The sequence below is a fragment of the Mangrovibacterium sp. genome, assembly GCF_041596335.1.
Classification (GTDB): domain Bacteria; phylum Bacteroidota; class Bacteroidia; order Bacteroidales; family Prolixibacteraceae; genus Mangrovibacterium.
In genome coordinates this window covers 1-57,671 of sequence record NZ_JBFHIT010000009.1, presented here as the reverse complement: position 1 = coordinate 57,671, position 57,671 = coordinate 1, and the positions used below count along the sequence as shown (strand labels likewise).

Genomic DNA, 57,671 nt, shown 5'->3' with positions numbered 1-57,671 from the left:
AAGTGTCCGGCAATATCAGATATTTTAATCCGATTAAAGTCGAAAATCTGGCAACGCGACAAAATAGTTGGAATAATCTTATGTTTTTCGGTGGTTGCCAGAATAAACAATGCATGTTTGGGCGGTTCCTCCAGCGTTTTTAGAAACGCATTAAATGCCGATTGCGACAACATATGAACCTCGTCAATGATATAAATGCTGTACTTCCCGATCTGTGGTGGAATCCGAACCTGATCAGTTAACGTACGAATATCTTCAACCGAGTTATTGGAGGCAGCATCAAGCTCGTGTATGTTATACGAACGGCTGGAATTAAAAGCCTGGCACGACTCGCAAGTGTTACATGGTTCTGTTTCTGCTGTCAGGTTTTGACAATTAATTGTCTTGGCAAAAATCCGGGCACAAGTAGTTTTTCCTACCCCACGTGGTCCACAAAATAAATAAGCATGAGCCAGTTGGCGATTCTTAATTGCATTTTTTAGAGTCGATGTAATTGATGCCTGCCCCACTACCGAATGAAACGTGTCGGGGCGATATTTGCGTGCAGAAACAATAAAATTCTCCATATTTTTTCTTGTGAAATGCCAAAGATAAACATTTTAGCCTATTTTCGGGATGGAATTTATTAACAGTGCGGCTCGCTTTTTGTAACCTATTCAGTCTAAACTTTTTCGCGAAGAGACTGTTTTAGCTTGATGCTATTGAACGAGATTGTTCCGGTACAAAAAGTTTCATTCATATCGGAACAAAGTATTCATTTAAATTGAAACCCATGAAAAAATTTGAATTAGTCATCATCTTTGTCTTCGCAGCTCTGTTGAGCTTCGGCCAAAATTCGTTTCACGATTTTACGGTGAAAGACATCGAAGGAAGTGACTTCAGCATGGCCAATCTAAAAGGTAAAAAAGTATTGGTGGTGAACACAGCTTCCAAATGCGGATTGACCCCGCAATACAAAGACCTACAGGCGCTATATTCGAAATATGGAAGTGAAAAATTCGTGATTATCGGATTCCCAGCCAATAATTTTCTTGGACAGGAACCGGGATCGAACACTGAAATTGAGGAATTCTGCCAAAAGAACTATGGCGTTACATTCCCAATGATGTCGAAAATTTCGGTCAAAGGCGACAATATAGCTCCAATATACCATTGGCTGACCGAAAAATCGCAAAACGGAAAAATGGACTCGTCGGTCGCGTGGAATTTTCAAAAATACCTGATTGATGAGAATGGGAATCTGGTTGACATGGCTAGTCCGAAAACCAAGCCCAACGATCCGAAAATTATTAATTGGATTGAAGGAAAATAAAGGTTGTGAATTAATTTCTGTATAAAAAAGCGGATCTGTACCGGTTAGGCACAGATCCGCTTTTAATTTCCGGAGGCTGAAAAAGGAGTCTGTCATTCCTCTCCCAGCTATTATCCGAAATGCTTTCCGGTAGTCTGTTCGATAAGCGACATATCACATCAAAATAATCTGTTCCTCAGCTATCCGGGTTAGTAGTTGCGCTATCCCGAAGAAACTACCGATCTCTCAACCCCTCTTTATATGTGCTAATAGCACGCTGGCGAGCCATTTTATGATCAACCATGGGCTCAGGATAAGCCGAAGTACCAAACTCAGGAACCCACTTTTTGATGTATTCAAAATTCGAATCAAACTTTTTCTGTTGCAGTTCGGGATTGAACACCCGAAAATATGGAGCAGCATCGCAGCCTGAGCCCGCGGCCCACTGCCACCCGCCATTATTTGACGCCAGTTCAAAGTCGAGCAGTTTTTCGGCGAAATAAGCCTCTCCCCAGCGCCAATCAATCAACAAATGCTTGCATAAAAAACTTGCGGTCACCATACGAACCCGATTGTGCATGTAGCCCGTAGCATTCAGCTCGCGCATTCCTGCATCAACCATCGGATAGCCTGTTGTACCGGCACACCAGCGTGCAAAATCTTTCTCCGAATTTTGCCAGCGAATAAAATCGTAAGCAGGCCTGAATGACTTACGAACAACATGAGGAAAATGCCACAAGATATCCATATAGAAATTTCGCCAAATCAATTCGTTTAAGAAAGTCGCCGAAGTTTGAACAGCCACTTCTGTCACCTGCCGAATGCTAACTGTTCCGAAGCGCAAATGAACTCCCAACCGCGAAGTGCCCGCCAATGCAGGAAAATCGCGCGTATCTGCATAGCTGTTCATAACAGAAGTGTTCAATTCCAACGGGGGAATTTTGTACTCCCCTTTCTTAAATCCCAAATCAACGTGATGATATTTGCGCAAGGGAGCAAGCTTCACCAGGTTCTCCAACAAATTCTCCGATGGATACGCTTGATAGTCTTTTTCGGTCATTGCCGAAAGCCACTTTTTGCTATAGGGAGTGAAAACAGTATAAGGAGAGCCATCTGCCTTCACAATTTCATTTTTGTGAAAAATAAGCTGGTCTTTGAATGCTCGTAGCCGGATCCCCTCATCCTCCAGCAACTCATAGATCGCTTTATCCCTTTCCCGGGCATAGGGTTCATAATCCTGATTCGTGAATACCTCGGCCACATCAAACTCGGACAGCAAGCGGTTAAAAGCGTCCTGCGGCGTACCATGGTAGATCCAAAATGTACTGCCTCGCTTTTCGAATTCATCTTGCAGCTTTTGAGCCTCATGAAGAATAAACGTTACCCGAGAATCGGTCTGTTCAAGATCACTCAAAATATTTTTGTCAAAAATAAACACCGGCAATACCGGAAAACCGGATTTAAGTGCCTGATAAAAACCATGATTATCGTTCATCCGCAAATCGCGACGAAACCAGAAAACAACGATCTTTTGTTTTTTCATTCGCAGGGTTCAGTTTGAATTAAGTGTAAGCTCATAACACGTTCAATCAGCAAAAGTTGTATTGCATCATCATTCCCGGTAAGTTACAACGAACTTTTAGAATTAAAAGCTCCCCTGACTTTTTCGCAAAATAGGGCGAAATTCCAGGCTACTTTGCATACATTTTTTATAAGTTTGGACATCGAAATTGAAGGATTAAATCGAAATTACAACCCCTGGAAATGATAAAACGCGGATTTGCAAGTGACAACAACGCCGGAATTCATCCGGACATCTTGGAAGCTATAGCTAAAGTAAACGACGGACACATGGTAGGCTATGGCGGCGACCCGGTGACCGAAACAGCCATTGATCGGTTTAAACAAGAATTTGGCGCCGACATTGAAGTCTTCTTCGTATTTAATGGAACCGGAGCCAATGTGCTTTCACTAGCCAGCCTGACTCAAAGTTTCAACTCCGTGTTATGTGCCGATACAGCTCACATTCAGGTTGATGAGTGTGGTGCACCCGAGAAATTTACCGGATGCAAATTAATCCCAGTCAAATCGGAACAAGGCAAAATTCGCCCCGACGAACTAAAAAAACACCTTCACGGCTTCGATTTTGAACACCACGCCCAGCCCGGAGTCGTTTCAATTTCACAGGTAACTGAACTGGGAACGATCTACTCGATTGAAGAAATCAAAGCGATTACTACACTCGCTCATCAATATGGACTTTGGGTTCACATGGATGGTGCCAGAATTGCGAATGCCGCGGCAGCACTGGATTTACCGTTTCGCTCGTTCACTCGTGACGCGGGTGTGGATGTACTCTCATTCGGTGGAACAAAAAACGGCATGATGATGGGAGAAGCAGTTATTTTCTTTCATCCGGAACAAGCCCGGTTTACAAAGTACATTCGAAAGCAAAGCATGCAATTGTTTTCGAAAATGCGCTTTGTAAGCGCCCAGTTTTTGGCTTATTTCGAAAATGATCTATGGAAAAAAAATGCGCTTCACGCGAACAAAATGGCCCTTTTACTGGAACAAGAAGTTGCCAATATTAAAGGCATAAAACTCACTCAAAAAACTCAGGCCAATGGGGTCTTCGCAATTATTCCACCGTCAATTATCGAACCTCTTCAGGCTCAGTATTTTTTTTACATTTGGGATGAATCACGCTCCGAGGTACGATGGATGACTTCGTTCGACACGACCGAAGAAGACATTTTCGGGTTTATAAAAGCGCTCAAAGATTTATTATAGATGCCACTATTCAACTATTATCCAAATAAAAGTCAGCTCGACGACCAATTGGAAAAGAAAATTTTCCGATACAGTATGGTCTTTCCAGCTCTCTTCCTTTTTGGATTTTGGCTGGTTTTTATTGTTGAAAAAGTACTGAATCTCTCGTTCGCTCAATTCGGTATCTATCCGCGCACACTCAACGGACTCATTGGCATTCTATCTTCTCCGTTTATCCACGGAGATTTAATGCACCTTTTCGCCAATTCAGTTCCATTCTTTGTTTTAGCCGTTGCGTTATTTTATTTCTACCGGAAGTTAGCCTGGCACATCTTCCTTCTGATCTATTTATTTTCAGGAATTTGCGTTTGGGTTGGAGCTCGCGAAGCCTGGCACATCGGAGCCAGTGGATTGATCTATGGCCTTGGATCCTTCCTGTTTTTCAGCGGCATACTTCGCAACGATGTCAAGCTGTTAACCATCTCCATCATTGTCGTCTTTTTATATGGAGGAATGTTTTGGGGAATGTTTCCGATTGAAAAAGGAGTTTCGTGGGAAAGTCATTTATGGGGAGCAGCAAGCGGATTCATTCTAAGTATCTTCTACCGAAGACAAGGTCCACAGCGCAGCGTTTTCGAATGGGAACAAGAAGATGACAACGAAGAAAACGACAATTTCATGATTCCAACTGATATTGGAGACCCGAGATCAAATCAAAATCAGGAACAAACAGAAACGAAAGAAGATATTTAAAAAAGCGGTTTTCGAATGAACACCTGAAAATAAATTTTATACCTTTGTGCCCTCAAAAAAGTAACAAGTTCTATAAAATATGATTAGCAGAAGAATTATCCGAATTAAAGTATTGCAGGTACTTTACGCCCACTACAGCTCAACGGAAAAGTCGATCAACAACTCTGAAAAAGAACTATTTTTCAGTATTCAGAAGACTTATGATCTTTACCACCACTTATTTCAGTTAGTGGTCGAAATTGCTGATCATGCCAACTCGATCATCGAGCTTCGCAAGAAAAAACACTTCCCAACCGCCGACGACTTAAATCCAAATACCCGTTTTGTGGGTAACCAGTTTATTCAACAGATTCGCAACAACAAAGCGCTTCTGAAACAATTGGAACAATCGAAGCTCAGTTGGAGCAATGAGCCGGAGTTGATTAAAAAGCTTTACACAAGCCTGATTAATTCAGACTTTTACGCTGAGTACATGACTAAAGGCGACCGCAATTATCAGGATGATAAAAAAGTGATTGAATTGCTCTTCGCCGAAATTATTCTACAGTCGGAAGAACTGAACTCGATTTTGGAGGAAGAAAGCATTTATTGGAACGATGATATTGACTTCGTTGTCAGTATGATCATAAAAACCATTAAAAAATTCAAAGAGTTCTCTAATGAAAACTCTTCACTAATGCCCATGTTTAAGGATGAAGAGGACAGCGATTTTGTGAAAAGTCTTTTTCGGAAATGTGTCCTCAATCATGATGATTTGACAAAAGTTGTAGGACAATACACCGAAAACTGGGATGTCGAGCGTATTGCATTCATCGATAACCTGATCATGGAAATGGCCATTGCCGAGTTTTTGCATTTCCCGTCAATTCCAACAAAGGTAACCCTGAACGAATACATAGAGCTATCGAAATATTACAGCACACAAAAAAGCCGCAACTTTATCAACGGAATTCTGGATAAAGCAGTGAAAGCGATGAAAAAGGAAAACCTTATCGTGAAAGCAGGTCGTGGTTTAATTGGCGAAGAAACACCTGGTGAATGAAAATTTGTCTTTTAATACTGACAGTCATTACTTTAACCAGCTGCCACAGTTCATCGAAACCCAAAAACGACAATAAAAATCCAAAAGGGAATCCGGAATTTGCGATTCAGGAAGAATTCCATAATTTTGGAACCGTTCAAGCCGGCGAAATGGTGTCGTTTAGTTTTCGGTTTACCAATAAAGGAGACGGGGATTTAGTAATCCGGAACGCGGATGTTGATTGTGGATGTTTGAATGTTGAATTTCCGGACGAGCCGGTTAAACCCGGAGATCACAATTACATCGAAGTGTTGTTTAATACGTCGGGAGAAGTTGGTCGGGTGTTGAAGCAAATTCAAATTTCGACCAACGCCGGTAACGACCCCGTAACTTTAATAATTGTTGCCGAAGTGCAAAATGATTTGATAAACATATATAATTAAATAAAAGAAACAATGAATTACTTATTAATGGCTCCCCAACAGGGAACTGATGCAAATCCGATCATGACCTTTTTACCCATGATTTTGATTATCGTGGTATTCTACTTTTTCATGATCAGACCTCAAATGAAGCGGCAAAAAGAGCTGAAAACATTCCGCGAAAGTCTGGCAAAAGGCGACAAAGTAGTTACTACTGGCGGTATCTATGGAAAAGTAGTTGAAATTAAAGAAAACTACCTTCTTCTTCAGGTTGATGACAACGTAAAACTTCGTGTCGACAAATCAGCTGTTGTTAAGGATATCTCGGATCTTCCGCAACAAAAATAATTTGGCTATCAGAAATACAAAAGGGCGGGCATAATAGTCTGCCCTTTTTTTTATCTTTGGTTTCGTGGAAAAAAATTGGTTCGATAAAATTCAAGCGCTTTATAAAGCACTACGATTGAAAGACAACTCCAGGCTGGTTGTCTTCCTGATTTGTCTTGGTATAGCAACCGTTTTTTGGTTTCTAAATGCTTTAAATAAGCAATATACGGTAGACCTAGCCTTCCCGGTTAAGTACACGAATCTCCCGAAAAATAAAATTTTAGCCAACTCGCCTCCCGATCACTTTGTTCTGAAAGTGAACTCATTTGGGTTTTCAATTCTGAGGCATAAATTAAGTATGGCATTTTCACCGCTTGTTTTCAATGTGAACGACTATACCGGTCGAAAAATGGAAGAATCGGACAATGCAAAATTCCGCATTGGTACCCGGCAATTCATTAACCGCATCTCGAGTCAGGTTAGTAACGAACTGCAAATAATCGAAATTCAGCCTGATTCGCTTTATTTCGAATTTGATCGAATTGTAAAACGAAAAGTCAAAGTAAAACCCAACATAACCTACGAATTAAAAAAGCAATACTACGTTAGTGGTGAAATTACAACCGACCCCGATTCAGTTGTTGTAGCCGGCGCACAGTCACTTCTGGACACCTTGCAATATGTGTATACCAAATTTCAACATTATACCGACTTAGACAAAAACATTCAACGCAATGTTCAACTCGAAGTCTATGTAAATTCGAGTATAACTCCTAAACGTGTCATTCTAAAAATACCACTCGAAGAATTCACTGAAAAACAGTTAATTGTGCCGGTGAGAATAGTTGATGTACCCGATAGCCTTCTGATTAAACCCTTTCCTGACAAAGTTAAAGTGAGTTTTATGGTTGGATTGAGTCATTTTTCAGAAATTACGGCGAAGGATTTTCGGTTTACGGTCTCCTACTCCGATATAGCAGAAAAAAAGGAAATGCTTCCGATAAGCCTGGAGGCAAACGCCCAAAATATTCGTTCGGTGTCATTCGTACCTGAACAAGTTGAATATCTAATCGAGAAAAAACAGGATGATTAAAGTTGGAATCACAGGTGGAATCGGTAGCGGAAAGTCTACTATCTGTCAATTTTTTAAAAGTATTGGAATTCCCGTATTCGAAGCCGACACAGAAGCCAAGAAACTAATCAATAGTTCAGTCGCCATAAAGAATCAACTGATCGCTGAATTCGGAAGCGACATTTACCTGCCAAATCAGCACATTGACCGAAAAAAATTAGCCGAACTGATCTTTAATTCGCCACCTTTACTCGAAAAAGTTAACGGGATTATTCATCCTGAAGTGCGCAATCATTTCGAGAAATGGGCGAACCAACAAAATTCGCCATACATCATTCACGAGGCTGCGATCATGTTCGAAAGCGGTTTCTACAAAATGATGGATTACACCGTTTTGGTAACCGCTCCCGAAGCAGACCGGATTAAACGCGTTATGGAGCGTGAAAATACCACTGCTGAAAATGTTCGATCGCGGATTGAGCGACAATGGACGGATGAACAAAAAAGTAAACTAGCCAATTTTATTATTAAAAACGATAACAGGGAACTAGTTGTTCCCCAATTAATTGAATTAGATAAACAAATTAGAAGTCATGGGTAAATTTGCTAAATGGATAGCAGGAGGATTAGGATGGGCATTTCTGGGCCCAATAGGAGGAATTATAGGATTTGTTGTCGGATCGATGTTCGAAAACAATCAATACCCGCAAACTCAAACCAATGGTCAGAGCAAATCCACCACCACAGGAGGATATGTGATGAGTTTGCTCGTGTTGGTGGCTGCGGTGATGAAATCGGATGGTAAAGTATTAAAGTCGGAACTTAACTATGTGAAGGATTTCTTTGTTCGCACATTTGGAGCAGAATCGGCGCAAGAGGCACTGACACTACTCCGCGATTTATTGAACCAAAACATTCCGGTTTCTGATGTTTGCCATCAAATTCAGAAGAACATGGACTATTCGTCGCGTCTTCAGCTGCTTCATTTTCTATTTGGAATAGCTCAAGCCGATGGGCAAATTGATGTAGTTGAACTCCAGTTAATCGATCATATTGCAAAAAGCATGGGAATTACGGCCAAAGATTTTGAGTCAATCAAATCGATGTTCATTGCCAATACCGATGCTGCATATAAAATATTGGAGATTGATCCTTCGGCAACGAACGAAGAAATTAAAAAAGCTTATCGTAAAATGGCCATGAAATACCATCCCGATAAGGTTAGCTATCTGGGCGACGATTTTCAGAATGCTGCCAAAGAGAAATTCCAAAAGGTAAACGAAGCGTACGAACAATTAAAAAAAGAACGAAACCTGGTTTAGGTTTGTTAACGGCGGAAGAAATAAATGCAATACACAAAGGTTATTTTTAAACTAACTCCCGATAATGAAATTAATCGGGAAATCCTGACTGCCTATCTGTCAGAACTGGATTTTGAAAGCTTCGATGAAAGCGAAACTTCGCTCAATGCCTTTTATCCAAAAGAGAAAGTGTCAACAGTCGACATCCAAGGCATCTTGTCCAATATTCCTTTTGAAGTTTCTTTTCAACAAGAAGAAATGCCGGATATAAACTGGAACGAAGAATGGGAAAAAAACTATTTTAAACCATTATTGATTGGTCAGGAGTGTTTAATTCGTGCTCCATTCCACAAGGAATATCCCAAAGCCAAGTATGAAATTATTATTGAACCAAACATGGCTTTTGGAACCGGAAACCACGAAACCACCTCGCTAATGATTGAACACATCAGCGAATTAAATCTTGATGGTCAGACAGTTTTGGACATGGGTTGTGGCACCGGCATACTCGGTATTTTTGCTGCAATGAGAGGCTGCAAGGAAGTTACCGGAATTGACATTGATAGTTGGGCGTTTGAAAGCGTAGTCGAAAATTGCCGACTAAATAAGATCTCCAATATGGAGGCCATGATTGGTGACGCGAGCTTGCTTGGACAAAAAAAATTCGACCTTATCTTCGCCAATATCCAAAAAAACATCATCCTGCAGGATATTGAAAAATATGTCAGCGTATTGAATGAAGACGGTGTTTTGATCGTTAGCGGTTTTTATCGAGATGATCTGGAGGACATTATCGGAAAAGCTTCTGAATTGTATTTACGCAAATTGACCATTAAAGAAAAGAACAACTGGATTGCCTGTTCATTTGAAAAATAAGGCTCATGCAAAAGGTTATTCAATATCTAAAAGATCAATATGGGAAAGCTTATTCAACTGCAAATGGTGTAGAGATAGCGTCTGAGATTCAACAACTTTCGCTTTCGGACAGGAAAGAGCTGAAAAGTCGCCTTTTCCACGAAGCCAGAATTCTGGAACAGAAAAACCACGACGGACAATCAATCGCCTGGCTTGAATACTGTCTCGCCCTGCTTGAAGAGCACACTTTCCGTTTCCATAAAGTTTATTTTAGCCCGGGCAACGATATCTTAGAGGTAATGGGCGATTTGATTGATCAATCTAAATCGACCATTGATTTATGCGTTTTTACAATTACAGATTCTCGTTTGACGAACAAAATTCTGCAAGCGATGAAGCGTAACGTGAAAATTCGGCTCATTACCGACGATCGAAAGATATTCGACCGGGGTTCTGAAGGTTTTGCCTTGCGTAACGCAGGGATTCCGGTCAAAATTGATCATTCGCAATATCATATGCACCATAAATTTGGCATCATTGACCAGCGATTTGCTTTCACCGGCAGCTTCAATTGGACCTATACTGCTTCCAAGCACAACAACGAAAATTTGCTCATTACCTCAAAATATGCCCTTATCGAGCAATACCAGGAAGAATTTGACCGACTCTGGAAAGAAATGTTTGACTTATAAAGCTGATCTCCGGTGACAACAATGAGAACGATTGAATGCAGTTGGATACAAAATCAATTTATTGCTCCCAACTTCATCCTTTCGTTTTCACGGATTGCGCGATCCTTTTTAGTTTGAATATTGAATCGATGAGAGAGCTTTTTACTCGGATTTCGGGCTAAAGACCGAGCAACGACCTTGTGGCAATTCCAACAAAAACGGCGATTGTAAAACTAATCAGAGTCCCCACCAGCACATATTCAGACATAATTCGCGCATTGACTTCACTTTTCACTGAAAACCTCAAGATCGATTTTGCTGCAATCAGGAATCCGATTGCCTGAAATTGGCCGGCCAACAAAAAAGTTAATACCAATACCCGCTCCAGCACTCCAATCCATTTACCGGCATTCCTCAAATTTGGCTCATCACCTTGATTAATCTGGTCTTGCCAGTTTCTGGTCGCTAAATTTATAATTATTCCTGATGGCGAAATGATTATAAAATAGGCAATAAGCAGTATAAACGAATTGCGGCTAAAAAGGACATCAATCTGATTTTCTGCAAATTGAAACAGGTTTCGATCGAATATAAGGCAAATCAAAAACAACAATACAAAATGAAAAAACTGATCAATCAGAAACCACGAAAGATCGGATAATGATTTAGGCTTTAAATAAATTTTCGCTAAATCGATGATATAGTGAAAAATGAAAATATAAAGTAGAATCTGCCACTCAAATAAATCAATCGTAAAAAGAGCGGAAAGCGCTGTCACAACAATAATGTGATAGAACAATTTGGCAGACTTGATTTTTCGCTTCTGTTTATCGGCTACCCACGAATTTGGTTGAAACAGAAAATCGGCCAGAAGATGTGCCATTAATAAGCGAAGAAAAAGGATCATAAGCTGTCCATTAATTCGACAAATCGGTTGTTCATTTTTTCAATCAAAACCCAGTTTGAAAGCTGAATCCGGTTACTTACCGAAGGCTGTGATAATTCGAGCTTTTCAGCGATTTCTACTTGTTTGTAACCTTGTACAAGATAGTAAATTACCTCCGCTTGCGCGACAGTCCAGCCGTCTAAAATATGTTGCAAAAAAGCGCAATTTAAAGCCAGCTCTTTGTTTATTGCATCATTGTTCGTTGTTATAATGAAGGATTGATCTTTGGACTTCATTTGGTCCAATGCTCTTCCGGAAAGAACAAATGGTTCATCCATTGCTTTTCCAATATCCAGCGGTATTGAACCTACATAACCAACAGATAATGAAATACGTACATCTATTGCTTTTCGAGTGGTATTGTGCTTCAGGCGAGCTGTCTTTTTTTTGAAGTATGATTTTAGGTAAATCGTTTTCAAAAAAGCGTCCTGCCAATCAAGAAGCATAACCTGAAAACTATCTCCCCTACTGGAAAGCATTAAATCTCCTGATTTCTTCAGAAAATTAACTGCTGGTTGTTCCAGCTGATCAATCGAAGAAATATATTCAACTTCGTCATAAATCGACGAATTAATTACATCTGCTGATATAACTGCTATCTTTTTCACCTCTCAAATATAGATAATAAATTCTATATATCAACAATATAGATCAATTAATCTATATTGAATAATCTTTCATCATTTAATCTATATCAAAAATTAGCTCTTTCAAATTCATGAACTTCTAGGTCCTTAATTTCCGTACCATCAATTACAAAACGGATTGCCGTACAAACATTGTGAAACCCCTTGTTTCCTGCCGCTCCCGGATTGATATGTAGGCAGTTATATTTTTGATCGAATACGACCTTCAAAATGTGCGAATGCCCGCAAATAAAGAGTCGTGGTGATTTTAGGTTGAACTCGTTTCTGACTGTTGGCTGATATTTTCCGGGATAGCCGCCGATGTGAGTCATCAGCACATCGACTTCCTCGCAAAAGAATCGAAGTTTTTCGGGGAACATCTTCCGAACAATGTGATTATCAATATTGCCATAGACTGCCTTGATGGGCTTAAAAGCGATCAGTTGATCGGCTAGCTCTACCGTTCCAATATCTCCGGCATGCCATATTTCATCAACATTCTCGAAGAAGTGTAAGGTTTTAGAACTTATTGCGCCATGGGTGTCTGATAGTAAACCTATTCTTTTCATTTTTACTTATTCCTTGTTTCGATCGCCCAAAATTAGTTTAATTTAGCTCTAAAATTCGCACCAATGAAAAGAGTAGTAATTGTTAGGCATGCTAAAGCAATTCCGTATGGCTACGAAGATGATTTTAATCGTAAACTGAGACCAAGTGGCCGAGAGGACGCTGAGATAGTAAGTTTGGAATTGAAAAATCTGGGTATTTCTCCAGGGTTAATTATTTCCAGTCCGGCAAAGCGGGCTTTTAGCACGGCCAAAATCTACGCGAATACGTTCCAATACGATAAAGATAAAATACAGAAGGAAGAAGACCTGTATGATGGAATGACCACACAGGATTTTATTGACATACTTCAGACATTGAAAGACAAGGTTGAAACTGTTTTTGTTTTTGGACATAACCCGACCATTCATTATTTGATCAATAATCTGGTTCGCTTTTTCAACAGCGATACTCCAACATGCTCAACCGCCGTAATCGATTTTAATGTCGAGCATTGGAGCGCGATTGCTTCCAGAGAGGGTGATCTGGTTCATCACCTAAAACCACGCACCTATCGCTAATTCATAAATACGTCGATCAACATGCAGCTTTTCTACACACCCGATATTCAAGGCAAATCATATACGTTAAATGAAATTGAGTCAAAACACGCGATTCGGGTCCTCCGACTGAATCCCGGTGATTCAATCCAGCTAATCGATGGTAAAGGTTCGCTTTACACAGCACAAATAACGGATGCCAATCCGAAGCGCTGCCAAATAGTTGTTCAAGCACAGGAACGGGAATTTGGCAAACGAAATTCATACCTCCATATAGCAGTTGCTCCAACCAAAAATATTGATCGGCTGGAGTGGTTTTTAGAGAAAGCGACCGAAATTGGGATTGACGAAATCACTCCCGTGCTCTGTGAACATTCGGAACGAAAAGTTATTAAAGACGATCGTCTCGAAAAAGTAATCGTTTCAGCCATGAAGCAGTCATTGAAAGCCTATTTGCCCCGGCTAAACCCGCTAACTCCGTTGAATGAATTGTTGCAAAGCGAATTTCGGGGCAAAAAGTTTATTGCCCATTGCCACGAGTTGGACAAACGACAGTTGAAAAATGAAATTCCGGGTAGTTTATCGAATTTAATCCTAATCGGCCCGGAAGGTGATTTTTCGGAACAAGAGCTTACAACAGCATTGCAAAACAATTTCATCCCTGTGAGTTTGGGAAGCAGTCGCCTGCGCACCGAAACCGCAGCACTGGCAGCCTGTCATACCTGCAACTTATTGCTCGAAGACTGATTTCATTAAATAGCAGCCAAGGCCTGGTCAATATCCGAAATTAGATCTGCCGGTGCCTCAATCCCAACCGACAATCGCATCATGGTATCGCGAATGCACATTTCCTGCCTGTCGGACTCCGTGAATTCTGCGTAAATCGTTGAAAATGGGTGAATAATCAGCGACTTATTATCATTCAGGTTGGTTGCTCTGCGAATAATCTGCAATCGATTCATAAAAGAGAAACAGGCAGCTTGCGATTCCAAATCGAAGGTTAAAATAGTTCCCGGTTTGCCATTGAACTGACTCATAGCCAAGCCATAATCTGCAGAGAATTTCAATCCGGGATAGGTTACTTTTTTTACTTTCTGGTTATTGAAAAGGAACTCGCACAAGGACAAACAACTACCATAGCTTCGCTCTAAACGTAGTTCGAGAATATCCAGTCCCAGTATTTGGTAGTGAGCAGTATGGGCTGTCATTGCTGCACCGGTATTTCGGTAATAATTTTTTCGCAAGCGGGCAATGAAAGCGTCTTTCCCAAATTTCTCGCTAAATGTTTTCGTGTTTGGGTTTTTTGCCCATTCAAATATACCGTTATCCAGAATCACTCCGCCAAACGAAGTTGCACCGCCTGAAATGTACTTGGTGGTAGACATCACTTCGACATGAACCCCCAATGATTTTGAGTTAAAAACAACCGGCGGAGTGAGTGTACTATCCGCAACCAATACCAGATTATATTTGTTGGCTAATTCGGACAGAGCCCGAATATCGGCGATTTCTAACTGAGGATTTGTGACGGTTTCAAAATAAATTAAACGGGTATTTTCATCAATCAGCCGTTCAACTTCTGCCGGCTTGGTTGTATCCACAAATCGGGTTTCCAATCCGTAATTCGACAAACTCTGTTTAAACAGAGCATAACTGTGACCGAACAAGTGATTACCGGAAATAATGTTATCGCCAGCCTTACAAAGCGACAAAATAGTATTCGTTATTGCTGCCATACCAGATGCCAAAGCCAATACCTGATGCGCCATTGTGAGGCTTTTCATCTTTCGCTCGAAATACTCCACTGTTGGGTTGCTGGTGCGCGAGTATACATGCGCGGGCAGTTCACCTCTAAAGTTTGCGGCAATATCTTCCGATGTTGCAAACTCGAAAGCAACAGACTCATAAACAGGCATATCCAGCGATCGATGCGGATCGTCTTTAGGAAAAGGAATATTTAGCGAACGGGTGGTAAAACTTCTTTCCATCAATCTAAATTTTTAATGACAACGAATTCGATTCACTTCGAACAAACGAATGCTGCCACGGGTATTCATTGGCAAAAATAACAGCATTCTCCTCAATAAGTTTTTCTGTTTGCTATATTACCTGTCAAATTCATAAAAATCTTCAAAACTATTTCATTCTTACTATCTTTGAATCCTAGCAATTGAATTATGAAAATCTTGCTCATTATCTCATTTTTAATTTTGGCTAACCAACCGGGGTGGGCTCAGCCTTCCGATCTAAAAATCGGTCTTGTGAAGTACCGGGGAGGTGGCGATTGGTATGCCGACCCAACCGCTTTACCAAATTTAATGAGCTTTTGTAACCGGGAATTAAATACGAATTTCTCCGCTGATCCAGGAACTGTAGAACCCGGAAGCACCGAAATTTTCAACTACCCTATTTTACACCTTACCGGCCACGGAAATATTGTATTCTCTCCGGAAGAATGCAGAAACCTGAAATTATATTTCGAAGCAGGTGGCTTCTTATACATCGACGACAATTATGGCCTCGATGCCTTCATTCGTCGCGAAATGAGAAAGATTTTTGCCGATCAGGATTTTGTTGAACTTCCAACCGACCATCCAATTTTCCATCAGAAATTCGAGTTTCCGAATGGACTCCCCAAAATACACGAACACGACGGGAAACGACCTCAAGCTTTTGGCCTTTTTATTGAAAACCGGCTGGTGTGTTTGTACACCTACGAATCAGATATCAGCGATGGCTGGGAAGATCCTGCAGTTCATGGCGACAGTCCAGTCGTACGGGAAAAGGCTCTAAAAATGGGAGCAAACATTGTTTCATATGTTTTCAGCAACTAAATTTTAATTCGACATGAAAGTATTGGGAATTAACGGAAGCCCGCGAAAAAATGGCAATACCCGCATCTTGCTTGACACAGCGCTGGAGCCTTTAAAAAATGCCGGATACCAGACTGAAATATTTCAGCTGGGTGGAAAGCAGGTGCACGGCTGTACCGCCTGTGGCAAATGTCGGGAGATTAAAAACAAACAATGCCATATTAAAAACGTTGCTATTAACGAATGCATCGCCAAAATGCTTGCTGCTGATGCTATTATTATCGGGTCGCCGGTTTATTTTGCAGATGTGACAACCGAAATAAAGGCTTTAATTGATGTTGCAGGCTATGTTACGCGGGGAAATGGACACCTTTTGAAGCGTAAAATAGGAGCTGCCGTTATTTCAGTTCGAAGAGGCGGGCAACTACATACCTTTGAAACGATTAACAATTTTTTCCTGATAAGTCAAATGATTGTCCCTGGCTCATCGTATTGGAATTTCGCGTTTGGCAAAGCCGAAGGGGACGTGTTAAAAGACGACGAAGGCATTCAGACCATAAAAACACTTGGCGAAAACATCGCTTGGTTGCTCGAACGAATTGCAGGATGATAGTTTACAGATGACAAAGAAAATGAATACAGAAAATCAACCTTCGACCAACCAAAGTAAAATTGGATTTTTACTACAGAATATGGGCCGCACCTTAATTTATGCAGCCATAATTGCTGCGGCTTATTACCTTTTCAAGGAATTCATCGTGACTGAGAACCAACAGGTTTGGCTCAGGAAATTCTACGATAATGCCACATTAATTTACCTCATTTACATTGGATCAGAGTTTATTTTCGGGCTTTTCCCGCCTGAATTTTTCATGTTATGGGCGTTTAACAAAGGTGATTTTATTCACTACCTGTTAAATCTGTCCTTTTTTGCCGGAGTATCCTATACTGCCGGTTATGTCTCCTTCCTGATAGGTCGGTATTTACAACGAATGATCTTTTTTCGATACATGAGCCGGAAGTTCTTCAGCAAGTATTGGCCGCTTTTTCGAAAATTTGGTTCGGCGCTAATTGTAGCTGCGGCACTTACTCCGTTACCCTGGGCGCTTATTAGTATGCTGGTTGGCACAACCGAGTACCCATTGAAACGGTTCACCTATTTTGCTCTTTTCCGGATTCTTCGCTTCTTAATTTATGGCTTCATCATTTTTCAAAGTCACCAGTTTTAAAACTAAATTCAGATTCCTTTGTTTATTCTGATCAGCCGATCTGTGTTAAATTCAGCCTCTGTGGCAAGAAATCGATCCTATTACGGACACAAGCTTGTTGACTTTTGACACATTTCTTTGCATCGTAATTTGGTGAAATACAAGCGGGTTAGCTCGAACCGACAACTGTTCTTTGTTGTTTTGTCTACTCAATCGATAGGAGCACAACATTGATCAGCTAAAAAGGTATTTTAAAATACCCTTTTATGTCGGCGCATAATGCTCCGACTTTTCAATCAACCTGCTTGTTCTTGTTCACATGACGCGACAATTCGAATTTGCCAGACGATTCGGAATCGACCTGAAATAAGAACACGAAAGAATGAAATAACTACTGACGATCATCTTTCTAAACTTTTATATGATGACAAACGAGAAAACGATTACAACAGAAATTGCGACACTAGGTGGTGGCTGCTTTTGGTGCACCGAAGCAATTTATAAAGAGCTAAAAGGTGTCATTTCAGTTACATCAGGATACTCTGGAGGCGAAATCATAAATCCGTCGTACCGAGAAGTTTGTAGTGGCCGAACCGGACATGCCGAAGCTGTTGAAATCGAATTCAATCCTGAAGTTTTAAGTTTCGTTGAAATACTCGAAGTCTTTTTCGCGACCCACGACCCTACTACCTTAAACCGACAAGGTGGAGACACCGGAACCCAATACCGATCGGTAATATTTTATCACAACGACCGTCAGAAACAAATAGCAGAGGCCGTGATTACGCAGTTAAACTCCGGTCAAATTTTTGGTACGAAAGTGGTTACCGAAGTATCTCCCTGGACTAATTTTTTCCCGGCTGAAGAATATCATCAGGACTACCTTCAGAATAATCCGTCGCAAGGTTATTGCCAATTTGTGATCATTCCCAAACTGGAAAAATTCCGAGATGTTTTTAAAGACCGGTTGAAGAGTAGCGTAAAGTAATTCATAAAAATCAGCAACATGATCAAGACTATTTTAACGTTCGCATTGCTATGGATAAGTTTAACGACGATCGCACAACGCGAATTTGCAATGACAGAAGGTGACACAACGTACATTATGAAGCGGTATGTTTTTATGCACCTTTTGAGCGGTACCGAACGCAGTAAAGATTCGCTGGAGGCAGCAAAAATGCAAGAACTGCATCTAGCTCATCTTAATAAGATGGCTGAATCGGGTAAGCTGGTAATGGCTGGCCCGTTTGAAAACGGCGGTGAATTTCGCGGACTGCTGATTTTTGATGTCGACAGTCTGGAGGAAGCGATAAAAATGGAGGCTGAAGACCCGGCTGTAAAAACCAACCGCCTAAAAATGCAGGCTTTTTATTGGTGGGGTGCAAAAGGGACTAAACTACCCTGAATTTCATTTCGCGCCCCAGCGTTTAATTCCGCACTGGCTAGCGCCTTTTTATTTGAGCAATTAGGTCTCCCACGTCCTGCGAATGGCTTATGAAATGGACATTCGCAGGCAATTCAGGCTGCTGAATTCGAACTTGTTGTCCACTAATCAATATCCGACTTGAATTAAAAACAGCACTCAATTCATTCAAATATTCTTCCATTTCAGCTTTCTCTTTGACATTTACAAAAGAGGTCACGACAAGATCAAAACTCGTGTTACCCGCCATATTTTTCAAGTCTTCAAAAGGCACATTCTGCCCCAGATAAATTGGTTTAAAATGATGTTTAACAACCAAATATTGGACAAACAACAAACCCAACTCATGCAATTCACCCTCGGGAAGGAAAAACAAAGCCGTTTGTGGATTTGCTGCTGGTTTAAATTTCGAGCTTTCAATTATTAACCGTTTGCGAATCAAGTTTGAAATCAGATGCTCCTGGGCAGGAAACATGCTTCCGATTTGCCAATAAACACCAATTTTATGGAACAAGGGAAAAACAAGCTCTACAATAAATTTTTCAAAACCAAATCGCGTTTGAAGTTCGTCCAGCAAGGATTCAAATTTAAGAGTATCAAAATCAACAATATGGATAACTAGCTGATCTAAATAATCATCCATTGAACTCGACTTTATATTCAGTTTCAGCACCTCTTCATGAATTTGGTCGTTGCTGTAAGCTGAAACTTTAGATATTTTATGGCCACGCTTCACTAGTGCAGCAACGTTTAGCATGTGCTTCAATTCATCATCGGTATAAAATCGAATGTTCGTAGTCGTTCGTTCAGGAACCAGCAAACCATAGCGTTTTTCCCAAATCCTGATGGTATGTGCCTTAATGCCGGAAAGTGTTTCAAGATCTTTAATCGTATAGTAATTCATATTCCGTGTCTTTTATCAGTGCTTTTTGTCAAAAACCAGTTATCATGCATTTCTCTGCAAAATAGAAAACAAACTAAAGAATTAACATATCTCGTGCTGTTTTTGTTTTATAATTCCATAAAAATACTAAACAAACACAAGTACATGCAAATTCATGAATCAATCCATGAAATTGCCGGCAAATTACCCGGTATTCGCTTATTTTTGGATATTATTGCATTCTATAATCGAAGATCATCGAAAATTTTCAATAATTATGCGGTTGATTTTCTACTAAAAAATATAGGGTGATCTAGCCCAATTTAGAATTCCAAAACCATAGTAATGAAATTTGCCGACCCTAATTTTCTTTTTGCGCTTAGTCTGGTGTGCCTACCAATACTGATTCACATTCTGCAATTCAAACGCTATAAGACGGTTTATTTCAGTCAGGTTGACTTTTTAAAAATACTTTACGACGAATCGAAAAAGAAGCAGAATCTGAAACAACTGGTGATTTTGGCTTGCCGTATTCTTATTGTCGCCTTTATTGTACTGGCATTTGCTCAGCCTTATATTCCACTGGGGAGCTCCAGTGCACCTAATTCCGAAAATTCAATCGGCATCTACATCGACAATTCGTTTTCGATGAATGGAATTTCGGGGAACGGAACGCTATTGGAAGAGGCTAAAATAAAATCAATTGAACTGGCTAATAGCTTTCTGCCCGGCACACATTTTATGCTTTTAACCAATGATGCGACATCGCAACAACGGCTCAGCCTCACAAAAGAGGAACTCATCAGCGAAATTGGAAAAATTAAAAGCTCTGCTGCCAACATGCCGTTGAGCAAGGTTGTCGCAATTCTAACTAAACAGCTTGAATCTAATCACCCAAAGCTCGACAAAAACATTTATTTGCTGTCAGACTTCCAACGAAACGTGACCGATTTAAATCAGGTTGAAGTTGATGATAAGACCCAGATTTACTTGATACCAATGGCACAACCAGAGGTCAACAATTTGGTTATTGACACGTGCTGGCTTCATTCTCCAGGCCGATTACAGGGGCAGCTCGAAGTATTGAAAGCCAGAATTACGAATCGTTCCACCAAATCGTTCAATAATATTCCGTTGCGCTTTTTGTTGAATGACTCGTTGAGATCGATGCAAACAATTAATTTGAAAGCTGGCGAAACGATTGAAGCCGAAATAAGCTACCAAAATCGAAAACAGGGGAACCACTACTGCAAACTGGAATTGGATGATTATCCGATAAGCTACGACAATTCCTACTATTTCAGTTATCGCGTTGATCCGCATGTTTCGACTCTTTTAATCAGTCCCGAAAACGATCCGGCCAATCAATGGATTGAAAAATTGTTTTATCAGGACGAGCAAGTCAGGCTGCAAAAAATGTCAGACAACCGACTACAAATAAGTCGCTTTGCAGAGTACCAATGCATTTTTTTGGTCAACTTGCCTACTCTTTCCAAAGGACTACAAACGGCACTCGTCAGTTTTATTAAGGACGGAGGAAGTGTCGCTGTTTTTCCAGGCGAAACAATCGATCAAACCTCATACAATGAGTTGTTCAGCCAACTAAACGCCTTACAGTTCGACAACAATGTCACATCGCCCTTAAAAATAGATCGTCTGAATCTGCAGCATCATCTTTTTCACGATGTCTTCACCCGCGATTACGATCGGGTTAAACTCCCCTCAATCCAGATCTATTTTCCGCTGAAACAAAAAGTACAAACTGTTGGAACGACCATTATGACCAACAACAATGGCAGCGCGGCATTATCCGAGTTTCCGTTTGAACAAGGAAGGCTGTATCAATTTACCTTTCCACTATCAGTTAACGCGTCCGATTTCTACCGCCATGCTCTTTTTGTTCCGGTCATCTACAATATTGCGCTTCACAGCTATTTCCCGCAAACAATCGAATACCCGGTGCAAAACAATCAGATTATAAGTCTCAAATTAGGCCAACAAATCAACCAATCTGAAAACTTGTTTCTAAAAAGACCCGGAGAGGATAATCCGGTTCAGGTGCCCAATTTAAACGATCGTTACACCGACTATCGCTTTTCAACCGGTGACATGATCCACGAAGCGGGCTTTTACAACCTGTCATCGGCTGAAGGAGTCGAAATTCCTTTAGCTTTCAACTACAGCCGATTGGAATCTGATTTGAGTTTTTACTCTTCCGACGAATTAGAAAACATTGCTAAGAGCTCGGGAGTGAATTGTCAGATTTTTAAGCGGGACAACGGCAGTTGGCTTGAGCAAAACAGTAGCAATGCGAATGTGATTGAATTATGGAAATTTGCGCTGTTGCTCGCATTGCTTTTTGCCCTGACCGAAATGCTGGTCATCCGTTTTTGGAAATAGCCAACTCTCTGATCTCGTTTATATACTGAATTTCAGGGTCGAAAACAATTACAATATTCATGCTTGTCCATATTTTCGAACAGTTCCATCTGTTTTGTTATCAGCCGAATAATTGTTAAATCTGCATAAACAATTTGGTAAAGCTATTTTTATGCAAACAAAAGATTCAACTTATTACATGAACCGGGAAGACCGGTTTGGCGCGCACAACTATCATCCGCTACCAGTTGTGCTCGAGCGTGGACAAGGTGTTTTTGTTTGGGATGTAGAAGGAAAAAAATATTACGATTTCCTTGCAGCCTACTCGGCTGTTAACCAAGGTCATTGCCATCCAAAAATCGTGAATGCGCTGATTGAGCAAGCTCAGAAACTGGCACTCACCTCCAGAGCATACTACAATAATGTTTTGGGCGAATGGGAAGAATATACGACCAGGTTATTTGGTTACGACAAAATGCTTCCCATGAACTCAGGAGCCGAGGCAGTAGAAACAGCTCTAAAACTAACCCGAAAATGGGCCTATAAAGTAAAAGGAATCCCCCAAAATCAGGCGAAAATAGTGGTTTGCAATGGCAATTTTCATGGCCGTACCATCACAATCGTATCCATGTCATCCGATCCTGATGCCTATTCGGATTATGGCCCCTTTACTCCAGGATTTATTAACACACCTTACAACGACCTGGAAGCACTGGAAAACGCGCTAAAACAACCTGATGTCGCTGGATTTTTAGTAGAACCTATACAGGCTGAAGCAGGAGTTTATTTGCCCGAAGACGGCTATTTGAAAAAAGCGGCGGACTTATGCAAAAAACACAACGCCCTGTTTGTTGCCGACGAAGTACAAACAGGTCTTGCCCGTACCGGGAAAATGCTTGCCTGCGACCATGAGAATGTACGCCCTGACATTTTAATACTAGGCAAGGCAATTTCAGGAGGGCTTTACCCGGTTTCATGTGTATTGGCCGATGACAAAATAATGCTGACAATAAAACCCGGCGAGCATGGTTCAACCTATGGAGGAAACCCGATTGCAGCCAAAGTAGCGATTAGGGCACTCGAGGTTTTACAAGAGGAAAAACTGGCTGATAATGCGACCAAAATAGGTGAATTGTTCCGTTCCGAGATGAGCGCAGTAAAATCAGAGTTAATTCAGCAGGTTCGTGGGAAAGGCTTGTTGAATGCGATTGTGATTAAACCAACAAAAGGCAAAACCGCATGGGACGTTTGTCTGGCAATGAAAGAAAATGGAATTCTCGCGAAACCAACACACGAGAATATTATTCGGTTTACTCCTCCACTGATTATCACTCAGGATGAAATGCTAGATGCGATTAAACGAATTAAGAAAACATTTGCAGAATTAGAATGACCTTCAGCTTCAAACAAAATAAGAACGGGGAAATGATTGCTACATTTCCCCGTTCTTGTTCTACTTTGTTTCACTTAGGTGATACATCGGTTTTCCGCTTATTCCTTTCAGTCGGATGCTGTAATCAGGCTCATACTCCAAAATAAATAGCCCTTGATTTATGTATCCGCCATCCCGATTGACTTTCTCAAAATGAAATTCAGCTTGAGTAAGTTCCACTTGGTGATAGGGCAAGCACCTTATGAAATCTTTGCCATAGCTAAACATAGCCGACATAAAGTAATAGGCAATGTCATATCCCTGAAAACTAAACTGATTCGGTTCGGCACAAAAATTCTTACGGAATTGATACAAAAACTGATTAACTAATGGCGCCTTGTAATCGATATGATAAGGACTTAACAGATTCAGGTTCGTATGATGGTAGTATTCCGTTTGAATACTTTTATACCGTTGAAAATTGGATAAACCAACCAAGGTTACCGGATAATTCTCTGCAATAGCATTCAAATTAGTCACCGCCACGCTCAGTTGTGCTTCGGTTTCAGTTGGAATAATGAACACATTTTCCTGGTCTTTCAATAAAATTCGGGACAAGCCCAGTGCTCCTTCTTGTGCTAAATTATATTCATGAAAAAGTATCTGATCTGTTTGTTTTCGATAGGGTGATATGAAAAATTTCTCACGGGATAAATTCACCAGTTCTGCTTCAGGCAAGTGTTTGTATTCCCCCATCGGCAAAACAATTAAATTCTTATCAAAATACTCATCAGCAATGTACGATGCTGTTTGACGAATTAGATACTCTTTACTCGGGCTTATTTTAAAATAATACGGATTAGTCTGCTCCAAATTTCCTGACGAAGAAAGTGGCGACACCATGGGGATTTCGTGTTGACGGGCAAACTCAGCAACCGGTCCCTGCAATTCGGGGAATACCGGTCCAATAATTAAATCGACATCCCGGAACTCAGGACGATAAAGAATAGATTGGATTGCGGAGGCCTTTTTGTCGGTATCGAAAACATGCAGTTTGACATTCATTCCCGCACGTTTTAAGCTATCGACTGCCAAAAGTACACCTTCGTAAAACTGGACAAAGCTTTCGGAGTGTGGATAAACAATCCGGTTTTCGCGCACCCGGAACGAATCGGCCAAAAACAACAAATCATCCTCGTACGTCGGGCTATTCGGATCAGGCAATACACGTTCACGATTAATCGTATCGTTGGCCGAAAGATAAAGCGGTAACAACAAGGCGACATTGTAATGCTCAAACCGGGCAAGCGGATTAGGCCGGCAATTTTCCGGTACATCTTCCAACCGAAATTCAACAGAGGACAGATAATCCAGCGAACTTTCGACTTCCCGATCCGAATCAGATCCCGGTGTTTGCGCAACCACATCTGTTTTTAGTTCGTTAGGGATTAAAATAGTTTCCCCTTCAACTAATCCCCGGTAATCCAACACCGGATTCACCCGTTTAAGTTCCGCAACTGTCCGGTTAAAACGTTTTGCCAACCCATAAACCGTTTCTCCCCGTTTAACTTCATACTTTGTAAAAGCGCTTTCGTCAGTTGGTACAACTTCTATCGATGGGACATTTTTATTAGGAATCCGAATTCGAAATCCGACTTTCAATCCTTCACGCAAAACCGGATTATAGTCGATTAATTCGGCTTTTGTTGTGTGATATTTTTGCTCCAGACTCCAGAATGTTTCACCGCTTTCAACCAAATGAATAAAAAAAGAATCTGACCGAACCGATTGATCAGTCGATTCGTTTGTTTGGTTTTGTGAATCACTTTCAACCTGCGTTGAAGGAATCTGAAGTTTCATTCCAATGGCTAAATTCTGTCCTGCATTAGGATTTACCTTCAGAATATCGACAACCGAGCAATTGTATTTCTTCGATATCGAATAAAGCGTTTCTCCTGTTTTCACGATGTGAATTTGTAAACCTGAGCTCTCCACCTCTTTTGCCTTTGCGGCTTTTTCTTTAATCCGTGCTAAATCATCTTTATCCGGAATACGAAGTCGATCTCCCCTCTTTATGCCGCTTTCAGCTTGTGGATTATAGTGCACAATGTCTTCAACTGTTATTCCAAATCGTTTGGCAATATAGTGCAAGGTATTCCCCCGCCTAACTCGATAAGTCAAAAATGAAGGTAACTCTTCTTGTTGCAAGTTCTCCCCGCCTGGTATCGGAATACGAAGTTCTTGCCCCGCTTTCAGCCCGGAAACCAGTTGCGGGTTCTCATTGAGCAATACTTCCCCTTCAATACCAAACGCGCGACTAATCGAGTAAATGGTTTCGCCCGATTTCACTTTGTAGCTTACAAACTGTTTATCATTTGCCGGTGGCTGAGCCAATCCAAGCTGAAAGATAAACACACAAACGATCTGAAGAATGAAATATTTTCTAAACATGATTAACGCGTTGAGTATACATTTTTCAATAAAAAAAACCCGATTTAAGCAAAAGCGATTCAAGTAAACACTTGTATTAAAAGCTTAAACCACCAAAATAGTTCATAAATTGAGTTCTTTCCCAAGCATCAATTTGCTTGGTCTTTAGGCACAGTTTCCCTTTAAATTCATCGATGGAACGATATCCTTTACCGTCCATCCATTTCGAAATCGAACGATTAAATTCTTCAATTACTTCCGCACCTTCCTGGTACAAAACCGAAGCTACCTGAACAGCATTTGCTCCGGCTAATAAGAATTTTATAGCTGTATCGGGGCTCATAATTCCGCTTGTGCCTGCCAACGGACAAGCAGATTTTGAACTTAAAATGCCAGTCCACCTTAGAGGAAGTAGGTATTCAGTTCCATTGCTCAGAATTTCAGCATTCCCGACTTCTTCCAGTTCGATGTCAATATCGGGGGTGTAAAAACGGTTGAATAACGTAATGCCGGCAATTCCGGTTTGCGATAACTCGCTGACCACTTTGGCTAAATTGGAAAAATAATGGCTTATTTTAACAGTAACCGGAATAGAAACGACCTCGAGCACCTTTTTAACTGTATCGAAATAGAACTGCTCGTTGAGCGAATGGCTCCGATTTTCGTTCGACGGAATGATGAACAGGTTTAGCTCCAGCGCATCAGCTCCGGCATCCTCAATTTTTCGGGCAAACTGTGTCCAATCCGAAGAAGTTGTGCAACTAATGCTGGCAACAACCGGGATTTGCACCGCTTTTTTCGCATCTGCAACTAAGTGAATGTATCGAGTTAAGCTTTCATCCTTAATTACATAGTCGAAATAGTCCAAATATTCCGGATCTGGTGCGAGGGCTTTCCGATCGAGTAATTCCGCGTCAAACTGCAATTGAATTTCTTCTTCAAACAGCGATTTCAACACCACCGCGCCAGCCCCGGCTTTTGCTATTTTCTCAATCTGATCAACACTAGCCGTTAAACTGCTGCTTCCGGCAATAATTGGGCTTTTCAAATCCAATCCAAAAAAACGGGTTGATAAATTCGCCATATTATTTCTAGTTGTGATATTTAGTCAATTTTAAATTGATTGCAGAACAAATGTCCTGCCGTAAAATTAATTTCCCATCAGATATTTGTGCATACCGGATGCAGCCCGGCGACCATCGCCCATTGCCAAAATAACCGTTGCACCGCCGCGTACGATATCGCCACCGGCAAACAACTCAGGCAAGGAACTTTGCATCGTTTCCGGATCAACTTCGATAGTTCCCCATCGGCTTACTTTCAGTTCAGGCAGCTCGGAAGGCACCAATGGGTTTGGTGAAACGCCAATAGCAACAACGACCACATCAACCGGTATGTCATATTCCGATCCTTCAATCACGACCGGGCGACGCCGACCAGAGGCATCCGGTTCGGCCAATTCCATCCGTTGAATTCGCATGCTTTTCACCCGGCCTTTCTCGTCGGCAAAATATTCTACCGGATTCGCCAGATTAATAAACTCGATCCCTTCTTCTTCAGCGTGGTGAATTTCTTCGACCCGCGCCGGCATTTCCTCCCGTGAACGGCGATAAACAATCATGGCCCGTTCGGCTCCAAGTCGCTTTGCTGTTCGAACAGAATCCATTGCCGTGTTTCCGCCGCCGATTACCGCGACATTCTGACCTTTCAAAACCGGAGTATCGAAGCTTCCGTCTGCCGCATTCATTAAGTTCACCCGTGTCAGATACTCATTTGAAGATAAAATTCCGTTATAGTTTTCACCCGGAACGTTCATAAAACGAGGCAATCCGGCACCGCTGGCAACAAAAAATGCCTGATAACCTTCGTCTTTCAAATCGTCAAAAGTTGCCGTTCGTCCAACAATAAAGTTGCGTTCGAATTGAACCCCCATTTTCTCGAGACTCTGCAGTTCCACATCCACCACTCTATTGGGTAGCCTAAACTCGGGGATTCCATATTTCAACACACCGCCAATTTCGTGCAAAGCTTCGAAAACAGTAACATCATATCCCAATTTTATCATGTCGCCGGCAAACGACAACGAAGCCGGTCCCGAACCAATAGCCGCCACTTTTATGCCATTTTTAGGAGCAATTGGCGGAACGGTTACCTGCCCGCTCTCGCGCTCATAATCGGCAGCAAAGCGTTCCAAATAGCCAATGGCAACAGGATCTTTCTTCAACTTTAAGGTATAGAAACAACTAGCCTCGCACTGTTTTTCCTGCGGACAAACCCGACCACAAACAGCCGGTAGCGCTGAGGTTTCTTTCAACGTTTTTGCTGCTTCGATAAACTCACCCCGCTCAATATTCTTGATGAACTTGGGGATGTTAATACTAACCGGACAGCCATCAATACAGGTTGGGTTCGCACAATCCATACAGCGTTGCGCTTCACGAACCGCACTCGTGTTGTCCAGCCCCAAATTGACTTCTTTGTCTTGAAAGCAGACCCGTTTCGTGGCATCCATCTCAGGCATTTTTACCCGAGTAATTTCACCACGTTCTATATTTTTGATTTTGCCACGCAGCTCAATCCGCCACGCTTGCTCACGTTCTTGTTTCAGATATTCCTGCATGATTAAACGGTTACAGTTTTCATAAAACGCTCAAATGCTTCTTTTTCCTCGTTTTTGTAGCCCCCCAAACGAAGCATCAGCTCATCGAAATCTATTTTGTGGGCATCGAATTCAGGGCCGTCTACACAGGTAAACTTCGTTTCGCCGCCAACACTGACCCGACAAGCGCCACACATGCCTGTTCCGTCAACCATTATTGCATTTAAACTTGCTTGAGTTGGAATGTCGTATTTCTGAGTTAGCAAAGCCGTGAATTTCATCATAATAGCAGGGCCAATAGCCACACATTCATCCACTTTTTCGCGTTTGATAATTTCTTCCGCACCAACTGTTACCAATCCTTTTCGACCATGCGAGCCATCATCTGTCATCACAATTACTTCGTCCGACCATTGGCGGATTTCATCTTCCAGAATGATTAGGTCTTTACTTCGTGCAGCCAAAATCGTAATCACTCGATTGCCGGCTTTTTTAAAACCTTCAACAATGGGTAACAAAGGCGCAACACCTACTCCACCTCCGCAAGCCAACACAGTGCCAGCTTTGTGAATGTGGGTTGCTTTTCCGAGCGGACCAACCAGGTCAAGGATTTGGTCGCCTGCTTTCATCTCACAAAGGCGTTTGGAAGTAACTCCTGCTTTTTGCGCGACCAAGGTAATTGTACCTGCCTTTTCGTCGGCAGCAGCGATGGTTAGAGGAATACGCTCGCCTTTTTCGTCAATTCGTAATATAATAAAATGACCTGGTTTTCGGGAGCGGGCAATACGAGGCGCATGCACCACCAGCTTCACTACATTTTCCGAAAACGATACTACGTTAATAATTTGGTTCATTCAATAATGTCTGTTAGCGATCTTTTGTTGGAAGTGCAAAAATAACACAGTGCTGCCAAGAAAACTTTATTTTGTCATTTTTTTCAAAACAAATTCAACTTTCGGTCTATTGAGCGGAATGATTTTGTGAAATTTTAAGTCGTTGGATCGTTGCACCTGAATTTAAAAAAGCACATTGTGGAGCCCTAATCTTCATCTAAGCAAAAATTGAACGACAACGACACCGAAAATCAATTTGCTCGATTCTTTCCTACCTGTACCGAAATTTTGAACTTAAAAAATCCTGCAACACCGATTGAGACTTCCGCTTTTCACTATATTTGAAGTTTTGGCCGGAAGAAACTTGCTCCCGGAAAAGCAAAATTATTTCCACTGACTTTTAAAGAGTTGTGCACTTATGTCTCAGGAATTCATTATCGGATTAACCGAACACCGAACGTTTGGCTATATGTTTCAGGCTTTTTTGATCGAAAAAAGGGTGTCGTTTTATACGATCGTCAAACTGGTTAAAAGCCGCGACATTGTTGATTTGCAGCTAAGCAACGAACAAGCTGAACTGGTGAAACTAATCGAACAATACAGCGATGAAAAACTGGTTCAAAAATTCTCAAAGAAAAAAGAGCCGGCCAAATTTTTCCAGCAACTCGATTCGGAACTCTTCGAAAATCACATTAGCCCCTACATCGACAGACAACTTGGTCGAATCATCCGATTGTTGATGAGGAGTCAGACACGCTTGTTTAACAAGGAAGCTAAATATTCAAATTTGTATGACGAAGATTTGATCGAGGTTTCTGATGTTTTTACCGAATGTCGGTTTTGTTTCAACAAAACCGACGATGGCACTCGTTACAGTCTGGAGATTTCGCATCGGGGAAACATTTTGAACCTTCTTCACAAACAAATTACTATTGTAACCAACGAACCGGGAGCTTTTCTTCACCAAGGTCGCCTGTACATTTTCGATAAATTAAGCGCCAAAAAACTAGTGCCATTTCTCGAGAAGGAGTTTGTTTTTATTCCGTCGCAAGTTGAAGAAAAGTATTACAAGAGCTTTGTCCTAAATACACTGAAGGAATTCCCGGTGAAAGCCATTGGCTTCGAGGTTCGTGAGAGCGAATCCGAAAAACAAGCTCAGCTGTCGCTTGAACCCAATTTGCGTATGGAAGCTGTTTTGTTGCCAAGTTTTCGATACGGAGCAAGTGAATACTTACCAAACAGCAAAAATGAAGTTCTGGTCGATTTGAAAATCTCGAACAACCAATACTATTTTCGGAAAATTAAACGCGACAAAGATTGGGAAAATGCCAAACTTCAGTTTTTGGTCAACCTAAATTTAAAAGAAGAAAATGGTAGTTTTTACGCCAAGGGCATGGAATTGCTTAGCGACAAAGACCGTCTGTACGAAATGATTAACTGGCTAAACCGGAATAAAGCAACGCTAACAAATGCCGGTTTTTCGATCACCCAAAGCCGGCTGGATAAAGTTTACTCAACCGATCATCAGAACCTTGAAATTGAGATCAAAGAAGGTGAAGACTGGTTCGATATTTATGGGAATGTTCAGTTTGGCGAATTTCAAATTCCGTTCATCAAACTAAAACGGCATATTTTAGGTGGCATTCGTGAGTTTGAACTTCCCAACGGCAAGATTGCCATTCTGCCCAAGGAGTGGTTTTCGGAATATGGCGACCTTATTCCGCTGGCAAAACAAGACGGCCATAATTTGCGATTGAAAAAGCATCATTACCTACTGTTGCAACAAAAGTTGAAAGGAATCGACAAAAGCTTTTTCAATCGGTTACAGGAAATAAGCGCAAAGGCCGACAAAAAAGTCGTAGTTCCTGCAAATTTAAAGGCGACACTCCGCTCGTACCAACACGAAGGGTTTTCGTGGATGTACAATTTATTTGAAAATCAGTTTGGCGGCTGCCTGGCCGACGACATGGGGTTGGGAAAAACGCTGCAAACACTCACCCTTTTACTGAAACTAAAACGTTTAAAAAGCACCATACAAATACCTGATTTTGAAACCTCTCCGGCGCAGGGAAATTTGTTTGGCGATACCAATTTGCAAGAATCGGAATCGGAAAAATCGCAACCCGCTAGCTTAATTGTGATGCCCACTTCGCTTCTGCACAACTGGAACAACGAAATCAACAAGTTCACCCCGTCATTAAAAGTGTACAAACATTTTGGTTTTCAACGAAAGAAAACCGGCAGCTTTAAAAGCCTGGCAAACTATTACGATGTCATTCTAACCAGTTACGGAACAATTAGAAATGATTTTGATTTGATGAAAGATGTGGAATTTTTCTACCTCATTCTCGACGAAAGCCAGTACATTAAAAATCCCGGATCGAAAACCTATCAAACCATTACGCAGATGAAGGCCAAACATCGGTTGGTTCTGACTGGAACGCCGATTGAAAACTCGTTGTCGGATTTATGGGCTCAAATTAACTTCGTGAACAAGGGATTGCTTGGCAATCTGGCCTATTTTAAGCGCGAATTTATTGGGCCTATTGAAAAAAAAGGAGATCCGGAAAAACAGCAAAAACTGCAAACGCTGATTCGCCCATTCATACTACGCCGTACCAAAGAACAGGTTGCCAATGACCTGCCTCCGGTAACCGAGCAAATACGCTATTGCGGCATGGCAGGCGACCAAAAACGCATTTATGAGCAGGAAAAATCGGCTATTCGCAACAGCATACTGGAGAATATTGAAAAAGAAGGGATGGAAAAATCGGCCATCGTGGTTTTGCAAGGACTAACAAAATTACGACAGCTGGCCAACCACCCATCGATGTTGCAAGGCACCGACGACAGCGAATCGGGCAAATTTGACGAGATTTTACAAACCCTCGAAAGTCTGATCGCTGAGAAACATAAAGTGCTAATTTTCTCATCGTTTGTAAAACACCTCGAACTGGTAAAAGATCAACTGCAAAAACGCAAATGGAAATACTCCTTATTAACAGGAGGAACAGCCAATCGTGAGGAAGTGATCAGCAGTTTCCAGAATGATCCGGAAAACAGGGTGTTTTTAATTTCACTAAAGGCCGGTGGCGTTGGACTCAATCTCACATCGGCCGACTATGTTTTCATTATCGATCCGTGGTGGAACCCGGCAGCAGAAATGCAGGCCATTGCACGTGCACACCGCATTGGGCAAAACAAAAAAGTAATGGTTTACCGTTTTATCACCGAAGGCAGTATTGAAGAAAAAATTATGCAACTACAGGATCGAAAATCGTCCTTGGCAGAGAAATTTATCAACTCGAACAACCCATTCAAAGCAATTAGCAAGGAAGAAATCTTGAATCTCTTTCGCTAAAAAACGCCATCGTTTTGTAAAATTTCAATGGCAACAAAGTGTAACTTTCACCGAACCAGTTATACTTATTGGCAACAAAAACGTTTTCAGCAAAAACCTGTGACGACAAAGCCCTGTTAAATCTCATTTTACCGGCGTACGAATCAACTAATTTTGCGCTGGAAACAGATACAGCATAGAAATCATTCTTTTTGACAATAAATCATTCCGTTTATGAAAAACATTTTCCTCATTTTCAGCTTATTCCTGCTTACTCACACAGCCTTTTCTCAAAAACAAATGAGTCTGGAGGATGCTGTTTTGGGACGCAGATCGTACCTATATCCGTTTCAATTAGATCAATTGCAGTGGCAGTCCGACAATCAGTTGGCCTACCTGAAAAACGATACCATTTGGACGCAAAGTCTAAAAAAGGATGACAGCAGTGTCTTATTAACTCTTTCGAGCCTAAAAGAAGCTGCGGAAAAAGGCAAAATTACCCTGAATCATATTCCTTCTTTTTCTTTTCAAACTGAAAACGAACTGCTTTTTGAAACTGGTGACTTAATCGCTCTTTTCAACCTGAACGAGAAACAGTTCAACTATTCAGTTGAAGTCCCTGCTGATGCTGAAGTAACTGATTTTTGCGCGGCAAACGCAACGCTGGCTTATGCAAAAGGACAGAATCTGTTCCTTTTAAAAAATGGAAAGGAAACTCAGGTTACTCACGAAACAAAACTGGGAATTGTTTGCGGCCGATATGTACATCGTCGTGAGTTTGGCATCGAAAAAGGCACTATTTGGTCGCCAAGCGGCAAATACCTGGCATTCTACCGTAAGGACGAAAGCATGGTTAAAGACTATCCGCTGGTCGATTTTATGGCTCGCGAAGCCGAAGCAAAACCAGTTAAATATCCAATGGCCGGTATGACCAGCCAACAGGTAACCGTCGGTATTTTCAACACCGAAACAGGCGAAACAATCTACCTAAAATCGGGCGATCCGGACGATCACTATTTAACCAACATTAGCTGGGGACCGAACGAACAATTCATTTACATGGCCGAACTGAATCGCGATCAAAACCACATGCAGCTAAATCAGTATCGCGTGGCCAACGGAGAAAAAGTTAAAACGATTCTGGAAGAACAACGATCAACATACGTGGAGCCACAACACCCCATCCGGTTTTCAAAAACAAATTCAACCCAATTTTACTATTTGACAAGAAACGATGGCTGGTTTCATTTATACTTGTACAATACCGACGGAGAATTAATCCGCCAGCTGACATCAGGAAACTGGGAAGTGACCGAGTTTTACGGAACTGATGCCAACGAGAATTATGCCTACATTCAGGCAACCAAGGAAAGCCCGCTCGATCGACATATTTACCGGGTAAACCTGAAGAACGGCGATTTCGACCGACTGGATGCGGACTCGGGAACTCACAACGCGCAGTTTTCGCCTTCGTTTAGCTATTTTACCGATAACTGGTCGGCTTTTGAAAACTCCGGACAAACGGACTTACGCCAAGCCACCGGCAAATTAATTCGCACAATTTCGAAGGCCGAAAACACACTTCGCGACTACGAACTTGGGCAAAACAAAATAGTCAGCTTTAAAGCGGCAGATGATTCAACAGATCTGTTTGCCCGAATGATTTTACCGAATAATTTCGATCCCACGAAAAAGTATCCGGCAATTGTGTATGTATATGGCGGCCCACACGCGCAACTGGTAAACAACACCTGGCATAACAGTGCCAATTGGTGGTTTTACTACATGGCATCAAAAGGCTACATCATGTTCACTGTCGACAACCGGGGTTCGGCTAACAGAGGTCAGAAATTTGAAGAAATTATACACCGAAAATTGGGAATTGAAGAAACCAGAGATCAAATGAAAGGCATAAATTATCTGACGGCGCTCCCGTATGTCGACAACAACCGAATTGGAGTGCACGGTTGGAGCTTCGGTGGCTTTATGACATTGAACATGATGCTGCGACATTCTGATATTTTAAAAGTAGGCGTAGCCGGTGGCCCCGTTGTTGATTGGGATATGTACGAAGTAATGTACGGCGAGCGCTATATGGACACGCCTGAGGAAAATCCGAATGGATACAAGGAGTCTGGTATGCAGAATCACGTGGATAACCTGAAGGGGAAATTGATGTTGATTCATGGAGCCCAGGACGAAACCGTAGTCATGCAACACAGCATGAAGTTTCTGCGTGAGTGCATCAAGAAAAACAAACAAGTCGACTTTTTCGCCTATCCTACTCATGAACACAATGTTCGCGGAAAGGATCGCGTACATTTAATGGAGAAAGTGAGCCAGTACTTTTTTGACTATTTATAGGAACCTAAAATGTAGAATACTGAAAGACCGAACTGAAAAACGCTTCGGTCTTTTTTGTTATTTAAAATGTAGGGGTTCAGGTTTTCGTGGCTGAAAGCTATAGAAGTCGGAACCACTCAATTCCCTCAAACTAAATCCAAAGCCGTTCGAATCAGAGGGATGGCCGGGATAAAAAGCCAGCCGGAGCTGAATTGTTCGGAAAATGAGGTTTTCGTTTCGTAAACGAATACCACCTCCGATACCGGCATAATAATTCTCGTTGAAAATATTTTTCCTTGACGACCCAATAATACCAAGATCGGCAAAACCAAAAAACGCGAAGTTAAAATTCAGAATGCTTTTCTGCTGAAAAATTACGGTTTCCGCAGTTAAAACCAACCGTTGCTTTCCTTGCGGTACGTCGCTATAAAATCCTCGAATTCCATATCGGTTTCGTAACGAAAGATATTCCTGTTCAAATCGTTTGATACCATATATATATTCTAATTTCAAAAATTGACGAGCACTTTGAGCACCAACCTTAAATCGTCGGCTTATGTAATTCCAATTTAACTCGAATTGCCCTTGCTCAAATCGTTGGGCATTGAAAAAGCCCCCCAGTCCGGTTGATAAAAACATATACGAAGGCTTATAGTTAATTAGGTTTCCCGATGAGAAATACAGATGCGAATACCAGCGATTATCAAACTCGTTATTGTCGTAGCCAATGACCCATTCGTGCAAAAACCCTTTGGGAATATCTTCCGTAATACCATAGCCCAAAATATGGTGGTCACGGATGTAGTAACGCCTTGTCAAACTAACGCTCCCAAAGTAAAAATTTGAGTTCGAAAAATACTGATTGCCGTCAGTCCCGGGATCCGGCCGTTCATAAAATCTCAGATTTCGGTATCGGCCTGCAAAAACCAACTGCATATTATCCATCGATGTCGCTCCTCCTACCTGAAAAGCATATCCACCCCATAAATCAAACGATCGGTAATCCAAAGGCTCTTCTATTTGAAACGCGGCATTCTCATAAAAACGATCTGCTCTGAAAAGCCGGTATACCTGAAAACCTCCACCCCATTTGGTCGTTGTTCTTAAAAACTGTTTTTCCGAATTAAACAAGTAACCCTCGCGCCGATATGTATTCGCATAGCCAAGTGATAAGTTGACAAAATGCCCGTTTATGTTGTTTATCGAATATTCTCCTTCAAACCCCACATAAGGCTCGTCGGAAACACTGGAAACTGCCGCTGCTGAAATCTGATGACCGGCTCCCCAGATGTTTTGATGGTACATTTCCAACGTTCCGGAATCAATCGACCGAAATCGAGCTCTGGCTCCGAAAGCAAAAACGTCTTTGGTTACCGCAACCAAATCAAGAACAGTTGTATCCATTTCATCAACAGATGCAATAAACCGAACGTCTTTAATAAATGGCAACAAACGGATAATACGCTCATTTTCTAGTACTTTTTCAGCATCCAACGTATCTCCCACTGAAATCAAGATGTTTTTACGTATAATCCGTTCGTTTGTACTTGTATGCATCCTGTTGGCAAATTTCTCAATCCCAACCTTCGTCACCTTTCCAGTGTCCTGAAAAGAAGGGCCAAAAATATCAAGTTGCTTAATTGAAATCGACCGAACTCGTTTTCCCTGCAATCGATTCAAATTTTCATATTGCAAAAGAAGTTCATTGGTTTCAGCTTTATTGTTGACAATACGCTCGTAGATAAACCGGGTAAAATTGAGTCGGGATAACTTAAGTGCCGTTGAATCAGGACGAATGTCGCCATCATTTGCAACAATCTGCAACGAATCTTTCTGAATTTCCTGCGCCGAACCATCGATTGCGACAATGGAGAAAATCGTGAAAAATAATATGGAGTAGCGCAGCTTCATCTAGTAAATATTGAACGCAAAATTAAAATGTTCGGCATTACAATTCCTTTTTAATAACCAAAATTATAGTTAAAGTATACAAATTTCATTGTCAAACCATCAGTTTTCACTAACAAATTTGATTTGGTTTATTTTAACTTTGCAGACCATGCACCGAATTAAAAAACTATACAAAGAAAATATCTACGGAATAATTGGAACACTTTCGTTTCATATTCTCCTACTATGTGCCATCTTGTTGGCAAATGTAAAAATTGAGGGTGAAATTAAAGAAGAACAAATCATCATTGATTTTAGTTCTCTGGACGTATTGCCCGAAGAAGAAGCAACCGAAGAAGAAAAAACGGACCCCGAAAATCAATCTTCGGATCAGGAAATACAACAAAACAGAACAAGCAGAAGCAATCGGGCGGTCAATGACGCAGCGGCAAAAGATCCTTTTTTCGACGATAATTATCAACAAGAGATCGCGGATGCACAAAAGTTAGTAGCCGATGTGAATAAGCAACTATCGAAAGAGATTCCTGAGATGAAGCAATTTGAAATGCCTGAACAAACCACCGAAGGAATGGATCCGGATAAAATATCCAATACAATTTATTCGGGTGAAAGCAATATTCACTACAATCTGGAAGACAGACATCATACCAGACTACCAATCCCTGTCTATTTAGCTAAAGGCGGTGGGAAAATCACAGTCGATATCTGGGTGGCAACTTCAGGCAAGGTGGTCAAAGCGGCAGTGCGGCCAAATTCGGGAATAGGCGATCCGATGCTCCCTGAATATGCGCTACAAGCAGCTCTTCGAACTGTTTTTAACACGAAAACGGATGCGCCCTCCCCTCAAAAAGGGACAATTACCTATACATTTATCGCCCAATAAATTAGCTTTGTGTTACGAAAACACACATTTAACATCAATTAACATCTTTTCATAGATCTTTGCTATTTTAGAGCATATCTTTGTAGTACGTTTTTTTTCATAAGTTTAGGTTTAGTTAGGTTAGTTAGTTTAGTGAGAAAAGGTAGACCAGAGGGTCTGCCTTTTTGTTTTTAGCCCTATTCGTTCATCACTTGGCTACAAAACTTCCTTCGATCGCTTTTCGCAAACGAATTTTTATACCGATCATTTTTTGATAATCATCTCACCCCTTGTTTTAACAAAATAAAACCGGCACTGCAATCGAACCAACACCTTTGATTACCAATAGCTTATTCTAATTACATTTGTTAACAGCTTCATAATAGTTAAACACAAGGCACAAAAAAAACTGAATGTTCCTTGTTGTTTTTTAAACAATTTATAGGCATATTTAACCTGCTATTCCGAAAGGATTTTGAGTGCGTGGTATCCTCTTTTGGCTTTAGTTAAAAGGTGAATGATATTTTAAAAATCAGAAAGAGAACGACATGGTAAATTACACAAATGAAGAACTCCTGCATGGAATTCTCCGAAATGACAATTTGATTCTTCAGTACATCTATAAAAACTTCTTCTATAAAATAAACTTCTTCATTAAAAAGAATAGTGGAGATGATGATGATTCAAATGACATTTTTCAGGAAGCCATCATTATTATTTACCGGAAACTAAAGGCAAACGACTTGGTGCTGGACTGTTCTTTTGAAACATACCTCTACTCTGTCTGTCGTTTTTTATGGTTAAAACAATTGGAAAAGCGTAAGACAGAGCGCGAAAAGATTCAGGACAACCACGATTTCAATGTCGACATTTACGACAATGCATTTGAGACTACGGCCGAGATGAATGAGAAATACAGACTTTATCAAAAGCATTTTAAAAATCTCGGAACCGATTGCCAGAAAGTTCTGCAAATGTTTTTCGATAAAGTGCCTTTAAAACAAATCGCTCAGGTAATGGGATTTCAGAGCGAAAAATACGCGAAAAAACGCAAATATAAGTGTAAAGAATACTTGGTAAAAAGTATCAAACAGGATATTGAATACAAAAAAATTCTCGAAAATAACCTGTAGTTTTTGCCCTGCCTAAAAGGCTAAATCCTGCGTCAATCAGCTATTACTTCTATTTTCAAAGTAGCCACCCAGGCTCTTTTATCTTATTGCTATGCAGGCTCTTGTCAGAGAGTTTGATTAGCTAGCTGGTTATTTTTTCTCGGCCGAAGCTTTATTCTTTCTTCGTCTTCTTCTAAGTTGATCGACAATTAAGCCAACGATAATAAGAGCCACAATACCAACAAAATACATATCCTTGCCCATAAATAATGGAGATGTATTTCCAACTGCCACATATGCTAACCAAAAATGAGGATGCGCCTTTAGCGGATCAGCATTTTCAATATGTTTCAATTTTGCCATCCGGAGTGCCTCTGCTTTATTTTTACCATTAGCCAAAAAGCGATAAAAACTCTGCATTATCTCTGCTCCCGATTCATCTTCAACTTCCCACAATGTCATAATAATCGACGGGCATCCGGCATACAAAAATCCACGGGCCAAACTCATTACACCTTCCCCTTTTTGCATTTTACCACTACCTGTATTACAAGCGCTCAAAACAGCCATGCGCGCCTTGAGCTGCATATTATAAATCTCATTGGTGTTCAGCCAGCCATCATCTTCTACCTCACCAATCGGCTTCGAAAAGGCCAGCCTAGAGTACATCGGCAAAGTATCATTCAAAATTGTATGCATCGCCAGGTGCAGAACATCATAATCCTCAGCCACTCGCTTAAACACATTTTCCTGAGCCAGCGAATCCTTAAAAATATCACCTTTAATGTATTTACTGATGTATTCGACCTCCTTATCAACAGCCAATAATGGAAGTAATCCGGCCCTGAAATCGGCAACTTCAGCGTAATCACGATTATCATTTATATAACTCGGTGCAAATGCCAACAACCCTTTCGGTGCTCGTTTTTCTTTTTCAAAATAATCAAAAAGCAAGGTCGTAGAGTATGTATAACTTACTGAATGTGTTTTAATTAAATAAGGCAACGTTCGGAAATTCATCACCGATGTATCCGGTTTTTCGTACAGCAAAGCATCAAACGGAATGTACGAAAGCTTGTCGTCGGGAATAACAATCAGATTTTTACCGACAAGATCCTGATTGATATTATGAAACAATTTTTCATACAAATGGTACGAAGAAAGAGCATAACTCTGGTAATCTGACTTATCAGTAAATTGATAAGACGAGCTGGTTAAAAACCGATGCAAATTTTCAATATCCTGCATAAAAGCAGCTTCAATTGGCAACCGTGTGAAGCTGAATTCGCTGTTCGTGATCACAAACCGAAAAAGATTCCCGGATTTTTTATCTTCACCCGGTGCATCGATTAAATACTCAACAATGGCATCACGATTCTTTATCCGATTTCGAATTTCATCCAATCCGACTACCTCATTGGCATATTTAAAGGCATAATACTTGGGGAAAGAGTCTTCAAGCAGCTGAACCAACTGCGAATACTTTTCGGTATAGTAGAATATTTTGCTGCTGAATAAGGCCAGCTTAACCGAATCCGGTTCGGCCTGCTGGTTTTCTTCATAGAGCATTTGCTTATAATTTGAGATATTAATCTTGAGCACATCTTCCCGATTTAACAAACTATCCGGAATTCCACCAAATTGCTTCGCTCTCGAATCTTTTACTGCAGCCAGGAAATTCGCGGACTTGCTTTTTTCTGTCAGTTCAAAACCCATCGCAACGTAGGCTTCATCGTTCGATTGTTTGTAAAGTTTGTAGCATAAATTAACAGCCTCAATAAATGTAGATTGCTGATTCGCCGACAGAAACAAACGACTATCCTCTGACACAAAACCGGTGCGAATTTGATGAACGAGCTGGATCGCTGCCAGTATCGATTCCAAACCTGATTTGTAACACAAAGCCCCCTCTTCGTCTTCTCCTATATTTAGTTTCAAATCACCAAGAGCCGAAAAACATTGCGCTTTCTTCTTTAAAATTTCCAGCACCTGAAGTTCTGAAACCGCCTGGTCCAAGCTTGGGTTTGAATTCACATCAGGATTATTAAAATCCACTGATCCGGCTATTAATGCCTTCTGATAATAATCTAAAGCGACAAGCATGTCTTCCTGCTTCTTTATGTTGAAGTCTGACATATATCGTGCGCTGGAAAAACGAGATGCGTAATAGTCGGCATAATTTAACATCACAGAGGCATACTGCGTACTTTTCATGGTGAAGTATTGGGCAATAATTCCTTTCGACAAGTCGTTGTACCGCTCAATCTCACCGTAGCTTTTAATTGAAAGAAGGAATTTTACGTAGTCCGTGTACTCCAGACCTAAATCATAGCTGTTTAGACCACCTGTTTTTTGCAGAAACGAAAATGTTTCATGATAATACACTCTAGCCAACTGATAATTCCCGTTTTCAGAATAAATCCGTGCGAGCAGACTCGTATAATAGTTCTTTACATCACTGTCAACCAAACGAATATTCTCTTCACACATCTTGGTTGCTTCGTCGTACCGTTTTAAAAGATACAGAGCTTCTGCTAAACTATAGGTTGCTTGCACGATTTGATTCCGATAATCCACCGGATCATTTTTAAACACCGTGAGTCCCTTCAACTGATAATCGTAATTCTTTACAAAGTCACCTTTCAGTTTAAAAATATTCCCCAAATTTGAATAAACGAATCCTAGGCGTGGAGAATCTTCAGAAAAAAGACTTTCTATTATTTTCTCTGCCACCAAATAATTATCGATTGCCAATTCGTATTCACCTATATTTTTATATTGAATCCCCAGGTTTATAAACGGTCCAAATAGTTTGACATTTTCAATACCGTTCTCCTTTTGATGAAGCTTGATGAGCTGCTGAAAATTAGTGATTGACTTTTCAAAATCCCCCAATCTTGCATTCTTTATTCCTTCTTTATTGTATAGAATCATTTGAAGACTATCGTCAAGAATTTGACTCGAATCATCAGATTTGACTAAAGAGTATGCAGGTCCTTGAAAAAAAACAAAAAAAACGACACCCACTAAAACACTAATATTCTGCAACTTAAAACAACTTAAATATTTTTTCTTCATTTTTTCTCTTTTTCCGGGGGTTACCTTTTCACCGTTTTTCGAATAAAACATCGAACAAGGATATTTAAGGAATTTTAATCAGTAACCATTTAAATTTAAAAGTAATGAAAACTTTATCTGCTAACAACCAAAAAAACATTTTTGATTCATTCGAGTTATTAACAAAAGAAGAATTAAACGAAGTAAAAGGCGGAATCAGTCGCGACATGGACATCTACGTAGAAGATTTAGAATAGTCAAAAGATTTTAACTATCGTCAAAAAACGCAACGCAACAAACTCTTTTATTGATGATTAAAACATCTAATAGATAAACACATTAGATCGTTTAAGAAATAAATGTCAGATCAAAAGAGCAAACAATCCAATTGACGATAATTATCACCCCGATTAGTTGTAGATTATTTTTTGAATATTTTATTGAAATCAGCTTGAATAAACAGGCCTTGTGAAAATCATAATTTTCAATACTGTTTAGTAAATTCAACTGAATGCATTCAATAAATAATTGTGAACTGTTCTTTGTGTGCTTAAATAAGAAAAAATAAGGAAAGATGATACGCAAATCAAACATAACCGAATACATTGACAAATACCTTAGCCAGGAGTTGACCGGCGACGAGTTAAGGGAATTCAATGCAGAAAAAGCAATCACCCCGGAGATTGAAGAAGACCTGCAGCTCCATAAAGAAATTGAAGCAGCTGTTTCAGAAGTCGACATCCAAGAGCTTAGAAATAACCTGCAAGCAATGATGCAACAGGAGTCCGAAGACTTGGTTGTTGCCGAAAATCAGGAATTCAGCTTTGATTTGTCAGAAAACTTGTCATCTTTCAAAGAATTTAAGTCACCGGTCAGTATCAGCGATATTATTAGCTTCGGAAAAAGTTTACCCAAACTTCATTTATTCCAGCATAAAACCGCTGAAAAAGAAAACATTCATCAGTACTACAGAGAACAATTTGAAGAAAAAAATTCTTCAGACGAGGAATTTGACCTTAGCCCTTTCGACGAGGCAATATTTGCAGAAGTTCAGGAAGCAATGTCGGAAAAAGAGATTGCAGACTTACGAGCTAATCTTCAGCATATTGCAAGCAATCTGCCCGCACATGAGTTCAGTTCGAAAGAGATTGATCAGTACATCAATCAGGAATTCGATCCGGAACGCCTGGCTGACCTCGAAGCAGAACTAGCTTTTAATAAGGGATTAATGAACGACATTGGGCTTTTCAAAGAGGTTGACCTGGCTATTGCAGAGACCGACATTATGGATTTAAGAGCCAATTTACGTGCTATCCAACAGACAGAATCGTCTACATCGCGAAAAATTGAGGAAATTGATCAATTCCTGAATCTGGAGCTTTCTGAAGACGAGTTAAGATCTTTCGAATCGGAGCTTACAAACAACCCGGATTTAGTTGCCGAAATGGAACTCTACAAGGAGATTGATTCGGCCCTACTGGAACGAGACGTGATGGATCTGCGTGACAAATTGGATAAAATAAGAAAAGTGTCTGTTAAAGGTAAACCTAAAGAACGATCCTTGATCGCCCGTATACCAATAACACGAATTGCCACGGTATCAATAGCCGCCTCGCTTGTACTCTTCATCGGTATTAGTAGTTTGTGGAACAAGCATAACATTGGCAGCGAGGGAGAAGTGTACAGCGAATTTTTCCGCCCTTATGAAGCGACAGGGATTTTCCGATCGAATGACAGCAGCCTGGATAGTAAAGTTAGCTTAGCGCTGCACAAGTACAATCAATCTGAATATTCAGAAGCAGTGCAGTTATTTGATGATATTCTCAAAACAGATGCAACAAACCCGGTCGGTAATTTCTACCGAGGCATGGCTTACATGGAGTTAGAACAATACGATGAGGCAATAATATCATACAACCAAGTAATCAGGGCTCAAAATAACCTGTTTGTCGAGCAAGCAGAATGGTATGGTGCGCTGTGCTATCTGCGAAACGAAAACAAACGAAAAGCTTATAAACAGTTCCAGAGAATTGCTGAGAACAATGGTTACTACAGTGAAAAAGCATCAGCAATACTTCGAAAATTGACAGATATTGAATAGAATTACAAATAGTTAGCAATAAAGATTCAGCGGTAAAACTGGCATTCCTTAGTTCCTTGTTCAAATTTTCCAGCTTAGTTTTATCACAGCAAATCTTTCGGTATTGAATGTGAAGTTCCTTTAAATATCCTTATCCGTTCAACCTTCCATTCTGAATACCTCACCTTCGCAAATATTAGTTTTCATATAATGGTTATACTTGAGCCCGGACTTATCCGGGCTCAAGTTGTTTTTCCACCCCAACAAATGGTTCAACGCGCCATAAGTTTCTCGTTTTCCTGCCATCCCCCCCTGCCCGTTCCGGAAAATGTATCCATTCTGATGGGACAAAAAAAATTCACTCCAAAATTAATTGAAGTGAATCGATATTCTGACACCTTAAAAATTGACTTAAAGTCTAATCATTTCCTTTTCTTGAACCTCGGTACATCTCGTATTTCCGAAAGCTACAATCAATTGATCCGTTGAACAAAGGAATCTTTTTAGCTGGTCTTAAACCGATTGATTTAAGACAGGCACCTGTACTGATTAACCAAACCTCGGCGTTCTGATAATGATGCTTTAGTCGCTCTCCAATCATTCCGTAGAAAGCTTCATCACCTGTTTCAATTCGCTCTCCATACGGTGGATTAAAAATTAATAAATCAGAATCCGCTCGTCTTTCCAGTGTTTTAAAATCAGCTACTTTCAAATATACAATCTCATCAACCTGTGCTTTCTCAACATGCTTCGAAGCTGTGTCAATATTTCGCCGGTCGATATCCGAACCGTAGATTTTAAAATCAACGTCCCGATGATCCGTCGTTTGTTTCAGTTGTTCTAGTAGCTGTGGTTTATAGTTTTTCCAATTCTGGAAAGCATAGCTACGCCCAATTTCGCCAGGCAAAATGTTCTTTGCCATCATAGCAGCTTCAATTACAATTGTTCCGGAACCACACATCGGATCGGTTAACGACTCATCAGCTTTCCAACCACAGAGTTTTAACATACCTGCTGCCAAAACTTCACTAATCGGGGCTTCGTGCCGCCCGGTGCGATAGCCGCGTTTGTGCAACGATTCGCCACTGCTATCCAATGAAATGGTGCAGGTATTGTTCGCAATGTGTAAATTAACAACAACCTGTGGATTCCGTGTATCGACAGATGGGCGACTGTTTCCGGATTTCCGAAAACGATCCACAATAGCATCCTTCAATTTTAACGACGCGAACATGGAGTTATTAAAAAGATCGCTAAAAACAACACTTTGAACAGCGAAAGTTTTATTGGAATCGAACAACTCCTCCCATTTAATTTTTAATGCCTGATGGTATAAATCATCTACCCTCAAAATTTTAAAATCACGGATATTGACCAACACCTTTAATGCCGTACGTAACGAATAATTCGCCCGATATAGCATTTCTAAATCGCCTGTAAAATAAACAGCACGTCGGGCTGGCTGCACATCATCGGCTTGTAAATTCATCAACTCCTCTGCCAAAACATTTTCCAATCCGGCATAGGTTGTTGCAACCATCTGATAATTTTCAATCATTATTTGAATCGTGTTAAATTCCGGCTCCGTCGTTAAAAGAGCTTTCTCTTGCTTTAAATTGAAGTACTTTTGAATAGGGAGAAACATTGTTGGTTACCCAAACGTTCCCACCGATCACCGAATCGTGCCCAATTCGAATCCGCCCGAGAATTGTGGCCTGAGCGTAAATAATTACATTGTCTTCGACAATTGGGTGACGTGGAACTCCTTTGATTGGGTTCCCTTTCTCGTCGAGCGGAAAGCTCTTCGCCCCCAAGGTAACACCTTGGTATAGTTTCACATTGTTACCAATAATACAGGTTGAACCAATTACGACTCCAGTACCGTGGTCGATTGTAAACGATTCGCCGATTTCCGCCTTGGGATGAATATCGATTCCGGTTTCAGAATGAGCCATCTCTGCGATAATTCGCGGAATTAGAGGCACACCTAATTGCATCAAACGGTGAGCTATGCGGTAGTTCGATATAGCCCGCACAGCCGGGTAACAATAGATCACCTCGCCACGGCTCTTAGCAGCCGGATCACCCACAAATGCAGCTTCGACATCAGACACCAGCATTCGCCTTATTTCAGGTAGAAAAGCTATAAAATCGGCTGCCAGGCTCTGCGCATAACGTTCTTGTTCTTTAAAATCTACTTTTTTACGGTCCTCACATTCAAAGCACAAACCGGCCATAATTTGTTCGGACAGCAATGAAAACAGCTCGTCTAAATACACGCCCATGTAGTGGCGAACAGTATTTGTCCGTAAACTAGTATTTCCGAAGAAACCGGGAAAAAGAATCTCCCGAACCATATTGACGATGGTACCCAGTTTTTCGGATGAAGGAAGCGGCTCACCTAGTCGGTGTTCCCGGCAAACCGTATTATACGAATTCTGGTCTGCCAACAATTCAACCGTCTGGTTTATTTTGGATAAAATAGAATTATCAGATTGCATATTTCTCGTCATTAAAAAGGGTTGTACTTAAATATCGTTCTCCTGTATCACATACTATGACAACCAGGTGCTTATCTTTGTTTTCTTTTCTTCTCGCAATTTGCAGTGCCGCGTAAACATTTGCTCCGGATGATATTCCACACAAAATACCCTCTTGAATAGCCAAAGCTCTGGCTGTTTCAAAAGCAGATTCATCGTCAACCCGAAACACCTCGTTGTACGATTTGGTGTTCAGAACTCCCGGAATGAAACCAGGGCCAATACCCTGAATTTTATGTGAACCGGGAGATTCTCCCGAAAGCACGGCAGAATTGTCGGGTTCAACCACAACAGTATAAACCGACGGCTTCAGCTCTTTTAATGCTTCCGATACGCCGGTAATTGTTCCTCCAGTTCCGGCGCCTGCGACAAAAAGGTCGACTCTTCCATCCGTATCATTCCAGATCTCCTGTGCGGTGGTTCTTCGGTGCATTTCAGCGTTTGCCTGATTTTCGAATTGCATCGGGATAAAGGAGTTTTCGATTGAATTGGCCAGTTCTTCAGTTTTGGCAATCGCTTCTTTCATTCCTCCCTTAGCCGAGGTTAATATCAAGTCAGCACCATATGCTTTCAAAATCATTCTACGTTCAACTGAAACGCTTTCTGGCATAACTATTTTCAATTGATAGCCTCGTACAGCACAAACCATAGCCAAACCAATTCCGGTATTTCCACTCGTAGGTTCAATTATAACTGTTTTTGAATTGATGATTTCTTTTTCTTCAGCTGCCTGGATCATCGCCAGTGATAAACGATCCTTGACAGATCCTCCGGGGTTTTGCGACTCTAATTTCACATATACATGAGCATAACACCCTTCGCTAAGACGGTTTAATTTTACGAGTGGAGTGTTCCCGATAAGCTGAAGCACATCAGATGCAATTTTCATGATCTCAATTTGAAAGTTTAATAAATTTGTCGAATTACCTTTGCTCCGAAAGCTATTTAAATGTTCAAAAGCTTCCTGACAAAAGTCTTCTTTTTCCTATTGAATACCAAATATCCGAGTCACCAAAAGTTAGAAGGAAAAATTAATTATCGCCTCAATTGCAGCCTGCAAACGGCTTTCGCCCTCCCCTTCAACTTCAACGAAAGGCAAACCGAGCTCCAACAATTCCTGACGATAGACATTGTACAACTTTTGGCGCTCTTCGCCACCATGTTCCCGAAGCGGATCTGGCTCCCACGGAATATCTGGTTTACAGAGAAGATACAGATGGATCGGATAGTCAATAAGCGCGTTCTGAAGCCATGCAGGCTTTTTCCCGTAAGCCCATTCAAACCAGACCATCGTTACAATCAGCCAGGTGTCAAGAAAAACGAATTCCCCTTCAGAAACAAGCGCGTTCTCATATTGTTGAATCTGTCCTTTTGCAATCGTTTCTACGTCATGGTAGCAATATGCAGACGATTTACCCTCAAGATATGACCGTGCATACTCAGGAAAACGAGTGCCTTGAAAATGATCGGCCAACTGTTTCGAAAGCGTACTTTTTGCAGTCGATTCAGGACCAGTTAAGACAATAATTTTTTTCATTTCACAGTCTTAACAGTTTGAAGTCTCGGTTCATTCAATTCATTTTTCCACTTCAAGTATCCTAAAACAGCCATTACGGTATAAACAACAAACAGAATTGTTGTTGGCCACAACCCTTTAATCGCGTACAAAACAGCGGAAAAGAAATCGACAAAAATCCAGACCAGCCAATGTTCCAAATATTTTCGGGCGAGCATCCAGGTTGCCACCAAGCTCAATGCAGTTGTCAAGGCATCGCCCATTGGAATAGGTGAATCGGTATAGTTTGTTAGAATAAACTCAATAAAAACGAAGCATACAACGCTGGCAAAGGTTAACCAAAGCCATAGGTTTCGTGGTGTTTCACTTACCATGAGTTTGCTGTTATTAGCACTCCCTTTGAGCCAAATATACCAACCATAAAGACTCACCAGCACATAATAAACCTGCAAGGCCATGTCGGCATAAAACTTAGCGATACAAAACACATAAACGTAAAGCGCCGAGGTCAGCAAGCCTACAGGCCAGGTCAATATGTTCTGCTTTATTGAAAGAAAGATGTAAATGAGCCCAAGCAGGGCTCCAGTAACTTCAATCCAATTGGCCATTAGCCAACTTATCATCGAATCAAACATTAGTTTACTTTGCTACCAAAAGCTTTTGGTATTCCGCGGCATTCCCGAATACTTCAATCGCTTTTTGAATGATTTTTTCGTCCTTATTTACAACCTGATAATAATATCCCGGACCAAATATATCCCGGGCGATTAAAGCTTTTGCTTGCTTCTTGAGCAGCGGCCGGGCAAATACTTCTCCCTCTTCTGTCATTTCAATTTTCTCACTTTGAGCCTCGGCAACCATTTGGTCAACAAAATCATCAGCAATCGCGAAATCTTCATTGTAGGCTGAAAAATCGTTGTATTTTTTCCGGATTTTAGTTCGGTTATTATCTAAATAAGACAGTACAGCTGTGTTTAAAATGTTTCGCCGAACAAGCAAATTGTAAAAGACATAATTAGCTGACGTATCGAGAGGAACAAAAATGTCGGGCATGATACCACCTCCACCATAAACCACTCGCTTATTGGTTAAAGTAGAATAGACCTGATCCTCATCGAAATGAATACTATCTGCGGAAAACAGTTCTCCATTTTCGAAACGGGTTAAATAATCCTGTTGGTAAGCTTTCAAACCATCATCGTAAGGTTTCTGAATACAACGACCGCTAGGTGTATAATAATGGGCTGTTGTCAAACGCACGATTGAGCCATCGGTTAGTGGGAACGGTTGCTGAACGAGCCCTTTACCAAACGAACGTCGTCCGATAACAATGCCTCGGTCCCAATCCTGAACCGCTCCGGAGACAATTTCACTAGCTGATGCCGAACCTTCATCAATCAGCACCACCAGACGACCATTTTCGAACTCTCCGATTCCGGTTGATTTGTATTCTTTCCGACGTTCATTGTTTCCCTCTGTATAAACAACCAGCTTGTCGTTGGGTAAAAACTGATCTGCCAACTCAATTGCTGCTTTCAGGTACCCCCCACCATTTCCACGCAAGTCAAGAACCATGTTTTTCAATCCGGAATTCTGCTTCAGCTCATTCATGGCCGTTAAAAACTCTTCAGTTGTTGTTGCCGCGAACCGGTTAATTTTAATGTATCCGGTTTCATCGTTCAACATATATGAAGCATCGACACTATAAATTGGTATTTTATCCCGGATAATTGTAAAGTCAAGCAACTCCGAATTACGCTTTCGTTGAATTCCAAGATCCACTTTGGTACCTTTGTCTCCCCGAAGCATATCCATCACATCACTGTTTTTTAGTCCGATTCCGGCAACAGGTTTTCCATCGACCACCATGATTCGGTCACCCGGCATCAACCCGACTTTCTCTGACGGCCCCCCGGGAATCGTAGTCACAACCAACAATGTATCTCTGAAAATATTAAATGAAATACCGATCCCTTCGAAACTTCCAACGAGCGGTTCATTCATTTTTTCAACTTCTTCTTTTGAAATATAAACGGAGTGCGGATCTAACTTGGAAAGAACGTTTACAATCGCATCTTCGGTCAATTTATTCACATTGGCAGTATCGACATAATACGTATCAATCAGACGAAGTAATCGGCCGAATTTGATCATCTCAGACTGAACATCTTGCGCCTGCACCGTAAAAACACCACCAAAAACAATTACTGCAAACAACGCGCTTGCAATAAATCTCATTCTCCAACTCTTATTCATTATTGTTTCCTCCCTCGATAGTTCGGTCTATCGATCTGTATTCAATTAAAAAACCATTCATAGTGCTTTCAAATGCGCACAAGAAATGGTTCGAAAAGTAGTTTTGCATTGAAAGCTAAAGATAGAATAATATCCCCTTTAGACAAAACAGATAACACTTAAGAAAGGTTAACAGGAATTCAGATTTATTGCGTGCAATGTTTATTGGTCAACTTTTTATTTTCATCACGAGACCACACCATCCGTCTAAACTTGTTCCGTTTTCAATGCGATCGCTTGGGTAAAAATATATTGGAAAGAGTTTAATTTGAAGAGAAATTGAAAATGGAAACGCAAAAAAGGGAACCATTCGGCTCCCTTTTCTATATCTCTGGATTAACGAAATTATTCCCACTCAATTGTTGCTGGCGGTTTAGAGCTAATATCGTAAACTACGCGATTGATACCACGTACGCGATTGATAATCTCGTTCGACATTTTTGCTAAAAATTCATATGGCAAATGAACCCAGTCGGCGGTCATTCCGTCGGTTGACATGACTGCACGCAACGCGACCACATTTTCATAGGTGCGCTCGTCGCCCATTACTCCAACTGATTGAACCGGCAGAAGCATTACACCCGCCTGCCAAACATTGTCGTACAATCCCCATTCTTTCAATCCATTGATAAAAATTGAATCGGCTTCTTGCAGAATGCGCACTTTCTCAGGAGTCACATCACTTAAGATCCGGATTCCCAATCCCGGTCCGGGGAAAGGATGGCGACCAAGCAGCTCGTCGTTAATTCCCAGTGCTTTTCCAACCCGACGAACTTCGTCTTTAAAAAGTAGGTTCAGTGGTTCAACTACTTTCAACTTCATTTTCTCTGGCAATCCGCCTACGTTATGGTGCGATTTAATCGTTGCTGAAGGTCCGTTTACAGAAACCGATTCAATAACATCGGGATAGATGGTTCCTTGAGCCAACCATTTCACATCCTGAAGTTTGTGAGCTTCTTCGTCAAAAACTTCAATGAAGTCGCGGCCAATAATTTTGCGTTTTTGTTCGGGATCTGTGATTCCGGCTAAATCATTCCAGAATTTTTCTTTGGCATTCACACCAATTACATTCAATCCCATGTGTTTGTACGAATCCAGGACTCCTTGAAATTCATTTTTCCGCAGCAAGCCATTATCGACAAAAATACAAGTCAGGTTTTTGCCAATCGCTTTATGTAGCAATACACCGGCAACGGTCGAGTCAACACCTCCTGAAAGACCCAAAACAACTTTATCGTCTCCAAGTTTTTCTTTCAGTTGGGCAACTGTAGTATCAATAAATGACGAAGGAGTCCAATCTTGCTTGCAGCCACAAATTTCAACGGCAAAATTTTTCAGCAATTGTGTCCCTTCTGTGGTGTGATAAACTTCGGGGTGAAACTGAATCGCATAAGTCGTTTCACCTTCAATTTTATAGGCGGCATTTTTCACATCGCCAGTCGAAGCTATAATTTTATAGTTTTCAGGCAGACGCTCGATGGTATCGCCATGCGACATCCAAACCTGTGTGTTTAAAGACAAATGTTTGAATAATTCGTTTTCCTGATCGATATACCCCAGGTTAGCACGTCCATACTCACGTGTGTTGGACGGCAGCACTTCACCTCCGTAAAAATGTGCCAAATACTGCGCTCCATAGCAAACGCCTAGCAGAGGCATCTTCCCTTTGATAGCTGAAAGATCAGGGATTGGTGCATTTTCGTCGCGAACAGATGAAGGACTACCACTCAGGATTACACCTTTCACTGTTTCGTCGATTGCCGGAAAATGGTTAAACGGGTGAATTTCACAATAGATATTCAGCTCGCGCACACGTCGTCCGATCAATTGCGTGTACTGGGAACCAAAATCAAGAATAAGAATTTTCTCTTGCATGAATCTGATTTTTATTGAAAGCGCAAAGATAGAAAAATAGTCTTCAGATGAGAAGTTAAATTGAACACATTGGCCAATTTGATAACAAAACCTAAGACTTCGGACTAGGGCGCTACCGGGTACTCGGTTCGCTGCGTAATACGCCTGAGTTTTATGCTGCGTTCGATGTAACACAGGGAGATTATATGTTTTTACCGGCGAACGAACGTGTGGTAATTTGGTAAGCTAAACACGAGTAGGTGCCGCCGGTTAACACATTCTTCTTACTCAAATCAGCGTAGACTTTTACAATTTTCAACTTGCTTCCACCTATATTTTCAGGAGTATTACTGCGGAAATTCACCATCATCTGTTTGATTGGCCAAACGTCAACTGTTCCGCTAAAGAAGATGCCCAGTAGATTTATCTGAAATGCTGTACTTATTTAACTGAATTCTTATTATTATTTCCAAATCACTTTCTCGAATCAAAATCAATATTCGTATCCATTCTTAATAATCTATTGAAACTATGTTCAAATAAAATATTTTCATTTTATACTGCCTTAATTTTCGGGTCACATGCTTCCACTAATCTTGCAGCATCAAAATAAAAAACAAAACAAAAAAATCAGCTATGAAGAAAATGAGTTTATTCAATCTTGTTAGTGTGTTATTTCTTGTAACACCTATGTTTTTCACCGCGTGTGAGGAAGTGGAAAAAGGTGACGATACACCAACGATCACGGAAATAGACCCCCACTATGTTGCGGGAGATTTTCACCAACACTCAACTTTTACCGATGGGTCTTGGTCATTTGGACACGTAATGTCCAAAAACAATGAATACGATCTTGACTGGTGGGCAAACAGCGAACATGGAGGTTATCGCGAACGTGATGGCAGAAAATCCGGAACTGATTTAGGAACTACTGTTTACTGGGATGAAGAAAGCGATGTGACTATTTCAGGCGATTACAAAACACAGGGTAATCATCAGGCAATGTGGAGATGGCAGATAATCAAGGAGTATTCATTCCCTGAGGTTCTGAAAGCCAGAGGAACATTCTTTACAAAATCAATCATTCAGGGACTGGAATGGAATGTCCCCGGACATGAGCATGCCAGTACGGCAATTATTACCAACCAGTTTTTATCGGCGCCAAATGCTGACCCGATGGCGGAGTTCGAATACAAATTTGATGGCAGTGACACTGATACGCAGGGAGGTGCCAACAATTGGACAAAAAGCGCGGTAGATGGTCATGAAAAAACCATCGAAGCGATCACTTGGATGGAAAACAATTATAAAAATACCAGCTACGTTGTTCCTGCACATCCAGAACGAAAAGGCTTATATTCGATCTCTGATTTCCGTGACATGAATAATGCTGGCCCTAGTGTTTGTTTTGGTTTCGAAAGTATGCCAGGTCACCAAAAGTCATCCAACCGAGGTGGATACAGTTCAAGTGCTGATGGTGGCGGCACTTACGGAGGTTGCGGTGTATACGCAGCCAAGGTAGGCGGTTTGTGGGATGCGTTGTTGAGCGAAGGCCGTAAATTCTGGTTATTTGCAAATTCCGACTTTCATAATATTGACGGTGATTTTTATCCTGGAGAGTACCAAAAAACATACACTTATGTTAGCGATTTAAACGATGCCCAATCGATTATTGACGGACTTCGCTCAGGTAACTCTTTTGTGGTTAGCGGTGATTTGATAGACGCCTTGGATTTCACAGTCGAAGGCCAAACCATGGGCCAAACTGCATATATTTCAGGTAACTCTACGACAATCAGTATTCTCGTGCATGACCCTTCAACCCCCAACAACAACACGTACAGTTCATACACCAATCCGGAACTTGATCATATTGATATCATTGCCGGTAAAGTTAAAGGTATTATCACACCCGGTAGCGCCGACTATTCTGTTGATGATGTAACATCGACTACGAGTGTCATTGCACGTTTCGATGCAACAGGAGGAACAATTGACAGCAACGGAATCGAAAGTAAAAAATGGGAAGATCTTGGTGATGGATGGAAAAAGATTTCGTTCAAATATTCGGAGATCAGCAGCGACATGTACTTCCGTCTTCGTGGTTCAAACTTTGGGTTGAACGTAAGCATGCAAACTGACGAGGCAGGCAATCCTCTGGCAGATGATCTAAATAGCCCCAACGACGCATCCAAAGCTTTTGATGATCTCTGGTTTTATTCCAACCCTATTTTTGTAAAAAACTAGCCCTATCTAACTCAAGAACAATATTATATGAACTAATAAGGCGAGCCTCAAAAGAAGCTCGCCTTTTATTAGTAAAGGATGCCTTTTTTTTACAACTCCAATTCAGCCATAATGGCGTCAATTTTCGCTTCTGCTGCGTCTTCAACGGCGTCAAAATCGGCGCGTGAATTCAGTTTTCCGGCTACCTCAAAATAGAATTTAATTTTAGGCTCAGTTCCCGATGGACGAACGGAGATTTTTGTTCCGTCTTCGGTGAAAAACTGCATCACATCAGCAGTAATTTTCTGATCAATTTTCGACACTTCGCCGGTTAATACATTCTTCTCACTCAAATCAGCGTAGTCTTTTACAATTTTCAACTTGCTTCCACCTAAATTTTTAGGAGGATTACTGCGGAAATTCACCATCATCTGTTTGATTTCGTCAGCGCCTGTCTTTCCCGGACGAACAATATATTTCATCTTCTCTTTAGAGTAACCGTATTGCAGGTAAATATCCTGAACCAGTTCGTACAGCGTTTTGCCCTGGTCTTTGGCCCAAGCTGCAATTTCGCCCATCAATGCACATGCTGAAACAGCATCTTTGTCACGAACAAAATCGGCCGGCATAAAACCAAAGCTTTCTTCGCCACCTCCAATGTATTTTTTCTGACCTTCGAGATCGCGAATAATTTCTGCAATGTATTTGAATCCGGTAAATACGTCGAAATATTCGATCCCGTTTGCCCGGGCAACATCGGCGATCTTTTCGGTTGAAACAATGGTTTTTACAATGAACTCGTTACCAACAAGCGCATTTTTCTCCTTCATCCGGGTAATGATATAATAAATAAACAACAACGCTGTTTGGTTACCATTTAGGATTACAAATTCGCCTTTGTCATTTTTTACAGCAACCCCTAAGCGATCCGAATCGGGGTCAGAAGCCATCACCACATCTGCATCAACCTCCAGACCTTTTTTCATGGCCATATCCAAAGCTGCAGCTTCCTCCGGGTTTGGAGAAACAACCGTTGGAAAATCGCCGCTTACAACATCTTGTTCGGGTACGTTGATGATATTTTCGAAGCCAAAAGCACGGAATGCGGCAGGAATCAATTTCACACCTGTACCATGAATCGGAGTATAAACTATTTTCAGGTCTTTGTGTTTCGCTACAATCTCCGGAGCTAATGAAACTGTTTTTACTTTCTCCAGAAATTTCTGATCCATATCATCACCCAAAATCTCAATCAGATCTTTGTTGCCTTCAAATTTGATATCTTCGACCTTTACTTGTCCAACTTCAGTGATGATATTTTTATCGTGCGGTCCTACAATTTGAGATCCATCAGTCCAATATGCCTTGTAGCCATTGTATTCTTTCGGGTTGTGCGACGCAGTTAGTATAATTCCACTTTGACATCCCAATTCGCGGATAGCGAATGACAACTCCGGTGTAGGACGCAGATCTTCGAAAAGGTAAACTTTAATGCCGTTTGCAGAAAAAATATCAGCACTCTTTTCGGCATACAAACGACTATTATTGCGGCAGTCGTAACCGATGGCCACTTTTATTTCCTGTCCGGCAAATTCCTTATTCAGATAATTGCTCAGCCCCTGAGTTGCAGCTCCTACAGTATAAATATTCATCCGGTTTGTACCGGCTCCCATGATTCCACGCAACCCCCCGGTACCAAACTCCAGGTCTTTGTAAAATGAATCGATCAAATCGGTTTTATCTTCTTTGCTCAACATCCGTTGAACTTCCGACCGTGTTTCAGCATCGTAAACCTCACTCAACCATGCCTGAGCTTTAGCGATCACCATGTTTAACACATCATCTTTAGTTGTCATAATATCTTTTTTTAGGTTATGTATTTTACTTTTTATCGGATTTTAATGCTCCTGATATTGCCACACTAACTCAAACTCATTGAGCTTTCAATTGCTGAATGCAACCTTTCAAACTATCTCGCCAATAAGGAATTTTGATACCAAAATTACGTTTGATTTTCGATTTATTCAACACACTGTACGCGGGACGTTTCGCAGGAGTTGGATACTCCTCGGTTGTTATTGGACAGATATTGCAGTCTATATCGGAAAATTCGAGAATCGCCTTTGCAAAATCATACCAACTGCAAACGCCTTCGTTTGAATAATGATAAATCCCTGCTTTCCAAGCCTCCGGATTCACGGATGTCTGCTGTACAATCGTCATAATCGCATTGGCCAGATCAGCGGCATGCGTTGGAGTTCCAACCTGATCGGCCACAACTTTCAATTCATCACGCTCCAGTCCGAGCCGAACCATCGTTTTCACGAAATTTGTACCATAGGCCGAATACAGCCACGAAGTTCGAATTATCATGGAGGCAGAATTTTCTTTGACCAATGCGATTTCCCCATTCAACTTCGTTTTCCCATAAACCGAGTCCGGATCGACCAAGTCTGTTTCTAAGTATGGTGTGCAGGAAAGCCCATCAAAGACGTAATCGGTTGAAATGTGAACAACTTTGCAACCCACTGCCTTGGCAGCTTTGCCCAAACTTGCCGGAACTTTGGTATTGATCAATTTAGCCAATTCGACGTCGGTTTCGGCAATATCCACAGCAGTGTAAGCTGCACAATTAATAACAAAAGATGGTTTCTCCCGGTCAAAAAACAACTTAACTGCTTCGAAATCTGTCAAATCCAATTCATTAACATCTGTAAACAGAAAATTAAAATTGGGAAACTCGCTTGCTTTGACTTTGATCTCTGACCCTAACTGCCCGTTTGCACCGGTAACTAATACTTTCATGCAAGAATTTTTAATAGATAAATCAGATTTTGGTAAATCTGTGGTTCAAAAATATTGTATTAATAAAAGCAATCAATAAAATCATTGAAAAACAGCTGCGGATTTAACAAAGATCTTTTACATCCGCACCCCTTTCTATCCTAACAGAAACCCTGTTCCTCCTAATATTCAGTCGTTTGTCGGGCATTTCTCAAATCCATAATTATTCTGACCAATGGTTTCTATTCATCGAATTTAGAGTATTCTGTCACAACATTACAAAATATTGCAAAAAAGACTTTAAAAGCTTTGTATTCAGGCAGAATAATTCTAATTTTGCGGCGCATTAGGAAATATAATGTCTAACTTATTAATTAATTGAGATTTAAAATGGTAGAAAACACAGAAAACCTTGACCCCAAGGAAGAACTTGCACCGGTAGCCGAAGTTGCTGCAGCAAGTACTGAGGAGTTTGATTGGGATGCACTGGAGTCGGAAGACACAGGGTTCGCCGGTCAACGTCAGAATGATCTTGAAAAATTTTATGACAGCACTTTGAACACTGTTCAAGAAAAAGAAGTGCAAGAAGGAACTGTAATTTCGATGAACAAACGCGAAGTTGTTGTTGACATCGGTTACAAATCTGACGGT

At 41.0% G+C, this 57,671-nt stretch carries 50 protein-coding genes and 1 pseudogene (1 of these 51 running past the window's edge); 28 read left to right on the top strand and 23 right to left on the bottom strand.

Annotated features, from left to right (window positions below):
• Window positions 1-566 carry the 5' portion of a DNA polymerase III subunit gamma/tau gene (locus tag ABZD21_RS05295; RefSeq protein WP_372773434.1) on the bottom strand. Its footprint begins 538 nt before the window's first position, so the window shows 566 of its 1,104 coding nt (coding positions 1-566); it begins with the start codon at window positions 564-566; its stop codon lies beyond the left edge, outside the window.
• A 206-nt stretch (window positions 567-772) separates the two neighbouring features.
• On the opposite strand from ABZD21_RS05295, the gene ABZD21_RS05290 reads away from it, so the two are divergent.
• Window positions 773-1,312, top strand: coding sequence for a glutathione peroxidase (locus ABZD21_RS05290; RefSeq protein ID WP_372773432.1), 540 nt, complete (start codon window positions 773-775; stop codon window positions 1,310-1,312).
• Window positions 1,313-1,526: 214 nt separating this feature from the next.
• Here ABZD21_RS05290 and ABZD21_RS05285 read toward each other — a convergent pair whose 3' ends face one another.
• Window positions 1,527-2,834 (bottom strand): deoxyribodipyrimidine photo-lyase, encoded by a 1,308-nt coding sequence (locus ABZD21_RS05285; RefSeq protein WP_372773430.1) that lies wholly within the window; start codon window positions 2,832-2,834, stop codon window positions 1,527-1,529.
• A 221-nt stretch (window positions 2,835-3,055) separates the two neighbouring features.
• Between ABZD21_RS05285 and ABZD21_RS05280 the strand changes: the two genes are divergently transcribed.
• The 10 genes from ABZD21_RS05280 to ABZD21_RS05235 all read left to right on the top strand — a co-directional run bounded on the left by ABZD21_RS05280 (window position 3,056) and on the right by ABZD21_RS05235 (window position 10,503).
• Complete coding sequence (locus ABZD21_RS05280) at window positions 3,056-4,081, top strand: low specificity L-threonine aldolase (RefSeq protein ID WP_372773428.1); 1,026 nt, start codon at window positions 3,056-3,058, stop codon at window positions 4,079-4,081.
• The gene (locus ABZD21_RS05275) at window positions 4,082-4,813 is read left to right on the top strand and encodes a rhomboid family intramembrane serine protease (protein WP_372773426.1); all 732 of its coding nucleotides are present in this window, start codon (window positions 4,082-4,084) and stop codon (window positions 4,811-4,813) included.
• 79 nt (window positions 4,814-4,892) lie between these two features.
• Window positions 4,893-5,855, top strand: coding sequence for a transcription antitermination factor NusB (gene nusB / locus ABZD21_RS05270; protein WP_372773424.1), 963 nt, complete (start codon window positions 4,893-4,895; stop codon window positions 5,853-5,855).
• On the top strand, window positions 5,852-6,277 hold the full coding sequence (locus ABZD21_RS05265; RefSeq protein WP_372773422.1) for a DUF1573 domain-containing protein: 426 nt from the start codon (window positions 5,852-5,854) through the stop codon (window positions 6,275-6,277). The genes nusB and ABZD21_RS05265 overlap by 4 nt, the downstream gene beginning before the upstream one ends.
• Window positions 6,278-6,289: 12 nt before the next feature.
• Window positions 6,290-6,604 carry a preprotein translocase subunit YajC gene (gene yajC, locus ABZD21_RS05260; protein WP_372773421.1) on the top strand — a complete coding sequence of 105 codons (315 nt, stop codon included), beginning with the start codon at window positions 6,290-6,292 and terminating at the stop codon, window positions 6,602-6,604.
• Window positions 6,605-6,668: 64 nt separating this feature from the next.
• Window positions 6,669-7,676, top strand: coding sequence for a YbbR-like domain-containing protein (locus ABZD21_RS05255; protein ID WP_372773419.1), 1,008 nt, complete (start codon window positions 6,669-6,671; stop codon window positions 7,674-7,676).
• Window positions 7,669-8,256, top strand: a complete 588-nt coding sequence (gene coaE, locus ABZD21_RS05250) for a dephospho-CoA kinase (RefSeq protein WP_372773417.1) — start codon at window positions 7,669-7,671, stop codon at window positions 8,254-8,256. The genes ABZD21_RS05255 and coaE overlap by 8 nt, the downstream gene beginning before the upstream one ends.
• On the top strand, window positions 8,249-8,977 hold the full coding sequence (locus ABZD21_RS05245; RefSeq protein ID WP_372773416.1) for a TerB family tellurite resistance protein: 729 nt from the start codon (window positions 8,249-8,251) through the stop codon (window positions 8,975-8,977). Before coaE ends, ABZD21_RS05245 begins: the two co-directional genes overlap by 8 nt.
• Window positions 8,978-9,001: 24 nt before the next feature.
• Complete coding sequence (gene prmA / locus ABZD21_RS05240) at window positions 9,002-9,832, top strand: 50S ribosomal protein L11 methyltransferase (protein WP_372773414.1); 831 nt, start codon at window positions 9,002-9,004, stop codon at window positions 9,830-9,832.
• A gap of 5 nt (window positions 9,833-9,837) precedes the next feature.
• The gene (locus ABZD21_RS05235; RefSeq protein WP_372773413.1) at window positions 9,838-10,503 is read left to right on the top strand and encodes a phospholipase D-like domain-containing protein; all 666 of its coding nucleotides are present in this window, start codon (window positions 9,838-9,840) and stop codon (window positions 10,501-10,503) included.
• A gap of 157 nt (window positions 10,504-10,660) precedes the next feature.
• Here ABZD21_RS05235 and ABZD21_RS05230 read toward each other — a convergent pair whose 3' ends face one another.
• The 3 genes from ABZD21_RS05230 to ABZD21_RS05220 all read right to left on the bottom strand — a co-directional run bounded on the left by ABZD21_RS05230 (window position 10,661) and on the right by ABZD21_RS05220 (window position 12,623).
• The gene (locus tag ABZD21_RS05230) at window positions 10,661-11,389 is read right to left on the bottom strand and encodes a DUF3307 domain-containing protein (RefSeq protein WP_372773412.1); all 729 of its coding nucleotides are present in this window, start codon (window positions 11,387-11,389) and stop codon (window positions 10,661-10,663) included.
• On the bottom strand, window positions 11,386-12,036 hold the full coding sequence (locus tag ABZD21_RS05225; protein WP_372773411.1) for a hypothetical protein: 651 nt from the start codon (window positions 12,034-12,036) through the stop codon (window positions 11,386-11,388). Before ABZD21_RS05225 ends, ABZD21_RS05230 begins: the two co-directional genes overlap by 4 nt.
• Window positions 12,037-12,122: 86 nt before the next feature.
• The gene (locus ABZD21_RS05220) at window positions 12,123-12,623 is read right to left on the bottom strand and encodes a metallophosphoesterase (RefSeq protein WP_372773410.1); all 501 of its coding nucleotides are present in this window, start codon (window positions 12,621-12,623) and stop codon (window positions 12,123-12,125) included.
• A gap of 63 nt (window positions 12,624-12,686) precedes the next feature.
• Here ABZD21_RS05220 and ABZD21_RS05215 point away from each other — a divergent pair, with 63 nt between their 5' ends.
• Window positions 12,687-13,181: a histidine phosphatase family protein gene (locus tag ABZD21_RS05215; RefSeq protein ID WP_372773408.1), complete on the top strand. Its 495-nt coding sequence runs from the start codon at window positions 12,687-12,689 to the stop codon at window positions 13,179-13,181.
• A 21-nt stretch (window positions 13,182-13,202) separates the two neighbouring features.
• Entirely contained in the window at window positions 13,203-13,907 is a 705-nt protein-coding gene (locus ABZD21_RS05210) for a 16S rRNA (uracil(1498)-N(3))-methyltransferase (protein ID WP_372773406.1), read from the top strand.
• Window positions 13,908-13,912: 5 nt separating this feature from the next.
• On the opposite strand, the gene ABZD21_RS05205 is transcribed toward ABZD21_RS05210, so the two are convergent.
• Complete coding sequence (locus tag ABZD21_RS05205) at window positions 13,913-15,148, bottom strand: aminotransferase class I/II-fold pyridoxal phosphate-dependent enzyme (protein WP_372773404.1); 1,236 nt, start codon at window positions 15,146-15,148, stop codon at window positions 13,913-13,915.
• A 189-nt stretch (window positions 15,149-15,337) separates the two neighbouring features.
• Here ABZD21_RS05205 and ABZD21_RS05200 point away from each other — a divergent pair, with 189 nt between their 5' ends.
• The 5 genes from ABZD21_RS05200 (at window position 15,338) to ABZD21_RS05180 (ending at window position 18,586) form a co-directional block, all read left to right on the top strand.
• Window positions 15,338-15,994, top strand: a complete 657-nt coding sequence (locus tag ABZD21_RS05200) for a DUF4159 domain-containing protein (protein WP_372773402.1) — start codon at window positions 15,338-15,340, stop codon at window positions 15,992-15,994.
• Between the two features lie 13 nt (window positions 15,995-16,007).
• Window positions 16,008-16,583, top strand: coding sequence for a flavodoxin family protein (locus tag ABZD21_RS05195; protein WP_372773401.1), 576 nt, complete (start codon window positions 16,008-16,010; stop codon window positions 16,581-16,583).
• A gap of 10 nt (window positions 16,584-16,593) precedes the next feature.
• Window positions 16,594-17,202: a hypothetical protein gene (locus ABZD21_RS05190; protein ID WP_372773399.1), complete on the top strand. Its 609-nt coding sequence runs from the start codon at window positions 16,594-16,596 to the stop codon at window positions 17,200-17,202.
• A 403-nt stretch (window positions 17,203-17,605) separates the two neighbouring features.
• A complete protein-coding gene (gene msrA, locus ABZD21_RS05185) occupies window positions 17,606-18,169 on the top strand; it encodes a peptide-methionine (S)-S-oxide reductase MsrA (RefSeq protein ID WP_372773397.1) in 564 nt (187 codons plus the stop codon).
• A gap of 18 nt (window positions 18,170-18,187) precedes the next feature.
• Window positions 18,188-18,586 carry a YciI family protein gene (locus ABZD21_RS05180; RefSeq protein ID WP_372773396.1) on the top strand — a complete coding sequence of 133 codons (399 nt, stop codon included), beginning with the start codon at window positions 18,188-18,190 and terminating at the stop codon, window positions 18,584-18,586.
• Window positions 18,587-18,623: 37 nt separating this feature from the next.
• On the opposite strand, the gene ABZD21_RS05175 is transcribed toward ABZD21_RS05180, so the two are convergent.
• On the bottom strand, window positions 18,624-19,508 hold the full coding sequence (locus ABZD21_RS05175) for a MerR family transcriptional regulator (RefSeq protein WP_372773394.1): 885 nt from the start codon (window positions 19,506-19,508) through the stop codon (window positions 18,624-18,626).
• A 324-nt stretch (window positions 19,509-19,832) separates the two neighbouring features.
• Between ABZD21_RS05175 and ABZD21_RS05170 the strand changes: the two genes are divergently transcribed.
• Both ABZD21_RS05170 and rocD read left to right on the top strand, forming a co-directional pair.
• On the top strand, window positions 19,833-21,887 hold the full coding sequence (locus ABZD21_RS05170; RefSeq protein WP_372773393.1) for a BatA domain-containing protein: 2,055 nt from the start codon (window positions 19,833-19,835) through the stop codon (window positions 21,885-21,887).
• A gap of 151 nt (window positions 21,888-22,038) precedes the next feature.
• Window positions 22,039-23,259 carry an ornithine--oxo-acid transaminase gene (gene rocD / locus ABZD21_RS05165; RefSeq protein ID WP_372773392.1) on the top strand — a complete coding sequence of 407 codons (1,221 nt, stop codon included), beginning with the start codon at window positions 22,039-22,041 and terminating at the stop codon, window positions 23,257-23,259.
• A gap of 60 nt (window positions 23,260-23,319) precedes the next feature.
• Here the strand turns inward: rocD and ABZD21_RS05160 are convergent, their stop codons facing one another.
• From ABZD21_RS05160 to ABZD21_RS05145, 4 genes are all read right to left on the bottom strand, one after another.
• Window positions 23,320-25,689, bottom strand: a complete 2,370-nt coding sequence (locus ABZD21_RS05160; RefSeq protein WP_372773390.1) for a LysM peptidoglycan-binding domain-containing protein — start codon at window positions 25,687-25,689, stop codon at window positions 23,320-23,322.
• Window positions 25,690-25,765: 76 nt separating this feature from the next.
• Window positions 25,766-26,752, bottom strand: coding sequence for a dihydroorotate dehydrogenase-like protein (locus ABZD21_RS05155; protein ID WP_372773388.1), 987 nt, complete (start codon window positions 26,750-26,752; stop codon window positions 25,766-25,768).
• 66 nt (window positions 26,753-26,818) lie between these two features.
• Complete coding sequence (gene gltA, locus ABZD21_RS05150) at window positions 26,819-28,288, bottom strand: NADPH-dependent glutamate synthase (protein ID WP_372773387.1); 1,470 nt, start codon at window positions 28,286-28,288, stop codon at window positions 26,819-26,821.
• A 2-nt stretch (window positions 28,289-28,290) separates the two neighbouring features.
• Window positions 28,291-29,121 (bottom strand): sulfide/dihydroorotate dehydrogenase-like FAD/NAD-binding protein, encoded by an 831-nt coding sequence (locus ABZD21_RS05145; protein WP_372773386.1) that lies wholly within the window; start codon window positions 29,119-29,121, stop codon window positions 28,291-28,293.
• 397 nt (window positions 29,122-29,518) lie between these two features.
• Here ABZD21_RS05145 and ABZD21_RS05140 point away from each other — a divergent pair, with 397 nt between their 5' ends.
• Both ABZD21_RS05140 and ABZD21_RS05135 read left to right on the top strand, forming a co-directional pair.
• Window positions 29,519-32,461: a DEAD/DEAH box helicase gene (locus ABZD21_RS05140; protein ID WP_372773384.1), complete on the top strand. Its 2,943-nt coding sequence runs from the start codon at window positions 29,519-29,521 to the stop codon at window positions 32,459-32,461.
• A 213-nt stretch (window positions 32,462-32,674) separates the two neighbouring features.
• Window positions 32,675-34,804 (top strand): DPP IV N-terminal domain-containing protein, encoded by a 2,130-nt coding sequence (locus ABZD21_RS05135; protein WP_372773383.1) that lies wholly within the window; start codon window positions 32,675-32,677, stop codon window positions 34,802-34,804.
• A 57-nt stretch (window positions 34,805-34,861) separates the two neighbouring features.
• On the opposite strand, the gene ABZD21_RS05130 is transcribed toward ABZD21_RS05135, so the two are convergent.
• The gene (locus ABZD21_RS05130; protein ID WP_372773382.1) at window positions 34,862-36,694 is read right to left on the bottom strand and encodes a hypothetical protein; all 1,833 of its coding nucleotides are present in this window, start codon (window positions 36,692-36,694) and stop codon (window positions 34,862-34,864) included.
• 148 nt (window positions 36,695-36,842) lie between these two features.
• Between ABZD21_RS05130 and ABZD21_RS05125 the strand changes: the two genes are divergently transcribed.
• Both ABZD21_RS05125 and ABZD21_RS05120 read left to right on the top strand, forming a co-directional pair.
• Complete coding sequence (locus ABZD21_RS05125; protein ID WP_372773380.1) at window positions 36,843-37,577, top strand: hypothetical protein; 735 nt, start codon at window positions 36,843-36,845, stop codon at window positions 37,575-37,577.
• Window positions 37,578-38,104: 527 nt separating this feature from the next.
• Window positions 38,105-38,689, top strand: a complete 585-nt coding sequence (locus ABZD21_RS05120; protein WP_372773378.1) for an RNA polymerase sigma factor — start codon at window positions 38,105-38,107, stop codon at window positions 38,687-38,689.
• Between the two features lie 129 nt (window positions 38,690-38,818).
• Here ABZD21_RS05120 and ABZD21_RS05115 read toward each other — a convergent pair whose 3' ends face one another.
• Window positions 38,819-41,602 (bottom strand): CHAT domain-containing protein, encoded by a 2,784-nt coding sequence (locus tag ABZD21_RS05115; protein ID WP_372773377.1) that lies wholly within the window; start codon window positions 41,600-41,602, stop codon window positions 38,819-38,821.
• Window positions 41,603-41,850: 248 nt separating this feature from the next.
• Here ABZD21_RS05115 and ABZD21_RS05110 point away from each other — a divergent pair, with 248 nt between their 5' ends.
• Entirely contained in the window at window positions 41,851-41,982 is a 132-nt protein-coding gene (locus ABZD21_RS05110) for a bacteriocin (RefSeq protein WP_372773375.1), read from the top strand.
• A 317-nt stretch (window positions 41,983-42,299) separates the two neighbouring features.
• Window positions 42,300-43,826: a tol-pal system YbgF family protein gene (locus tag ABZD21_RS05105; protein ID WP_372773373.1), complete on the top strand. Its 1,527-nt coding sequence runs from the start codon at window positions 42,300-42,302 to the stop codon at window positions 43,824-43,826.
• 397 nt (window positions 43,827-44,223) lie between these two features.
• Here the strand turns inward: ABZD21_RS05105 and ABZD21_RS05100 are convergent, their stop codons facing one another.
• From ABZD21_RS05100 to ABZD21_RS05065, 8 genes are all read right to left on the bottom strand, one after another.
• A complete protein-coding gene (locus ABZD21_RS05100) occupies window positions 44,224-45,363 on the bottom strand; it encodes a class I SAM-dependent RNA methyltransferase (RefSeq protein ID WP_372773371.1) in 1,140 nt (379 codons plus the stop codon).
• A gap of 13 nt (window positions 45,364-45,376) precedes the next feature.
• Window positions 45,377-46,318 (bottom strand): serine O-acetyltransferase, encoded by a 942-nt coding sequence (locus ABZD21_RS05095; RefSeq protein WP_372773369.1) that lies wholly within the window; start codon window positions 46,316-46,318, stop codon window positions 45,377-45,379.
• Window positions 46,296-47,234: a cysteine synthase A gene (gene cysK / locus ABZD21_RS05090; RefSeq protein ID WP_372773368.1), complete on the bottom strand. Its 939-nt coding sequence runs from the start codon at window positions 47,232-47,234 to the stop codon at window positions 46,296-46,298. The genes ABZD21_RS05095 and cysK overlap by 23 nt, the downstream gene beginning before the upstream one ends.
• Before the next feature lie 129 nt (window positions 47,235-47,363).
• Window positions 47,364-47,882 carry an AAA family ATPase gene (locus ABZD21_RS05085; protein ID WP_372773367.1) on the bottom strand — a complete coding sequence of 173 codons (519 nt, stop codon included), beginning with the start codon at window positions 47,880-47,882 and terminating at the stop codon, window positions 47,364-47,366.
• A complete protein-coding gene (pnuC, locus tag ABZD21_RS05080) occupies window positions 47,879-48,484 on the bottom strand; it encodes a nicotinamide riboside transporter PnuC (protein WP_372773366.1) in 606 nt (201 codons plus the stop codon). The genes ABZD21_RS05085 and pnuC overlap by 4 nt, the downstream gene beginning before the upstream one ends.
• Before the next feature lie 16 nt (window positions 48,485-48,500).
• A complete protein-coding gene (locus ABZD21_RS05075) occupies window positions 48,501-50,099 on the bottom strand; it encodes a S41 family peptidase (protein ID WP_372773365.1) in 1,599 nt (532 codons plus the stop codon).
• Window positions 50,100-50,501: 402 nt separating this feature from the next.
• Window positions 50,502-52,046, bottom strand: coding sequence for a glutamine-hydrolyzing GMP synthase (gene guaA / locus ABZD21_RS05070; protein ID WP_372773495.1), 1,545 nt, complete (start codon window positions 52,044-52,046; stop codon window positions 50,502-50,504).
• 166 nt (window positions 52,047-52,212) lie between these two features.
• Complete coding sequence (locus ABZD21_RS05065) at window positions 52,213-52,380, bottom strand: hypothetical protein (RefSeq protein WP_372773363.1); 168 nt, start codon at window positions 52,378-52,380, stop codon at window positions 52,213-52,215.
• Between the two features lie 266 nt (window positions 52,381-52,646).
• Here ABZD21_RS05065 and ABZD21_RS05060 point away from each other — a divergent pair, with 266 nt between their 5' ends.
• Window positions 52,647-54,257: a hypothetical protein gene (locus ABZD21_RS05060; RefSeq protein WP_372773362.1), complete on the top strand. Its 1,611-nt coding sequence runs from the start codon at window positions 52,647-52,649 to the stop codon at window positions 54,255-54,257.
• A gap of 89 nt (window positions 54,258-54,346) precedes the next feature.
• On the opposite strand, the gene ABZD21_RS05055 is transcribed toward ABZD21_RS05060, so the two are convergent.
• Both ABZD21_RS05055 and rfbD read right to left on the bottom strand, forming a co-directional pair.
• The gene (locus tag ABZD21_RS05055; RefSeq protein WP_372773361.1) at window positions 54,347-56,092 is read right to left on the bottom strand and encodes a phospho-sugar mutase; all 1,746 of its coding nucleotides are present in this window, start codon (window positions 56,090-56,092) and stop codon (window positions 54,347-54,349) included.
• 76 nt (window positions 56,093-56,168) lie between these two features.
• The gene (rfbD, locus tag ABZD21_RS05050; protein ID WP_372773360.1) at window positions 56,169-57,041 is read right to left on the bottom strand and encodes a dTDP-4-dehydrorhamnose reductase; all 873 of its coding nucleotides are present in this window, start codon (window positions 57,039-57,041) and stop codon (window positions 56,169-56,171) included.
• A 369-nt stretch (window positions 57,042-57,410) separates the two neighbouring features.
• Here rfbD and ABZD21_RS05045 point away from each other — a divergent pair.
• Window positions 57,411-57,671: pseudogene (locus tag ABZD21_RS05045) on the top strand (hypothetical protein); the annotation flags it as partial.

What these genes read in the sequence shown, in the direction of transcription:
- ABZD21_RS05290 (WP_372773432.1), top strand. Translation starts at nt 773, where the DNA reads ATGAAAAAATTTGAATTAGTCATCATCTTTGTCTTCGCAGCTCTGTTG.
- ABZD21_RS05285 (WP_372773430.1), bottom strand. Translation starts at nt 2,834, where the DNA reads ATGAAAAAACAAAAGATCGTTGTTTTCTGGTTTCGTCGCGATTTGCGG.
- ABZD21_RS05280 (WP_372773428.1), top strand. Translation starts at nt 3,056, where the DNA reads ATGATAAAACGCGGATTTGCAAGTGACAACAACGCCGGAATTCATCCG.
- ABZD21_RS05275 (WP_372773426.1), top strand. Translation starts at nt 4,082, where the DNA reads ATGCCACTATTCAACTATTATCCAAATAAAAGTCAGCTCGACGACCAA.
- nusB (WP_372773424.1), top strand. Translation starts at nt 4,893, where the DNA reads ATGATTAGCAGAAGAATTATCCGAATTAAAGTATTGCAGGTACTTTAC.
- ABZD21_RS05265 (WP_372773422.1), top strand. Translation starts at nt 5,852, where the DNA reads ATGAAAATTTGTCTTTTAATACTGACAGTCATTACTTTAACCAGCTGC.
- yajC (WP_372773421.1), top strand. Translation starts at nt 6,290, where the DNA reads ATGAATTACTTATTAATGGCTCCCCAACAGGGAACTGATGCAAATCCG.
- coaE (WP_372773417.1), top strand. Translation starts at nt 7,669, where the DNA reads ATGATTAAAGTTGGAATCACAGGTGGAATCGGTAGCGGAAAGTCTACT.
- ABZD21_RS05245 (WP_372773416.1), top strand. Translation starts at nt 8,249, where the DNA reads ATGGGTAAATTTGCTAAATGGATAGCAGGAGGATTAGGATGGGCATTT.
- prmA (WP_372773414.1), top strand. Translation starts at nt 9,002, where the DNA reads ATGCAATACACAAAGGTTATTTTTAAACTAACTCCCGATAATGAAATT.
- ABZD21_RS05235 (WP_372773413.1), top strand. Translation starts at nt 9,838, where the DNA reads ATGCAAAAGGTTATTCAATATCTAAAAGATCAATATGGGAAAGCTTAT.
- ABZD21_RS05230 (WP_372773412.1), bottom strand. Translation starts at nt 11,389, where the DNA reads ATGATCCTTTTTCTTCGCTTATTAATGGCACATCTTCTGGCCGATTTT.
- ABZD21_RS05220 (WP_372773410.1), bottom strand. Translation starts at nt 12,623, where the DNA reads ATGAAAAGAATAGGTTTACTATCAGACACCCATGGCGCAATAAGTTCT.
- ABZD21_RS05215 (WP_372773408.1), top strand. Translation starts at nt 12,687, where the DNA reads ATGAAAAGAGTAGTAATTGTTAGGCATGCTAAAGCAATTCCGTATGGC.
- ABZD21_RS05210 (WP_372773406.1), top strand. Translation starts at nt 13,203, where the DNA reads ATGCAGCTTTTCTACACACCCGATATTCAAGGCAAATCATATACGTTA.
- ABZD21_RS05205 (WP_372773404.1), bottom strand. Translation starts at nt 15,148, where the DNA reads ATGGAAAGAAGTTTTACCACCCGTTCGCTAAATATTCCTTTTCCTAAA.
- ABZD21_RS05200 (WP_372773402.1), top strand. Translation starts at nt 15,338, where the DNA reads ATGAAAATCTTGCTCATTATCTCATTTTTAATTTTGGCTAACCAACCG.
- ABZD21_RS05195 (WP_372773401.1), top strand. Translation starts at nt 16,008, where the DNA reads ATGAAAGTATTGGGAATTAACGGAAGCCCGCGAAAAAATGGCAATACC.
- ABZD21_RS05190 (WP_372773399.1), top strand. Translation starts at nt 16,594, where the DNA reads ATGACAAAGAAAATGAATACAGAAAATCAACCTTCGACCAACCAAAGT.
- msrA (WP_372773397.1), top strand. Translation starts at nt 17,606, where the DNA reads ATGACAAACGAGAAAACGATTACAACAGAAATTGCGACACTAGGTGGT.
- ABZD21_RS05180 (WP_372773396.1), top strand. Translation starts at nt 18,188, where the DNA reads ATGATCAAGACTATTTTAACGTTCGCATTGCTATGGATAAGTTTAACG.
- ABZD21_RS05175 (WP_372773394.1), bottom strand. Translation starts at nt 19,508, where the DNA reads ATGAATTACTATACGATTAAAGATCTTGAAACACTTTCCGGCATTAAG.
- ABZD21_RS05170 (WP_372773393.1), top strand. Translation starts at nt 19,833, where the DNA reads ATGAAATTTGCCGACCCTAATTTTCTTTTTGCGCTTAGTCTGGTGTGC.
- rocD (WP_372773392.1), top strand. Translation starts at nt 22,039, where the DNA reads ATGCAAACAAAAGATTCAACTTATTACATGAACCGGGAAGACCGGTTT.
- ABZD21_RS05160 (WP_372773390.1), bottom strand. Translation starts at nt 25,689, where the DNA reads ATGTTTAGAAAATATTTCATTCTTCAGATCGTTTGTGTGTTTATCTTT.
- ABZD21_RS05155 (WP_372773388.1), bottom strand. Translation starts at nt 26,752, where the DNA reads ATGGCGAATTTATCAACCCGTTTTTTTGGATTGGATTTGAAAAGCCCA.
- gltA (WP_372773387.1), bottom strand. Translation starts at nt 28,288, where the DNA reads ATGCAGGAATATCTGAAACAAGAACGTGAGCAAGCGTGGCGGATTGAG.
- ABZD21_RS05145 (WP_372773386.1), bottom strand. Translation starts at nt 29,121, where the DNA reads ATGAACCAAATTATTAACGTAGTATCGTTTTCGGAAAATGTAGTGAAG.
- ABZD21_RS05140 (WP_372773384.1), top strand. Translation starts at nt 29,519, where the DNA reads ATGTCTCAGGAATTCATTATCGGATTAACCGAACACCGAACGTTTGGC.
- ABZD21_RS05135 (WP_372773383.1), top strand. Translation starts at nt 32,675, where the DNA reads ATGAAAAACATTTTCCTCATTTTCAGCTTATTCCTGCTTACTCACACA.
- ABZD21_RS05130 (WP_372773382.1), bottom strand. Translation starts at nt 36,694, where the DNA reads ATGAAGCTGCGCTACTCCATATTATTTTTCACGATTTTCTCCATTGTC.
- ABZD21_RS05125 (WP_372773380.1), top strand. Translation starts at nt 36,843, where the DNA reads ATGCACCGAATTAAAAAACTATACAAAGAAAATATCTACGGAATAATT.
- ABZD21_RS05120 (WP_372773378.1), top strand. Translation starts at nt 38,105, where the DNA reads ATGGTAAATTACACAAATGAAGAACTCCTGCATGGAATTCTCCGAAAT.
- ABZD21_RS05115 (WP_372773377.1), bottom strand. Translation starts at nt 41,602, where the DNA reads ATGATTCTATACAATAAAGAAGGAATAAAGAATGCAAGATTGGGGGAT.
- ABZD21_RS05110 (WP_372773375.1), top strand. Translation starts at nt 41,851, where the DNA reads ATGAAAACTTTATCTGCTAACAACCAAAAAAACATTTTTGATTCATTC.
- ABZD21_RS05105 (WP_372773373.1), top strand. Translation starts at nt 42,300, where the DNA reads ATGATACGCAAATCAAACATAACCGAATACATTGACAAATACCTTAGC.
- ABZD21_RS05100 (WP_372773371.1), bottom strand. Translation starts at nt 45,363, where the DNA reads ATGATTGAAAATTATCAGATGGTTGCAACAACCTATGCCGGATTGGAA.
- ABZD21_RS05095 (WP_372773369.1), bottom strand. Translation starts at nt 46,318, where the DNA reads ATGACGAGAAATATGCAATCTGATAATTCTATTTTATCCAAAATAAAC.
- cysK (WP_372773368.1), bottom strand. Translation starts at nt 47,234, where the DNA reads ATGAAAATTGCATCTGATGTGCTTCAGCTTATCGGGAACACTCCACTC.
- ABZD21_RS05085 (WP_372773367.1), bottom strand. Translation starts at nt 47,882, where the DNA reads ATGAAAAAAATTATTGTCTTAACTGGTCCTGAATCGACTGCAAAAAGT.
- pnuC (WP_372773366.1), bottom strand. Translation starts at nt 48,484, where the DNA reads ATGATAAGTTGGCTAATGGCCAATTGGATTGAAGTTACTGGAGCCCTG.
- ABZD21_RS05075 (WP_372773365.1), bottom strand. Translation starts at nt 50,099, where the DNA reads ATGAGATTTATTGCAAGCGCGTTGTTTGCAGTAATTGTTTTTGGTGGT.
- ABZD21_RS05065 (WP_372773363.1), bottom strand. Translation starts at nt 52,380, where the DNA reads ATGATGGTGAATTTCCGCAGTAATACTCCTGAAAATATAGGTGGAAGC.
- ABZD21_RS05060 (WP_372773362.1), top strand. Translation starts at nt 52,647, where the DNA reads ATGAAGAAAATGAGTTTATTCAATCTTGTTAGTGTGTTATTTCTTGTA.
- ABZD21_RS05055 (WP_372773361.1), bottom strand. Translation starts at nt 56,092, where the DNA reads ATGACAACTAAAGATGATGTGTTAAACATGGTGATCGCTAAAGCTCAG.
- rfbD (WP_372773360.1), bottom strand. Translation starts at nt 57,041, where the DNA reads ATGAAAGTATTAGTTACCGGTGCAAACGGGCAGTTAGGGTCAGAGATC.